Source organism: Stenotrophomonas sp. PS02301 (assembly GCF_029959485.1).
GTDB classification, from domain to species: domain Bacteria; phylum Pseudomonadota; class Gammaproteobacteria; order Xanthomonadales; family Xanthomonadaceae; genus Stenotrophomonas; species Stenotrophomonas maltophilia_Z.
The window spans coordinates 1-56,514 of the sequence record NZ_JASCOO010000009.1; the positions used below are offsets into that span (position 1 = coordinate 1).

Genomic DNA, 56,514 nt, shown 5'->3' on the forward strand with positions numbered 1-56,514 from the left:
GGCCGGCTCCACCTGCACCCAACACGCTCATGAGGAGCCGGCCGGCGGCCGGCACTACCGCAGAGCGCGCGAAATCGATGGAAGCGCCGTAAAATAGCCCCATGAGCACCCCCACCTTCCCGTACGACACCGCGCGCCTGAGCGAACTGGCCCAGCTGCTGATCGACAACGTCCGCGAGCTGGCGCACGCCGGCTGGACCCCGGCCACCAGCAGCAACTTCTCCCACCGCCTGGATGACCGCCACGCGGCGATCACCGTGTCCGGCAAGGACAAGGGCCGGCTGGTGGAGGACGACATCATGGTGGTCGATTTCGACGGCCAGGCCGTCGGCCGCCCGCTGCGCCCGTCCGCCGAGACGCTGCTGCACACCCAGCTGTATCGCCGGTTCCCGGAGATCGGCTGCGTGCTGCACACCCATTCGCCGGTGCAGACCATCGCCTCGCGCCTGTATGCGCCGCAGGGCCATATCCGCCTGGAAGGCTACGAGCTGCTGAAGGCCTTCCACGGCAACAGCACCCACGAGATGGCGATCGATGTGCCAGTGTTCGCCAATACACAGGACATGGACGTGCTCTCGGCCCAGGTCGATGCCCTGCTCGACACCCAGCCGCTGTGGGGCTACCTGATCGACGGCCACGGCCTGTACGCGTGGGGCCGCACCATGGCCGAGGCGCGCCGCCACATGGAAGCCTTCGAATTCCTGCTGCACTGTGAGCTGGAACTGCGCAAGCTGCGTGGCTGATCGCGCTCAGATTCCTGAAGAGAATCTGTATTCCGCGCATCGGCATCAGTACGTCGCCCCCACCCCGGCGCCGCACTGGTACCCTTTCCTTCCCCTCTTCGCCTCGATGCCGCCGCCATGAGCCGACTCCGTATCTTTGATGACACCGCCCCGGATGTCCCGCTGTTCGACAGCCGGGATGGCGAGGCGATCGCTGCCGAACTGAAGAAGATCGGCGTCACGTTCGAGCGCTGGCAGGCGGCCCACGAGGTCGCGCCGGGCGCCAGCCAGGACGAGGTCTTCGCCGCCTACAAGGTCGATATCGACCGTCTCGTCGCCACGCACGGTTTCAAGAGCGTGGACGTCGCCTCGATCGCGCCGGACAACCCGAACCGCGCCGAGCTGCGCAGGAAGTTCCTGGACGAGCACTTCCACAAGGAAGATGAAGTCCGCTTCTTCGTCGCCGGCTCCGGGCTGTTCACCCTGCACGTGGACGGCAAGGTCTACGAGATCGAGTGCGTCAAGAACGACCTGATCGCCGTGCCCGATGGCATCACCCATTGGTTCGATATGGGCGAGGAACCGAGTTTCGTGGCGATCCGCTTCTTCACCGAGCCGGATGGCTGGGTCGGCCATTTCACCGGCAGCGACATCGCCCAGACCTTCCCGCGTTACCACCCCGCACAGCACCAGGCCGACTGATCCATGCCGCAACCGACCGTCATCCTCACCGATATCGAGGGCACCACCAGCAGCATTTCGTTCGTCAAGAACGTGCTGTTCCCGTATGCGCGCAAGGCGCTGCCGGCGTTCGTCGCCGCGCACGGCCAGGAGCCGCAGGTGCGCCGCTGGCTGGACGCGGTGGCGGTGGAGATCGGTGGTGCCTGCCAGGACAGCCTGATCGTGGAGACGCTGCAGGGCTGGATCGACCAGGACCGCAAGCACACCGCGCTCAAGGCGCTGCAGGGCATGATCTGGGAAGCCGGCTACCGCAACGGCGATTACAAGGCGCACTTCTATCCGGAAGTGGCCGCCGTCCTGAAGGGCTGGCATGCGCAGGGCAAGCCGCTGTACGTGTATTCCTCCGGCTCGGTGCCGTCGCAGAAGCTGTTCTTCGGCTTCAGCGAAGCCGGTGACCTGACCGGGCTGGTCTCGGGCTGGTTCGACACCGAAGTGGGCGGCAAGCGTGAGGCCGACAGCTACCGTCACATCGTCGAGGCGATCGACGTACCGGCCGCGCAGATCCTGTTCCTGTCTGACGTGGTGGAAGAGCTGGATGCCGCGCGCGACGCCGGCCTGCAGACGCGCCTGATCGACCGCCTGGACGATTACCCGCTGCCGCGCAGCGGTGAGGCCACCCACGGCCACGACCGCGTCGAGAACTTCCAGCAGATCACGCTGTAACGGGTGGATCCACGCCACGCGTGGATGCCTTTCGCGCGATTCCGGTACCACGCCAGCCACGCATGGCGTGGCCCTACCTCCGGATATCTGCCAAAGAGTGCAGGCGCAACGCGCCGCGCAGCGTGGCCAGATCCGCCTCCGCGCGCAGCCGGATCGTCACCGTTTCACCCGGCAACAGGTCGAGCGCATTGTTCTCCAGCGCGGCATCCAGCCCATCGAAGTCGATCCACAGCGCCCGCACCAGCGTCGGCGAGCGCAGCGTCAGCAGGTAGCCGTCGCCATCGGCGCGCAGCGCGCTGTCGATCTTCGCCGGTGACAGCGCCAACGCTTTGGCCGGGACGAAATACACCACCTGCTGCGACAACAGCGTGGCGCCGTCGAACAGCTCGACCACCGCCACGGTCCGCGCAGGATCAGCGCCCTTCAACAGGTCGGCATCGGCAAATCGTCCTACCTCCAACGCTGACAGCGGCGGCACTGCGACGGTGTGCTGCTGCTCGCTGCGCTGGGTGCCATCGAGGTCCATCACCCGCAGCCGCCACGTCGCCTGCAGGCCCTGCTGACGATCATTGAGCAGGCTCACCCGGGTCACGCCCTCGTCGCGCAACGCCGCCACCGCGTGGTCGGCGAAGAAACGTTTGGCGTGGAAGTGCAGCGCCTTCCAGCGGCCGGCGTAATCGATGCTGGACCACGACGCCCCCGGCCATACATCGTTGAGCTGCCAGTACAGCGAGCCCATCGTGTACGGCCGCGAGGCCCGGTGATGCAGGGCAGCGAGCTGGATGCCATCGGCCTGCATCACCTGGCTCAGGTAGACGAACGTGGGGAAGTCACGCGGCGTGCCGTACTCCTCCTCGATGTACTTGAGCAGGCGCTGGTTGCCCTCGCCCGCCATGAACTTCTGGTGCGCGCGCACCGTCGGGCTGTCCATCTGCTGCTCGGCGGCGGGAATGATGCCGTCCAGCGTGCGCAGCACCGGCCAGGCCTGCAGCCCGTATTCGGACATGAAGCGCGGCGTTTCACGCAGGTAGGCGGTCACCGGCAGCGCCGGGTTGCCCCACACCTGCCAGTAGTGCTTGTCGCCACGGGTGGAATCGTTGGCCTTCTCGTCCAGATCATTGCTCGGCGAGCTGGACCAGTACGGCACGCCCAGCCCTTCCTCGGCCACCACCTGGCGCAGGTCGTTGCCGAACAACTCCACATAGCCCTGCCAGACCTTCGCGGCGAAGGCAGGATCGGCAGCGGTCAGGTCACGGCCGTGGCCCCAGTCCTTCCATGCGGTCTCTTCTTCGTTGTTGCCACACCACAGCACCACGCTGGGGTGATGCCGCAGGCGGCGCACATTGTCGCGCGCCTCGCCGACCACGTTCGCGCGGAACGCCGGATCGTAGCCGGGCTGCATGCCGCCACCGAACATGAAGTCCTGCCAGACCAGCAGCCCCAGCTCGTCGGCGATATCGAAGAACACATCGTCTTCGTAATAGCCACCGCCCCAGTTGCGCAGCATGTTCATGTTGGCATCGCGCGCCGCGGTCAGCTCGCGCCGGATCCGCGCCGCGTCCACACGCGCCGGGAACATGTCGAACGGAATCACGTTGGCGCCCTTGGCGAAGATAGGCACACCGTTGATCACGAACACGAAGCCCTGTCCGCCGTTGCGGTCCACCTCGCGGCGCAGCTCGACGGTACGCAGGCCGGTGCGCTGCTCGATGTGCGTCGCCTCCGCCGTCTCAGGTGCCAGCGTGGCACGCACGGTATAGCGGGCCTGCTCGCCCTGCCCGGCCGGCCACCAGCGCCGCGGCTCCTGCAGCGCCACCGGCACCGCGACGCGGTTGTCACCGGCCTTCAGCATCGTCCTGCGGTCGATGCGCGCCACGCGCGTGCCGTCCGGATCCAGCACCTCGATCTGCACCGACGCGGAACCAACCACTGCGCTTTCCACCTCGACCGCGATCTCAAGCTCAGCCTTGGCCGCGTCCAGGCTGCGGGTCTGCACCACCAGCGCGGTCAGCCGCTGCGCGTCCCAGCTCTCCAGCGTCACCGGCCGCCAGATGCCCGCGGTCACGTAACGCGGGCCCCAGTCCCAACCGAAGTGGTAGCCCGGTTTGCGTACGAAATTGCCGACCATCGCGTCTTTGGGCTCATCGCCATACGGCGAGGGGTAGTTGCCGGCGATCTTGTGCGGCATCGCCTGCACGCCCGGCAGCAGCGTGCGGATCGGCGAGCGCAGCACGACGCGCAGTTCATTGCCGCGAGGCCGCAGCCTGCCCTCCACCCGCGCACGCCAGGTGCGATGGCTGTTGTCGGCCTGCAGCAACGGCTGGCCGTTGAGCGTGACCGTGGCGAACGTATCCAGGCCTTCGAAGGCCAGCTCGGCGTGCGCGCGCGCCAAGGTCGTCGCATCCACATCGAATCGTGCGCGGTACTCCCAGTCGGCCAGGCCGATCCACTGCAGCCCGGCCTCCGGCGCACCCACGTAAGGATCGGGAATCTGCCCCCGCGCCAGCAGGTCGGTATGCACCGCGCCGGGCACCTGTGCGGCACGCCACTCGGCCAGCTGCGGGTGGGCACGAAGCTGCGCGTCACCGGGCAGCAGGCGGAATGACCACTCCGCCGCCAGCGGGGCGGCTGCCACGGGCAGTGCCCATGCTGCCAGCAGGACCAGCATCAGCCAGCTGGCCGGTGCAACGACATGGAGACGGCTGTGCGCGCGCATGGGGACCTGCCTGGCTGCGGGGGCAGCCGACCAACGGTCGGCTCTACCGGGATGTCGGGGAAGCCGACCGACGGTCGGCTACCGGATTCAACGGACCACGTTGAGCACTTCGTAGCACGCGCCCATGGTGTGGTAATCGGTCTTGCCGGCCGGGCTCTTCTCATCGCTGTACTTGCGGTTGTCCGCATCCAGGATGCGATACCAGGCACCGTAGCGATGATCGATCATGTGCTGCCACGCGTAGCCCCACAGGGCGTCGTACCAGTCCCAGTACACGGCATCGCCGGTGCGCTTGGCCAGCAGCGCGGCGGTGGCCAGCGATTCGGCCTGTACCCAGAAATATTTGTCGTCATCGCAGACGCTGCCATCCGGCGCGAAGCCGTAATACAACCCACCACGCTCGGCGTCCCAACTGCGCGCCACCGCCACATCGAACAGATGCCGCGCGGTCGGCACCAGCCAGTCGGCGTGTACGTGGCGATCCAGGATCAGCAGCAGCTTGGCCCACTCGGTCTGATGCCCGGGTTGGAAACCCCACGGACGGAACAGGTGCTTGGGGTTGTCGCGGTTGTAGTCCCAGTCGATCTGCCACTGGGTATCGTAGTGCTCCCACACCAGGCCGTCGCCCTGCGCCGCCTGGCGGCGGGTCATGTGGTCGGCCAGCAGCAGCGCACGATCAAGGTAGCGCTGCTCGCCACTGGCCTCGAACGCGGCCAGCATCGCCTCGCACATGTGCATGTTGGCGTTCTGGCCGCGGTAGTCGGTGAAGTTCCAGTCGGCGTCGGCTTCGTCCTTGTACAGCCCGAACGCCGGTTCCCAGAAGCGCGTTTCCAGCAGCTGCCAGGTCTCGTCCATCCACGAACGCGCCTCGCCAATGCCGGCCTTCAGCGCGCAACTGTAGGCCAGCAGCACGAACGCCACGCCGTAGCAGTGGTTGGTCGCGTCTTCGACCACGCCGTCGCGCAGCGTCCACGCATAACCGCCGGTGGCCGGATTGCGATGCACCTCGCGCAGGTAGCGCACGCCGTGTTCGGCCGCCGCCAGATCCTCGGGCTTGCCGAATTCGCGGTAAGCCATCGCATGGTTGAACACGAACCGGGTGCTGCTGACCAGATGGCGGTGGCTGGCATCGTACACGCTGCCATCGTCACGGTAGTAGTGGAAGAAACCGCCCTTCGGGTCGATTTCATGCGGCTGGTAGAACGCCATCGTCTGCGCGATGTGGGCGCGCAGGAACGCGGGCGAGCGGAAGTCGGGGGTCGGCGGAACCGGCGTGGTCATGCGGCGTCATCCTGTTGTTGCTGCAGCAGTTGCTGGACTTCATGAAGGCTGGGCATCGCGGCGAAGGCGCCCTTGCGGGTCACGGCCAAAGCACCGACGGCCGCGCCGAACCGGATCGCCTCCACCAGCGCGGTGGGGTCCTGGCAGAACGCGGCAAAACCGGTGCCGTCGCCGCCGCGCTCGCCGATCCCGAACAGCAGGCCGCCGACAAAGGCATCGCCCGCCGCGGTGGAATCAACCGTGGTCACGCGGAAACCGGTCAACACGCCGTGGGTGTGGCGGGTATGCCAGCGGATCGGCGCGGCGCCGTCGGTGATCACCACCGCCTGCGCCTGCGCACCCAGCAGGCGCGCGATCACGGCGGCGTCGCCGCCCGGCACTGCGGCCGCCAGGTACTCCAGTTCTTCGCGCGAGAGCTTGACCAGATCGGCCAGCGACAGGGCTTCCCACAACCGCGGCAGCGGGTCGACAGCGGTCGGCCACAGCGCGGGGCGCAGGTTGAGGTCGAGGCTGACCATCGCACCGGCCTGGCGGGCGCGGCGCATGCCCTCCAGCGTGGCCTGCGCGATCTCGGCCTCGGTCAGGCTGTTGGAGCACACGTGGAAGCTGCGCGTGCCTTCAAAGCAGTTCGGGTGGAAGTGCACACTGCGGAACAACAGATCGGCCGCCGGCGGGCGGTAGAAGCTGAAGCTGCGTTCGCCGCCGGCATCCAGGGCGACGAACGCCAGCGCGGTCTTGGCGGCGTCGGTGCGCACGATGCAGTCGGTCGCCACGCCGGCACTGGCCAGGCTCTCGGCGAGGAAGTCGCCGAACATGTCCTGGCCGAGCATGCCGGCAAAATGGGTGTCCGCACCGAGCCGCGCTGCGGCCACGGCCACGTTGGCCGGCGCACCGCCGGCATACTGCAGGAAGGCACGCGGGGTGTCCGGGGTGGCCGGCGGTTGGGCAAGTAGATCGATCAAAATCTCGCCGAAACAAACAATCTTGGACATCGTGGCCTCAAGCTCCCTGACGGAATCCGACGGCCGGGCGCGAACCGGACAGGCCGTAGAAGATGATGTAGCCGTAGCACAGCAGCGGCAGGATGAAGGACTCATGCAGCCCGATCTGGTCGGCCAGCAGGCCCTGCAGGTACGGCACCACCGCGCCGCCGACGATGGCCATGATCAACAGGCTGGAGGCCTTGTTGGTCAGCGTGCCCAGGCGTTCGATGCTCAGCGCGAAGATGGTCGGGAACATGATGGAATTGAACAGGCCCACCGCCACGATCGAATACAGCGCGACCTGCCCCTGGCTGAGCATGGTCAGCGCCAGCAGCGCCACGTTCATGCCCGCGAACAGGGTCAGCAGCACACGCGGCGAGAACCGGGTCATGATCGCCGAGCCGGCGAAACGACCGATCATCGCCAGCGTCCAGTAAGCCGAAACGTAATGGGTGGCTTCCTTCTCGGTGAAGCCGCCGATGTTGGGCAGCGACAGGTAGTTGACCAGGAAGCTGCCGATCGACACTTCCGCCCCAACGTAGAAGAAGATCGCCAGCACGCCGAACAGCACGTGGCGATGGCGCAGCGCATCCAGCAGGGTGTGCTTGCTGGTATCGGCCTGCTCGGTGGTCTCGGTCAGCGCAGGCAGACGGAACAGGTAGACGAACACGGCCAGCAGGAACAGCGCCACGGCCAGGCCGACGTACGGGCCCTGCACCGATTGCGCTTCCTGCACGCGGTAGGCGATCTGCTCGGCAGCCGGCAGCGCGCCGATCTCATCGGCACTCTTGACCGTGTTGCCCAGGATCAGCAGGCCACCGAAGATCGGTGCGATCGCGGTCCCCAGCGAGTTCAGCGCCTGGGCCAGGGTCAGCCGGCTGGAGGCCGTCTGTTCCGGACCGAGCAGCGCCACGTACGGGTTGGCCGCGACCTGCAGCACCGTGATGCCGGTGGCCAGCACGAACAGGGCGCCCAGGAAGGCTTCATACACGCGCAGTTCGGCGGCCGGCCAGAAGCCCAGCGCACCAACCGCGGCGATCGCCAGGCCAGCCACGATGCCCTTCTTGTAGCCCAGATGCGCAACCAGCCGGCCGGCCGGGAGCGACATCAGGAAGTACGCACCGAAGAAGGTGAACTGCACCAGCATCGCGCGGGCATAGTTCAGTTCGAACACCGCCTTCAGATGCGGGATCAGGATGTCGTTGAGGCAGGTGAGGAAGCCCCACATGAAGAAGATGGTGGTCGCCACGGCCAGCGCGACACGCGTGTTCACCACGGGCGCAGCGGAGGATGAGGAGGGGAGGCGGGGCGTAGGAGAGATGGGCATTCAGGTACGCGCCTCAGTGCGCGAGCAGGTGATTGGGGAAACCATCAGACGGTCATCGCGCCACTGCTCTCGCGAACGCGGAGCTGGACCGGTGCAACGGTACGGGCCGGCGCCGCGTCGGGATGATCCAGACGCAGCAACAGCAGTTCGGCCGCCTGTCGCCCGCGCTCGCGCGGGTTGACGGTCAGCGTGGTCAGCGGCGGCGATGCCACCGAGGCCTCGGAAATATCATCGAAACCGGTCACCGCGAAGTCGCGGCCCGGCTGCACGCCGCGCGAGGCCAGGCCCAGCATCAGGCCCAGCGCGACGCTGTCGTTGTAGCAGACCGCTGCGGTCGGCACGGCATCCAGCGCGAACAGCTCGCCGGCGCGCGCAGCCGCATCCAGGCGGCTGGGCGAGGTTTCGATCAGCCACGCCGGCTGCACCGGCATGCCCGCCTCGACCAGCGCCTGCGCATACCCGGTACGACGCTGATGGCACGAACTGGAGACCGCGTGGCCGCCATAGAACGCGATGCGGCGGTGGCCCTGTTCGATCAGATGACGGGTGGCAAGGTAGGCACCCTGCTGGTTGTCCAGGGTCAGGAAGTCCCAGTCGGCCCCCGGCAGTTCGCGGTTGAACAGCAGCACGTTGGCATGGCCGAGCACCTGGCGCAGCTGCCCGGCATCGCTGCCTTCGGCCGGCGACAGGATCAACCCGGCGGGCATGTGCTCCATCAGCGTGGTCAGCACCGCCTGCTGCCGCTCCGGCGATTCGCCGGTGCTGCCAAGCAGGGTCACGAAGCCCTTGCCGCCGAGCGCTTCATCCACCCCGGAGGCGAATTCGGCGAAGAACGGGTTGGACAGGTCGTTGATGACCAGGGCCACGCTTGAGGACGTGCGGCGACGCAGATTGGCCGCGCCGCGGTTGTACACGTAGCGTTGCCGTCGCAGTTCGGCCTCCACCTTGGCACGGGTGTCGACGTTCACCAGCGGGCTGCCACGCAGCACCAGCGAGACGGTCGCGCGCGACACGCCGATCGCTTCGGCGATGTCGGTCACGGTGACCGCGCGCGTGCCTTTGCCGGCGGGGGTGGCCTTGTCTTTCATCGGGTCGTCGGGTTCCTCAAGCAAGGTGCAAGCCTAAACGATCGCATTGACCAGCGGTCCCTGCCCGCGCCGAGGGTCACCCCCGGTGGGCTGGCCACGGCGCGGGCCGGCGCGTGGCTCATTCCAGTACCGCGCCGGGGGTGGCGCAGAAGGACGCCGGCAGCGCCTCGGCCTGGGTACCCCAGCCGTTCTCCTGCGCGGTGCTGCCCAGGGCGAAGGCGATGGTGCCACCGCGCTGCAGCTGCGCCCAGTCCAGCCACACCGGCGCATGCGCGCGGCCATCGACCTGCACGTTCTGGACATACTGCAACTGGCGGCCATCCGCGCCCGGCGCCTTCAGGGTGAGCGTCCTGCCCTGGCCCAGATCGATCTCGGCGCGGGCGAAGCGCGGCGTATGCAACAGGAACTCGCCGCTGCCCGGCACCGCCGGGTACAGGCCCAGCGCACTGAACAGGTACCAGGCCGACATCGTGCCCAGGTCATCGTTGCCGGTGACGCCGTTGGGCGCGTTGGTGAACAACTGCTGCGCGGCGCGCACCACGGTGGCGGTCTTCCACGGCTGCCCGATCAGCGTGTACATCCACGGCGCGTGCAGGTCCGGTTCGTTGTTGGGGTTGTAGCGGTACTGGTTGTAGTAGCTGTAGGGACCGACCACCCATTCCTTGCGGGCGGCGGTCAGCGGCGACTTCACCAGCGCGTCGTAAGCGAAGAAGGTATCCAAGCGCCGCGCGGCCTGCTCGCGGCCGTGCATGGCCTGGACCAGGCCCGGCACGTCCTGCTGCGCCAGCCACTGGTATTGCCACGCGGTGCCTTCATGGAAGCCATGGTGCGAGCGCGGGCTGTACGCGCCATCGGCCGGCAGGTACCACGCGCCATCTTCCATGCGCGGCCGCGGAAAGCCGTTGAAATCGCCCTCTTCATCGCGCACCGACGGGTCCCACACCTTGTGCCAGTTGCGGCCACGATCGCGCAGCACGCCGGCATCGGCGGCATGGCCGAGGCCATCGGCCATCTGCGCCAGGGCGCAGTCGGCCAGCGCGTACTCCAGCGTCGCCGAACCCCCGTGGTGCGGATCCACGTCCATGCCCTTGGAGGGGAAGGCGCGGTCGTACTGCACATAGCCATTGGCCAGGTAGCTCGGGTTGCCCGAACGGCCCGCATGACGCGAGTTCATCGGCGGCACCTCGAACGCATTCTTGCGCAGCGCGGTGTATGCCTCGCTTTCGCGGCCGGCCAGCGCGCCGAAGCGCCACAGGTCCACCAGGAACGGCGTGACCGGGTCACCCGTCATCACGTTGGTTTCGAAGTTGGCGTAGCCCCAACGCGGCAGCCAACCGCCCTGCGCTTCAATCGCCAGCAGGGTGCGGCCGATATCGCGCGCGACCTCCGGCTTGGTCAACGCCAGCCACTGGTTCTGTGCGCGGTAGGTATCCCACAGCGAGAAGTACTCGTAGTAGGTCCAGCCATCGGCGCGATGGATGTTGTCGTCGTAGCCACGGTAACGGCCGTCGGCATCGCTGCCGGTCAGCGGCTGCAGCAACGCGTGGTACAGCGCGGTGTACAGCACGGTGCGGTCGTCGCTGCTGCCGCCCTGGACACGCACGGCCGCCAATTCCTTGCGCCACTGCTGCTGGGCCATCTGGCGCATCTGATCGAAGCCGAGCAGGCGACCGCCCTGCATGCCATCGCTGCGCAGATTGGCGCGCGCCCCTTCGGCATCCACGTGCGAGATCGCGCTGACCGCGGTCACCGCACGGCCCTTGGCCAGATCGAAGCTCAGCCAGGCGCCGCTGGGCTTGAGCTCGCCTTCCATGCCATGGCGTGCGCCCGGCAGGCCGCCGCCCTCGCCCCAGGTACCGAACGCCTTGAACGGGCGGTCGAACTCGATGCGGAACCAGGTGGTGTACTGATGCCCGCCACAGAAGCTCTTGGTGACCAGCTTGCCTTCCACCGCGCGGTCGCCGACAACATCAACCACGCTGCCGATCACCGAATGGCGCTCGTTGGCCTGGCCGAGGTTGACCAGCACGTGGCCGGTGCCCGCATCGGCGGCGAAGGTGTAACGCTCGGCCGCGGCACGCGTGCGTGCGGTAGCCTCCGCGTCGATGCCGCCGTAGTTGGTCAGGCGCACCTTGTAGTAGCCCGCCTGCCCGATTTCACCCTCGTGGGTGTAGCTGGAGGCGTAGCGCTTGTGGTCGAAGCTCTTGGCGTCGTCGGTATTGAAGTCACCGCCCGGGCCGATACTGCCGGTCACCGGCAGGACCGAGACCTGGCCGCCCTGCTCCCAGCAGCCGGCGCCGGACAGGAAGGAATGACCGAAGCCACGGATCTTGGGATCGTCGTAGCGCCAGCCAGCATAGTGCTCACCGATCGGGCTGACCTGGATCAGGCCGAACGGCGCCGAGGCACCCGGGAACGTATTGCCATCGTCCTTGCTGCCGATGAAGGTGTTGACCTCGCGCTCCAGCGCCGCAGGCGCGGCCTGAAGCAACAGCGGCGCGCAGCTCAGGGCCAGCAGGCAGGCCAGACCCGCCAGTGGGCGGCGGCGGGCCGGGACGGCACCGGCGGCGGGAACAACGGAAGGACGGTGAGAAAAACGGGTCACGGACACGGACTCCTTGGCGGACGTGGCGGCAGCGCGAACCAGTGGCGGCGGGCGCCGCTGGTTCCCTGGACTGGGCGACCCAATCCACACCCCGGTGAATTTAGATCGATTTAAGTAAAGCACGGGAATTTCGGGGGATGCATTCTGCGCTGCAACATCGGCGGCACCCTGGGGGCCAGCAGCAGCGTGTCCAGTTGCGCACTCGGCCGCACCGCCCACGCGTGGGCAAGCGGATCGGCACCCGTCGGCCCGCCGACAGGGCTGGGGCGGCCAACCCAGCGCCGCCGCGGCCTCGGCCCGGCACAAGCGAAAGCACCGCCGGGATCCATATTGCGGAGCAGCATGCGTCCCCCGCGCGGTCGTGCTAAAAATCCCCCGCCAATCGTTTAGATCGATCCAACTTAAAACGGTCACGATTGCCGGAAGTGGGGAGCCGGGGGACTGCCCCACGCGATGCATGCGGGACGCGCCAGGCAACTCGACGCTCGAGAAAGTCGGCTTCAAACATTAGATCGATTCAAAGAATTCGTATCGCCACCGTTTCAATCCAGGAGAGGGAGAGAGTGGAATGAAGATGTCACGCATGCACCGCCGCGTTGCGTTGTCCGCGGCCATTGCCAGCGCGTTGGCCACGGCCATCGTGCCGGCCAGCGCCTTCGCGCAACAAGCAACCCCGGCCACCGGCACCCCCGATGCGACCACGCTCGACAGCGTGACCGTCACCGGCTATCGCTACGCCATCGAGAAGAGCCTGCAGCAGAAGCGCGATGCCAACGCCGTGGTCGAAGTGATCACCGCCGAAGACGTGGGCAAGTTCCCCGACAAGAACGTGGCCGACGCGCTGCAGCGCGTGCCCGGCGTGGTGATCACGCGCAGTGGCGGCGAAGGCAAGAGCGTCAGCGTGCGCGGCCTCGCGCCGGACCTGACCCTCACCCAGTTGAACGGCAACTACGTCGCCACCTCGGAAACCAACAACGAGGCGTCGCGTTCGTTCAACTACACGCTGCTGCCGTCGAACATGCTGTCCAGCGCGGAGCTGTTCAAATCCCCGGAAGCGCGCATCGACGAAGGCGGCATCGGTGGCACCGTGATCCTGCATACCCGCCGCCCGCTCGATATGGAAGCCAACTCCGGTTACGTCAACCTGGAAGGCACCTCATCGGACACCAGCCACGACATCGATCCGCAGGCCTCGGCGCTGTATTCCTGGCACAGCAAGGACGAACGCTTCGGCGTGCTGGTGGGCGTGACGCAGCAGAAGCGCACCAGCCGCACCATGGAAGCCAGCACCGAGGACTACCAGTGGTATGGCGCAGGTGACGCGCGTGATGCCAACGGCAATGCGCTGCCGCAGGATGGTATCCACTACTGGTGGGGGCAGTCCGGCTTCAACAACCAGACCGGCGGCAACTACAGCGACTTCTTCATGCCGACCTCGGTCAACTTCGCGGTGAAGGAAGAAAAACGCGAGCGCAAGGGCGGCCAGCTGACCTTCCAGTTCAAGCCGCTCGACAACCTGACCCTGACCGCCAACTACTTCCGCTTCGAGCTGCAGGGCGATTACACCCAGAACATGCTCAAGGTGCCGGAGTGGAGCATGGCCCGCTTCAATGGTGACGGTAACTGGGCCGGCGGCCGGCTGCTCAACGGGCTCGATTTCGATCCCAGCGGCAGCATCGTGACCGGCGCACAGTTCGAGAAGCTGCCAGGCAAGGCCTACATCTGCAGCGAAGAACAGGCCGCGGCGGCCGGCCTTGCGCCGGGCGGCTGGGGGCCGGACGACTGCACCCTGCCCACCCCGCAGCTGACCGGTGGCTACAGCAAGGAAAAGGCGCTTTCGCAGACCGCCGACCTGTCGGTCGAATGGGACATCAGCCCGCTGTGGAAGGCGTCCTTCACCGGTGGCCGTACCTGGTCCGAAGGTGGCCCGTCGATGAACTTCCGGATGTCGGCCAAGCCGCGCCGCAAGGTCGGTCCGGACTATCTGTCGGGTAACCAGTACACCGCATGGGACCTGACCGGCACGCCGTCGGTGCAGTTCTCCCCGGACCTGCAGCAGCAGCTGATGGCCGGCATTGCCGAAGTCGACACCGGCTCGACCGACTCGTCGTGGATGCAGACCGAGGTTGAACAGAACTACTTCCAGGCCGATTTCACCAAACTGTTCGAGACCGGCTGGCTGGATTCCATCCAGTTCGGCACCAAGTACCGTGACGGCAAGGTCCACCGCAACACCGGCAACACCTACTGGGTGTGCCAGGGCCTGGATCCGGCCGACTACGACAACAACCGTTACCAGGCCGGCTGCGATTCCACCGCCGGTGATGCCCAGCCGGGCTTCTTCCTGTCCAACCCGATCAGCAACATCGCCGGCGGCTTCAACGCCAACGTGTTCCCGGGCATCAACTACCCGGCCTACATCAATTACCTCAACCAGACCTACGGCGGCTCGCACAACCGCACCGAAGAAGACTTCGTCTACGACGTCAACGAGAAGATCTACTCCGGGTACTTCCAGGCCAACTTCCGTACCGAGCGCCTGCGCGGCAATGTCGGCGTGCGCGTGGTGCGTACCGAGCAGTTCGCCCAGTCGAGCGATTCGGTCGAGCGCTTCAACGATTACTTCGTCGATAACGCCAACGGGTCGCCGATGAGCTGCGATGACCCGGCCGCGGATCCGACCCTGCGCTGCCAGGGCGGCTTCGTGCGCCTGCCGGACAACCAGGTGCGCGACAAGGTCTACACCCTCAGCTCGCTGGACAAGACCTATACCGACTTCCTGCCGAGCTTCAACATCGCCTGGGACATCAACGACAGCCTGGTGCTGCGCGGCGCAGCCTCGAAGGTCATCGCGCGGCCGGGCTATACCAGCATCGCCTACCCGGGCGGCCTGAACTACATCAGCGAGGAGTACAGCAACGACCGCCGTGTGGCCGGTGGTACTGACACCCCGGGCTGGTACGGCTCGGGCAGCAACAAGAACCTGGAACCGTTCAAGGCCGTCCAGTTCGACCTCGGCCTGGAGTGGTACTTCAAGCCCGGCTCTGCCGCGGGCGTGGCGCTGTTCCGCAAGAACGTGGACAACTTCACCGTGCCGGTGGTGCGCGACCAGCAGATGACGGTCGGCGGGCAGTCGGTCACCGTGCAGAAGTACCGCACCGAAGCCAACGGCCGTGACGGCGTCTCGCAGGGCGTTGAAGTGTACGGCCAGTACACCTTCGACATGGGCTTCGGCGTCCAGGCCAACTACACCTACAACGACACCAACCTCGCCTCGATCGTGCTGGATGGGGAAGAAATCGGTGCCTCGCCGCTGGTGGGCAGCGCCAAGAACCAGGCCAACGTCACGATCTTCTACGAGAACGACACGATCCTGGCCCGCGCCTCGTACAACCGCCGTGGCGAAGTGGTGGGCGGCCTGAACAACGGCATGACCACCTACACCAAGCCGTACGACCAGCTCGACCTCAACGTGGCCTACAACATCACCCCGGACTGGACGGTCACCGCCTCGGTACTGAACGCCACCAAGTCCGAGCTGCAGAGCTACATCGGCGATGACAGCCAGGCCCGCCTGCTGTCCAACATCTATGCCGGCCGCCAGCTGTACTTCGGCGTGAACTGGAAGTTCTAAGCCTCACCCGCCCCCGCCTTCGGGCGGGGCAACGGTCCTCCACGGCAGCTGCGCTTGTACAGGCGGCTGCCGTTTTTTTTACTCCAGCGCCGCGCGCAGTGCTCTGACGTGCGCTGTGTCGGTCACGCTCCAGTCCGGCGACAACCCGGTCAACGCGGGATTGTGGTGACGCATTGCCGACGGCTGCGTCGCCTTCGCCGAGGCGTGCAGTTCAACGCACCCGCTGCGGTCGGCCACCTCCATGACGTTGGCCGCAGTGATTCCCGCACCGGCCATGAGTGAGATGCGGTCGCCGGCCTGCGCCACCAGGGCGGCCAGCACATCGGCACCGGCCAGTGCACTGGCCTGTCCGCCCGAACTCAGGATGCGTTGGCAGCCCAGCGTCACGATCTGCTCCAGCGCCGCCGGCAGATCACGCGCCGCATCGAAGGCGCGGTGGAACGTGATGCCGAGTGGACCTGCCGCGGACACCAGTTCACGGCACAACGCCATGTCGATGCCACCGTCGGCATCCAGCGCGCCGATCACCACGCCCTCGCAGCCGAGTGCACGGCAGTACGCGATATCGCGCAGCATGATCTCGGCCTCCAGCGCGGTGTAGAGGAAATCGCCAGGCCGCGGCCGGATCAGCACGAACAGCGGAATCTGCAGGCGATCACGGGCGACCGCGATGCTACCCTGCGACGGGGTGGTGCCGCCCTCGGCGAGGTTGTCGAACAGTTCGATCCGATCCGCGCCACCCTGCTGGGCGGCCAACGCAGAGGCCACCGAATTGGACGCGATCTCCAGCACCCGGCACGGCGCGCTCACGTCTGCTCGCTCGTGTACACCGAGGCGGAATCACGCAGATCGTCCTGCCGGTCCTTGTCGCAGACCGCGTAGACAAAGCCGCGGTGCAGCGCATAGGCGCCGACCTCACCGTGCTTGTTCAACGCGAGGAAGCACACCTGCAGGGTCTTGCTTGCCTCAGGGCGCTTGCGCACTACCCGGGCGATCGCCTCGCGGCAGGCCTCGGCCGGCGAGCGGCCCTGGCGCATCAGCTCGACCACCAGGAATGAGGCGGCATTGCGGATCATTTCCTCACCGACACCCGAGGCGGTGGCGGCGCCGACCTCGTTGTCGACGTACAGGCCGGCCCCGATGATCGGGCTGTCGCCAACGCGGCCGTGCATCTTCCAGGCCATGCCACTGGTCGTGCAGGCACCGGCCAGGCGCCCCTGCGCATCGATCGCGAGCATGCCCAGCGTGTCGTGGTTGCTGCTGTCGCCGGGGCGGCTGCGGCGCTCGGCATTGATCTCGGGCGTGTACTGCGCAGTCTTGAGCCACTCGCGCCAGGCCTTCTCGGCTTCCGGGGTAAGCAGCTTCCTGCGTTCAAAGCCCTGCTGCACCGCGAACTGCTGCGCGCCCTCGCCCACCAGCATCACGTGCGGCGTCTGTTCCATCACCCGCCGTGCCACCGAGACGGGGTGCGCGATATCACTCAGCGCCGCCACCGAACCACAGCGGCCATCGCCGTCCATGATGCTGGCATCCAGGCTCAGCACGCCGTCACGGTCCGGATTGCCGCAGCGCCCGACCGTGGGATTACACAGATCGCTCTCGGCCCAGCGCGCGCCGGCCTCGACCGCATCGAGCGCGGAGCCGCCGCTCGCCAGCGTTTTCCAGGCCACCTGGTTGGCTCCCACACCGAAATCCCAGGTGGACACGACGCGCGCGCCGGAGGCAGTACGTGCCTGCAACGTCGGCAGCGCGAGGGCGCCAGCGGCCAAGGCACTGGCCTGGAGAAATCGCCTGCGGTCAGTCATGGGTAGGTCTCCAGCGAACGGAAAATGAGGGAATTACACGACGATACAGCGATGCTCCGCATGCCAGACCGCCGCGCCAAGCACGCCGAGCTCGCCGTGGTCCACCCGCCAGATCGGCACCTGGCGCAGCACATCGTGCATCACGCCCTTGGCCAGGAAGCGCGCGCGGAAACCGCCATCGCGCAGGAAGCGGTCCACCCGGGTGGAGATGCCACCGGCCAGGTAGACCGAGCGCGCACCGAAGGTCGTGGCCAGGTCGCCGGCCAGACTGCCGAGCCAGGCGCAGAACACCTCCAGCGTCTCGACCGCCACCGCATCCACGCCCTCATGGGCGGCCGCGATCAGGGCTTCGGTGCTCGTCCAGTGCGGCGTGACGCCACGGATATCGCACAGGCAGGGATACAGGTTCATCAAGCCGCCACCTGACAGGACGCGCTCGTTGTCCACGTGCTCCCAGCGCTGCAGCAGGCGCGAGAGCACCTCCAGTTCCAGCGGATTGCAGGCGTTCAACGCGGCGTGGCCGGCTTCGCTGGCCAGCACCGGACGCTCGCCGCCCTCGAAGCGCAGCGCTGCGCCCAGGCCGGTGCCCGGGCCCAGCACCAGCGCCGGCCAGCGCGGTCCCGGCTCGGGATCGCCATTGAGGGCCACCATCGTCTCCGGCGCCACGTGCGGAATCGCATAGGCCACCGCTTCGAAATCGTTGATCAGCGCCAGCGACGCCAGCCCGGAATCGTGACGGGTCCGGGCGACCGAGACCGGCCACGGCAGATTGGTGTTGACCAGGTGATCACCGTCCAGCAAGCCAGCGATCGCGACCACGGCACTGTCCGGCGCTGCCGGCAGCGTGGCGATGAAAGCGGCCAGGATCGCGGCCAGACTGGGGTGCTCGGCGCAGGCATAACGCTGCAGGCCGCTCAGCTGTGGCGCAGCACCCGCCCGCACAGTGGCCAGCGCGACGCGGGCGAACGTGCCGCCCACATCGGCCACGATCAGCGTGTCAGGGGGGGAATCCCGGTGGGCCGCGGTCCGCGCCACATCAGGTTGAGCCGGAACCGGTACCGCTGCGCTCACTCGCTTGCCTTGGTTGAATCGATTGAATCCCGGCGATTCTCAGGCATCGCCGGGGGAATGCAAAGCCGCCTGCGCCATACAGCGCCGTACTGAACCCACGGCGCCGTGATCAGGGCTTGGCGGTCTGCAGGCGGTAGCTGGTGCTGGCCGTGGCCGTCGGGCCATCGCCCTGCACGGCACGCACTTCCACCTTGTGCTCGCCCACGGCCAGGTGGGTCGGCAGCGCGCCGCGCCACAGGTGCGGTGACGGCGTGGCTTCCGGCGAGCGGTCGAAGCCACGCAGGCGCTCGGCGGTGTCATCGGCGACGTTCTCCTGCAGCAGGCGCGGATCGGGCTGCTCGACGCGCTTCATTGGCTGCCAGGCGCCATCGTCCACGCGGTACTCCACCAACGAATCGGCCTGGCCCATGAACACGTTGGCGTATACGCCCCAGGCCGGATACGCGCCCTGGCGAAGCACCTTCGGCGCATGCAGGGCGATCTGGTAATCATCCGGCGCACGCGCCACGTAATAGCGCAGGCCGTAGTCGCCACCGGGCTTGACCGACAGCACCGCATAGCCGTTCGGGGTGCCATCGCTCATGGTCGCATCGGGGATGCCGTTGCTGTCCTTCACGCCCGACCAGAATGCCCCGCAGGCCGCGCCCACGTTGTACTCGTGCAGCGGCTTGCTGCCCTGCCAGCCTTCGGCCGCACCGTGGTAGTAGTGCTGCTGGGTGTGACTGTGGCCGCTGAGCACCAGTACGTTCGGGAAGTCCTTGAGCAGCGCGAACAGACGCGTGCGGTCGGCATGGCGGAACGTCTCCCGGCCGGGCGCGGCATCGAACAGCGGGATGTGCATGCCGAGCACGATCAGCCGATCACGCGGCAGCCCCTTGAGATAATTGCCGAGGAAGGTGAACTGGTCCGCGCGCAGGCCACCCACGTAGCTCGGTTTGGCCTTGGGGTCGTAGACCACGTCATCGAGGAACACGAAACTCGCGCCGCCCTCTTCCACCGCATAGGTATCCGGGCCGTACACGGCGCGCCAGCTGTCCAGCGAGTGCGCATCGTTGCCGGCGTCCATGTCCAGGTCGTGGTTGCCCGGCACGTGGAACCACGGCACCTGCAGCTGCGCGGTGACCTTGTTGATGTCCGGGTACAGGCTCAGGTCGTCGTTGACGATGTCGCCCAGGGTGGTGCCCAGCCGCGCCGGGTGCTTGCCGATGATCGGCTCGACGATGGCGCGCTGGTAGTAGCCGATGTCCTGGCGACTGGCGGTCTGCGAATCGGTGAACACCAGCATTTCGAAACCGTTGCGTGCCGCATCGGTGCCCTTGGCCGGTTCCAGCGCGAAATCCCAGTTGCGGGTGGCGCCGCCGGTGGCGCGGATGCCGTCGTACTTCAGCTTTGGCGAGCCCTGGGGCGCGTAGTGGCGCCAGTAGGAAGGCAGCCCATTGGCCGCCGCCGGGAAGCGGTACTCGTCCGGCTTGATCACGAAGATGGTCTGGCCCTCGCGCACCGGCAGGCTGTAGCTGCCATCGGCGGCGGTGCGCACGATCGTTTCGCCGTTGGAGACCTGTACCCCGGCCAGGCCGGGATCGGTCGGGCCGCGCCCGGGCTTGCCGTCGCGCTCCTGATACACCTTGCCGGTGACGGTCGTTTCAGCAGCCCAGGCAGGCGAAGTCATCAACAGCAGGCAAGCCAGCCAGGCGGCAGTACGGGTCATCGGGGGCGGTCCGGTCGGGGGTGGAGAATTGTAGAGCGGCACATCATCGCCTGCACCGCGTTTCACCGACGTTAAACGATGTGCAGCCCTGCCCTACCCGGCGTGGCGCGCCGCCAGCACCGCGACCGCATCATCCAGCGAGAGCCCACGCGCACGCAGCAGCACGGTCAGATGGAACAGCAGATCGGCCGACTCGCCCAGCAGCGCGTCATCGTCCTGCACCACCCCTGCCAGCGCGGTCTCCACGCCCTCCTCGCCCACTTTCTGCGCGATGCGGCGGATGTCGCCTTCGAACAGCGACGTGGTGTAGCTGCCGGCCGGGCGCTGCTGCTCGCGTTCGCGCACCACGGTATCCAGCCGGCCCAGGAAGTTGCCGGGTGCCTGCGGGAAGCAGCTCTCGCTGCCGGTATGGCAGGTCGGCCCGGCCGGGCGCGCACTGACCAGCAGGGTGTCGTTGTCGCAGTCGATCCGCACGGCGGTCACCGCCAGCACGTTGCCGGAGGACTCGCCCTTGGTCCACAACCGCTGCTTGCTGCGGCTGAAGAAGGTCATGTGGCCTGTGGCCAGGGTCTGCGCCAGCGAGGCCGCGTTGGCATAGCCGAGCATCAGCACGCGCAACGTATCCGTGTCCTGCACCACCACCGGCAACAGGCCATCGCCCTTGCCCCAATCCAGCTGCGCCAGCGCCTCGCGCGACGGCTGCACGTCAATGGAATTCACGTCAATAGACATCTCGAACCTCGATCTGCTGCTCGCGCAGGAACTGCTTGAGCGCGGGAATGGCAATGGCGCCACTGTGGAACACGCTGGCGGCCAGCGCACCGTCGACATCGGCCTGGTCGAACACATCGGCGAAGTGCTGCATCTCGCCAGCGCCGCCGGAGGCGATCAGTGGCACCTGGCACAGCGCACGCGCCTGGCGCAGCTGCGCCACATCGTAGCCGCGGCGCACGCCATCGCTGTCCATGCAGTTGAGCACGATCTCCCCGGCACCCCGGCGCTGTGCCTCCACCACCCAGTCCAAGGTACGGACCGCCACCGCCTGGGTCTTGTCCGGATCGCCGCTGAAGCGGCGCACCCGCCATTGTCCGTCCGCCTCGCGCACCGAATCGATACCGACCACCACGCACTGGACGCCGAAGGCATCGGCCAGCTCCTCGATCAGTTCGGGCCGTCCGAGAGCCGGCGAGTTGATCGAGACTTTATCGGCACCGGCGTGCAGCACGCGCCGTGCGGTCTCCACATCGCTGATCCCGCCGGCGACGCAGAACGGAATGTCGATCAGGCGCGCGATGCGCTCGATCCAGGCCACGTCCACCGCGCGCCCTTCCGGGCTGGCGCCGATGTCATAGAACACGAGTTCATCCGCGCCCTGGTCGCGGTAGCGCATCGCCAGTTCGGCGATATCGCCCATGTCCACGTGATCGCGGAAGCGCACGCCCTTGACCACGCGACCATCGCGCACATCCAGGCAGGGAATCAGGCGGCGGCTCAACATGCCAGCGCTCCTTCCAGGGTCATGCGCCCTTCCAGCAATGCCTTGCCGAGGATCGCCCCGCCGCAGCCGACCGCCTTGGCCTGGGCGACATCATCGGCATCGCGCACGCCACCGGAGGCCTGCACCGCCACGCCGGGAAGCCGTGCGGCCAGATGCCGGTAGAGATCGATGTTCGGCCCGGACAGCATGCCGTCGCGCGCGATATCCGTGCACAGCAGGTGCTGCATGCCCGCCTCTGCGTAGCGCTGGGCCAACACGTCCAGCGTGTCCTCGGCGGTCTCGGTCCAGCCATGCACAGGAAGCAGCCAGCGACCATCCTTGGCCTGGCGCGCGTCGAGCGCGATGGTGAGCCGTTCAGGGCCAAATTCGCGCAGCCAGCCAATCACCGTGTCCGGCTCGCGGACCGATACCGAGCCGACCACCACGCGGGTGGCACCGGCGTCGAGAATCCGGGCGACGTCATCGCGCGAGCGCACACCGCCGCCGGTCTGCACCTTCAGGCCGGCCTGCGACGCGATCGAGGACAGCAGCGGTGCCAACGTGTAACCACCGCCGCGGGCCGCATCCAGATCCACCAGATGCATCCAGCTTGCGCCCGCCGCGGCAAACGCCTGCGCGCGCGGCAGCGGGTCATCGCCGTAGGTGGTCTGCTGCGCGTAGTCACCCTGCAGCAGCCGCACCACGCGGCCTTCGCGGATATCCAGGGCGGGATAGACGATGAAACTCATGTCGGTTCGTTCTCGATGAAATTGCGCAGGATGCGCGCGCCGGTATCGGCCGAGCGCTCCGGGTGGAACTGGGCACCACTGTGCCGGCCGCGCTGCACGACGGCCGCGAACAGCCCGCCGTGATCGCAGGCCGCGACCGTGTCTTCGCCCAGGGGCGCGGCGTAGCTGTGGACGAAGTAGGCGCTGGCCCGCGCCTGCACGCCGGCCAGCAGCGCTGACTCGCGCAGGGGCAACAGCCGGTTCCAGCCCATGTGCGGCACACGGATGCCGGTGGCAGGACGCAGGTGGCGCACGACCCCGGGCAACAGGCCCAGGCATTCGACGTGGCCTTCTTCAGAGCCGTCGAACAGCAGCTGCATGCCCAGGCAGATCCCGAGCAGCGGCACCTGCAGCTCGCGCAGCGGCTGCACCAGGCCCTGTGCATGCAGCCGCGCCATGCCGTGCGGGGCCGCACCAACGCCGGGCAGGATCACCCGCGAGACACCTTCCAGGCCCTGCGCATCGCGCACCAGCCGCACCTGCACGCCCAGCCGTTCCAGCGCATAGCGGACCGAGCCGAGGTTGGCCCCACCCGCATCGATCAGCGCAACCTCGGTCACAGCGCCCCCTTGGTGCTCGGCAACGCCGTGCCTTGGCGCGGCAAGGCCTGGCGCAGCGCGCGCGCCAGCGCCTTGAAGCAGGCCTCGACCTTGTGGTGGTCGTTGTCACCGCGCACGCTCAGGTGCAGGTTCAACCCGGCCGCATCGCACAGCGAGCGGAAGAAGTGCGGCACCAGCTCGGTCGGCATGTCGCCCACGCGCTCGCGCTTGAACTCGCCTTCGAAGACGAAGTACGGGCGGCCGCTGAAATCCAGCGCGGCACTGGCCAGCGTCTCATCCATCGGCAGGGTGAAGCCGTAGCGGCCGATACCACGCTTGTCGCCAAGTGCCTCGCGCAGGGCCTGGCCGAGCGCCAGGCCGGTGTCTTCAATGGTGTGGTGCTCGTCGATGTGCAGGTCGCCCTCGGCCTGCACGCTCAGCGCGAAGCCGCCGTGCTTGCCGATCTGCTCCAGCATGTGATCGAAGAACGGCAGCCCGGTGTGGGTCTGCGGCTCGGCGGTGCGATCCAGATCGACCTCGACCCGGATCTTCGTCTCCTTGGTATTGCGCTGCACAGTGGCGCGGCGCGGTGCATCGGCCAGCTCATGCGCGATCGAGGTCCAGTCCCAGTCGCCGCCGAACTGCTCGGTGCGCAGCTGGAAACCTCGGATCTTCATGTTCTCCGCGAACTGGATATCGGTCAGGCGGTCACCCACCATCGCCGAGCGCGACCAGTCGATGCTGCGGTCCTGCAGGTACGGCAGCATCAGGCCGATACCCGGCTTGCGGGTCGGCGCGTTGTCCTGCGGCCAGGTGCCGTCGATCAGCACGTCACGGAAGGTGATGCCCTGGCTGGCGAAGATCTGCACCATCAGATCGTTGGGGCCATCGAAGCTGGCCTGAGGATAGCCTTCGGTGCCCAGGCCATCCTGGTTGCTGACGATCACGAACTGATAGCCCGCATCGCGCAGCTTGAGCATCGCCGGGATCACATCGCGCACGAAGCGCAGCTTCTCGTAGGCGTCGATCTGGAAATCGGCGGGTTCTTCGATCAGGGTGCCGTCGCGGTCGACGAACAGAATCGGGGTCATGCGGCGGCCCTCCGGGCCATCAGGGCGGCGAGTACACGGTCGTTCTGTTCCGGGCTGCCGAGGGTGATGCGCAGTGCATCCCCCAGTTGCGGCGCGGCACGCTGGTCACGCACCACCACACCGGCGGCGAGCAGCGCATCGAACGCGCCTTGTGGGTCGGCAAAGCGGGCCAGCAGGTAGTTGCCCTGCGAGGGATAGACACGCACCACACCGGGCAGCGCGGCCAGGCCGGACTGCAGGCGAGTACGTTCGGCCTTGATCTTCGCGATGCGCTGGGTGGTGATGGCCAGGCTCTCGGCGCCGAGACCGGCCAACGCCAACTCGGCACAGGGCGCGGGTACCGGGTATGGCGCCTGGCAGCGGCGCAGCACCTGGATCAGGGCAGCATCGGCGATCAGGCTGCCAATGCGGGCGGCCGCCAGTGCATGCGCCTTGGACAACGTGCGCAGCACAGCGATGTTCTCGTAACGGCTCAACAGTGTGGTCGCGGACGGCTGCTCGGCATATTCACCGTAGGCCTCATCCACCACCACCATCGCCCTGCCCTGCAACGCGATGGCCACCCGCTCGATCTCGGCCAACGGGATCACGCTGCCGGCGGGATTGGACGGCGAGCACAGGAACACCAGCTTGGCGTTACCACCCAGCGCCGCGGCGATCACCGCATCGATATCGGCGACCAACGCATCGCCCTGATCGACCAAGGGCACTTCGACCAACGGCGCGTTCTGCAGCCGCGCGCAGACGGCATACATGCCAAACACCGGCGGTGTGGTCAGCACCGCATCGCGGCCCGGCTCGCACAGCGCGCGCACCAGCAGATCGATGGCCTCGTCACTCCCACGGCCGATCAGCAGTTGTTCGGCGGAGCAGCCGTACAGCTCGGCCAGCCGATCTCGCAACGCCGCCGGCTGTGGGTCGGGATAGCGGCGCGCGCCACCGGCGGCGTCGGCCGGGTTGGCCCACGCCGACTCATTCGCGTTGAGCCAGACATCCCCGACCAGTGCACTGCTGCGCGCCGAGGAATACCCGGCAAACGCCTGCAGGTCGGCACGCACCAGGGCCAGGAGGGAGCCAGTGCTCATGCGGCCGCCTCCATGCGCAGGGTCACCGCGTTCTCGTGGGCATCCAGGCCTTCGGCGCGTGCCAGCACACGGGCACACTCGCCGATCGCCGCGATGCCAGCGGGCGTGGCCGACTGCACGCTGATCAGGTTCTGGAAGCTGGCCACGCTGACGCCACTGTAGGCACGTGCGGCACCGGCGGTCGGCAGCACGTGGTTGGTGCCACTGCAGTAATCGCCCAGCGCTTCGGGGGTGTAATCGCCAAGGAACACCGAACCGGCGGCCTCCACCTTGTCCAACCAGGCGCGCGGCTCGCGCAGCGCCAGGATCAAGTGCTCCGGGGCATACCGGTTGCTGATCGCGAAGGCGTCGTCCAGCGACTCGACCAGGATCAAACGCGAGGACGCCAGCGCCTGCGCCGCGATTTCCGCACGCGACAACTGCGCCAGCTGCGCCTCCACCGCCGCTTCAACCTGATCCACCATCCGCGCATCGTCGGTCAGCAGCAGCACCTGCGAGTCCGGACCGTGCTCGGCCTGCGAGAGCAGATCGGCGGCAACGAATGCCGGAGTGGCACCGGCATCGGCAATCACCAGTACTTCGGACGGCCCGGCCGGCATGTCGATCGCCGCGGCACCGTCCTGGGCAACCTGTTGCTTGGCTTCGGTCACGTAACTGTTGCCCGGGCCATACAGCTTGTCGCAGGCCGGCACGCTGTCAGTGCCATAGGCCATCGCCGCGATCGCCTGCGCGCCGCCCAGCTTGAACACGCGGTGCACGCCGGTCAGGCGCGCGGCCACCAGCACCGCAGGATCGGCACTGCCGTCCTTGCGCGGCGGCGTGCACAACACGACTTCACGACAGCCGGCCAGCTGTGCGGGCACGCCCAGCATCAACGCGGTGGACGGCAACGGCGCGCTGCCAGCCGGCACATACAGACCCACCCGACCGATCGGGCGCACCACGCGCTCGCAACGCACGCCGGGCGCGGTCTCGACCGAATAGCCCTGGCTCATGCCGGCCTGGTGGAAGGTACGGATGCGCGCGGCGGCATCGATCATCGCCTGACGCAGTTCGGCCGAGACGGCCTGTTCGGCCGCAGCGAATTCACCTTCGCTCACCTCGAACGTCTCCGGCGCCACCCCGTCGAAGCGCAGGGTGATCTCGCGCAGTGCGGCATCGCCGCCTTCGCGCACCGCTGCGATCAAGGCCGCGACAGACGCACGGGTACGCGCCGCCACGGCCTGGACCGGGCGTTGCAGCGCCTGCGCCTGGGCGCCGGCATCCAATTGGGACCACGTCAAACGATTCATGCCAGCGACCGCTCCACACTCAGCACCATCAATCCCTGCGCGCCCGCGCGCTCCAGGTCCTCCAACCGCTGCCAGGTCAACGCACCGTGGCACATGGTCTGCAAACGCAGGTGGCCGCCATCATCGGGCAGCTGCACCAGCGGATCGGCATCGGGCAGCAGGCGGGTCAACTCGGAGACCCGGTCCAGCGCGGCGCGGAACATCAGCAGCTTGCTGTCCTGCACCTTCACCACGCCATCAAGACGACGCAGCAGCATGGCCATCAGACCGGCGCGGGCGTCATCGGGTGTACGGACCGGGCCAGCCAGCACCGCTTCGCTTTCCAGCAGGGTTTCGACCGGCTTGAGCTGGTTGGCGGCCAGGGTGGCGCCGCTGGACACCAGATCGCAGATCAGATCAGCCGTGCCCAGGCGCGGGGCGATTTCGACCGAGCCAGACAGTTCGACCACTTGGGCATCCACGCCGCGTTCGGCCAGCCAATCAGCCAGGATCGCGGGGTAGCTGGTGGCGATGCGCTTGCCGGCCAGCTGCTCCACGCCCGTCCATTCCCACTCCTCCGGCACCGCCAGCATCAAGCGGCACTGGCCGAAGTTGAGCCCGCGCAGCGCCTGGTACGCATCCGGCAGGCCGATCCGGCGGCGGGCGGCGCCCTGCTCGTCCAGCTCGTTGCGCCCGACGATGCCGAAGTCGCACACGCCATCGGCGATCAGGCCGGGGATATCGTCGTCGCGGACCAGCAGCAGATCCACCGGCAGCGATTCGCCGTAGCAGAACAGCTTGTCGCGGCTCTGTCGCCAGCTCAGCCCGCAGGCGGTCAGCAGGCTGCGGGCGGGCTCGGCCAGCCGCCCGTTCTTCTGGATGGCGATACGCAGCCGGTCACGTGCCGGGGCGGTCTGGGTTGCACTCATGGGGGAGGTCTCTACTCGGATTCGGGGGAGGGCGGCGTGGCGGCGATGGCGGCGGCGTAACCGCCGTGGCCGTGGTCCAGCGAGCGCGCCACGCGTCCGGTGGTGGTCACGCTGACCCCGGTCAACTCATGGATCTCGCGATACGGCACGCTCTGCTGCAGCAGCGGCACGACCTTCCAGCGGTCGGACAGCGCTTCCAGCTCGGCGGGGGTGCACAGATCGCGCAGGAACGCGGTCACCGCGTCCGGATCGGACAGGGCAGCAAAGGCACGCGCCAGCGAGGCCAGATCGGCCTGGGCGTCTTTTTCGCGGGGGACGGGACGTAGTTTCATCGTATCAATGTAATAGCGTGCTATTACATTAGCGCAAACGAAACCGCGCAGTCAAACCGCCGCCGCAGGCGAAATGGACCGGTTCAGGGTCTGGAAACGCACAACGCCCGCGTTAGCGGGCGTTGTGATGGGTATCCAAGGAAGCACGCCGACCAGCAGTCGGCCCCTACCGGCAGCGGACCTCGGCACGCAGGCCGCCGCTGCGCAGGCATTCGCCGAGCAGGCTGCCCTGGCGGCTGGGGAACGACTCCACGGCCTGCAGGGGGCCGGCGCCGCCGGGACAGCGGTTGCCGGCCAGCGCGCGCAGGTCGTGCTCAAGCTGTTCCCGATCGATCACATGGCAGCGATCGACCGAGAGCTGGTAGTGCCCCGGGCCGATCCGCTGGCTGCGCAGCGCCGGATCACTCTGGCAGGCCGCGAGCAGGAGCACCATCAGCGCCCCTGCCCCAAGCCGCTTCATGCCATGGCCTTGGCCTGCTCCAGCTCGACCTGCAGCGCGCTGGCCAGCTCGTCGCGGGCGACCTCGAACTGCTGCTCGCGCAGCAGATCCTTGACCGCCACCACGCCACGGGCCAGCTCATCTTCACCGGCCAGCACGACGAAACGGATGCCGGCCTTGGCCGCGTACTGGAACTGCTTGCCGATCTTCTTCGGCTCCATCTGCACTTCGGCGTTGATGCCGCCCACGCGCAGGCGACGGGCGATATCCAGCGACTCGGGCAGGCCGTTGTCATCCATCAGGGCCACCAGCGCATGCACGCTGCTGTCCTCGATACCGGCGATCAGGCCGGCTTCGCGCAGCTGCCAGAACAGGCGGGTCAGGCCGATGGAGATGCCCACGCCCGGCAGCTTGGACTTGCTGTAGTGGCTGGCCAGGTCTTCGTAACGGCCACCAGAGCAGATCGAGCCGATCTGCGGGTGGTCGGTCAGCGTGGTCTCGTAGACGGTGCCGGTGTAGTAATCCAGGCCGCGCGCGATCGAGAAGTTCAGGCAGTACGCGGTTTCGGGCACGCCCAGCGCCTTGACCAGCTGCAGCACTTCGCGCAGCTCGGCCACGCCCAGCTTCAGCGTCTCGCTGGCGGCGCCGTCGGCCAGCAGCGCATCCAGCTGCGCCAGCGCATCGGCATGGCTGCTCGACCGCACCGCCACGAAGGCCAGGATGCGCTCGACCTGCTCGGCCGGAATCGCAAAGCCCTCGCCCCCCAGCGTCTCGCGCACGTAATCGGCGCCGCGCTTGTCCAGCTTGTCCACTTCGCGCAGCACGGCCAGCTGGCGTTCGCCATCGGCCACGCCCAGGCTTTCGAAGAACCCGCGCATCAGCTTGCGGTTGTTGAGCTGCACCGAGAAATCACCGATGCGCAGCTCGGCGAACACCGCGTGGATGACCGCCAGCACTTCGGCGTCATAGCGGGTGCTCAGCGCGTCCTTGCCGATCACATCGATGTCGCACTGGTAGAACTCGCGGAAACGGCCCCGCTGGGCACGCTCACCGCGGTACACGCGCTGCATCTGGTAACGGCGGAACGGGAAGGTCAGGTCGTGTTCGTGCTCAGCGACGTAGCGCGCCAGCGGCACGGTCAGATCGAAGCGCAGGGCCAGCTCGGGCAGCGCTTTCTCTTCGGCTTCGGCGGCATTGGCCAGCGCGCCGGTCGACTGCACGAAATACACCTGGCGCTCGGTCTCGCCACCGGATTTGGTCAGCAGCACATCGGACAGCTCGAACACCGGGGTTTCCACCGGCAGGAACCCGAACCGCTCGTAGTTGCGGCGGATGACGTCCAGCATGCGCTGGAACGCGATCTGCTCACGCGGCAGCAATTCCATGATGCCGGGCGGCGTACGGGGCTTGATCACTTGCGGGACTCCTGCGGAAACGGGGGGATGAGCGAGCGGCATATTCTAGCCGCAGCCGGCGCAACGAGCCGCATCCGGGCGTCGGGGCCGGGCCAATGACGGCATGACGTATCATAGGCAGGTCCCGCTTGCTGACCTGACATGACCCGGCCCCACTCCGGTACCGCGCTTTCCGCTGTTGAAGACCCCGCCGCCCCCGGTTGTTCGCCGCTGCGCGACTGTCTGCATTGCTCGGTACGGCACCTGGCGGTCTGCTCGGCGCTGTCGCCGGATGAAGTGCAGGCGCTGGAGCGGGTCACCGTGTCCCAGGCACTGCCGCTGGGCTCCACCCTGGCCCGTGCCGGTGAGCCGCGCCAACATGTCTATACGATTACCGCCGGTGCGCTGCGCCTGGTCCGCACGCTGGCCGATGGCCGCCGCCAGATCAGCGGCTTCGTGCTGCCCGGCGATTTTCTCGGGTTGAGCGGCAGCGATCACCACCGTTATGACATCGAGGCCATCGCCGACAGCCGGGTCTGCCGCGTGGCCCTGCCGCAGATGAAGGACCTGCGCTCGCGCTTCCCGCATCTGGAGCGCAAGCTGCTGCAGCGCGCCTGCCAGGAGCTGGATGCCGCGCAGGATGCCGCGATGGCGCTGGGCCGGCTGCAGCCGGCCGAGAAGGTCGCCGATTTCCTGCTGCGCCTGGCCGCGCGCGAAGCGCTGCTCGGTGAGCCGGGGCTGCGCGTGACCCTGCCGATGGGCCGTGGCGACATCGCCGACCATCTCGGCCTGACCATGGAAACCGTCAGCCGCACCTTCACCAAGCTGCGCCAGCAGGGCCTGATCGCCCTGCCCCATCTGAACACCGTCGAGATCCTGGACGAAGCCGGCCTGCAGAAGCTCTCGGCCGACGAGTCGTACTGACCCCGCCTCACCCGCGCAACAGCACCTCACGCAGCGCCCCATACGCCGGTGCGCAGGCTTCGGCCTGCGCGGGCCGCTCCAGCAGCGCGGCCAGGGCCGGCGGCACGTCCAGCGCCCGCCCGATCAATGGCTCCACCACCGATTCGAACTTGGCCGGGTGTGCGGTCGCCGCCACCGCCCAGTGGCCCTGTGCGCCCGCGGCCCGCAGATGCTCCAGGCGCGCCACCGCCGTCGCCGTATGCGGGCAGAACACCTCGCCATACAGGTCATGTCGCCGACGGATCAGCTCGCGGATCGCCGCATCGTCGATCGCTTCCGCGCTGAACGCAGCGCGCAGTGCTGCATCGTCGTCGTTGTACAGCCACCGCAGCCGCTCGAAATTGCTCGGGGCCCCCACGTCCATGGCATTGGCGATCGTCGCCACGCTGGTCTGTGCCTGGTAGGCCTCGCCGTGGAAGTAGCGCGGCAACACATCATTGGCATTGGTCGCCAGCGCGATCTGCCCCAGCGGCAGGCCCATCGCCCGCGCCAGGATCGCTGCCATCGCATTGCCCAGGTTGCCGGTCGGAATCACCAGGTTGAGCACGTGGCCGGTCTGCGCCTGATGGACCAGGGCAGCGTGGGCGTAATAGCTCATCTGCGGGAGCCAGCGGCCCAGGCTGATGCTGTTGGCCGAGCTCAACGGCACCGCGTCCTGCAGCTCGCGATCGCCCAGCGCCTGTTTCACCATCGCCTGGCAATCGTCGAACGATCCGGCGACGCGCAGCGTGTGGATGTTGTCGCCGAAGCACCCCAGCTGATGCGCCTGGCGCGGCGAGACACGGCCATCCGGGTACAGCACCACCACCCGGATTCCCGGCTGCCGATGGAAGGCCGCGGCGACGGCGGCGCCGGTGTCGCCGGAGGTCGCGACCACGATCGTCAGCGGACGCTCGCGCCCCTGCTGCAGGCGCGCAAGACACGCCGCGAGAAAGCGCGCACCGAAATCCTTGAAGGCGGCCGTGGGGCCATGGAACAACTCCAGCACATGGTCATCGGCGGTCGCCAGGGGGCGCAGTGGCGCATCGAAATCGAAGGCCTGCTCGCACAGTTCGGGCAGCGCTTTCTCCAGGGCATCGTCATGGAAATACGGCGCCAGCAGCGCCGCAGCGGTCTGTGCGAAGGACCCCTGCGCTGACCAGTGCTGCAGGCGCGGGCGGTGTTCGGGGACATACAGGCCACCGTCCGGGGCGAGGCCAGCGGCGAGCGCGTGGCTGAGTGAAGCGGCGGGTGCAGCGTGACGCGTGGAAACGAACTTCATCGGACATCCCAGAGTAGAAAGAGTGGACGCGTCACAGCAGGCGCGCGGCGGGCGCATTCAAGGGCGACACCCAGGCCTGGCTGTCGAAGCCGGACTCGGCAAATGCCTGTTGCACGGCCGCCTGCGCAGCAAGGGCAGCGTTACGCTGCTCGAACCAGGCAAACACGCTCGGCCCTGCGCCGGAAATACTGGCGCCCATCGCTCCGGCCGCCAGCGCCGCGTCGCGCGCGGCGGCAAACCCGGTGATCAGACCGGCACGGCGTGGCTCGACCAGCACATCACGCAGCCCGGCACGGACCAGCGAGGCATCGCCGGTGAAGCAGCCACTGAGCACCAGCGCCAGATTCGCGCTCTGCGCGACGAACTCGCCCAACGCGTAATGCCCCTGCAGCGCGGCGCGCGCACGGCGCGTCTCCAGCACGGCATCCGGGTGCACCAGCAGGCTGTGCCACGCCGCCGGGACCGGCACCGGCACCAGCCGGTCCGCCGTGCTCAGTACCAGCCCGCCCAGCAGCATCGGCCCGAGGTTGTCGCCATGCCGGCCCCCGCTGGCCACGGCCTCACCGGTCAACGCGAACGGATACAGCGCCTCGCGCGACAAGGGCTGCGGCAACAGCGCATTGGCCGCGACCAGCGCCGCCACGCACGACGCGGCCGAACCGCCCATGCCCGAGCCCAGCGCGATGCCCTTGTCGATCTCCACCTCGAAGCCGAACGGCAGATCCAGCGCGGCACGCAGCGCGATCAACGCGGCGCCGGCGGTGTTGTCCTCGGCCACCCGTGGCAGATCCACCGTGGTACCGCGGATCGCGTGGATGCGGACCACCGGTTCCCCGATTCGCCGCACCGTCACGGTATCGCCAACGCCCTCAATGGCGTGGCCAAGGATGTCGAACCCGACCCCCACGTTGCCGACCGAGGCCGGCGCAAACGCACGTGCTTCCGTCATGCTGCCCTCAGTCACAGACGTGCTCCTTCACCCACCGCCACGCGCAGCACATCGGCGAACACGCCGGCGGCGGTCACCTCCGGCCCGGCGCCCGGGCCCTGCACCACCAGCGGATTGTCGCAGTAGCGGCGCGTGGTGAACTGCACGACGTTGTCGGTCAGGCGCAGGTTGGCGAAGGCATGGCCGGCCGGCAGCGCGACCAGGCCCACTTCGGCACCGTCCGGCGTCAGGCGCGCCACATAGCGCAGCACGGCACCGTCCGCGCGGGCGGCCGCCAGGCGCTCGGCGAACACCGCATCGATCTGCGGCAGGCCGGCGATGAAGTCGTCCACGCTGGCCTGGCGCAATGCTTCGGGTACCAGGCTTTCCACGCGCACCTGCGCCAGGCTGAGCTCACGGCCTGCCTCACGCGCCAGGATCACCAGCTTGCGCGCGACATCCACGCCGGAGAGATCATCGCGCGGGTCCGGCTCGGTATAGCCCATGCCACGCGCCTGGCTGACCAGTTCGGAGAACGGCACCTGGCCGTCGTACTTGTTGAACAGCCACGCCAGCGTGCCGGAGAAGATGCCGTCGATCGCCAGCACCTCATCGCCGGTATCGACCAGGTCGCGCAGCGTGGTGATCACCGGCAGGCCCGCGCCGACCGTGGCTTCGTAGCGGAAGCGCGCGCCACTGCCAGCCGCTGCCTCGCGGATCGCGTGATAGCGCTCCAGCGGGCCGGCACCGGCCTGTTTGTTCGGGGTGACCACATGGATGCCCGCGGCCAGCCAGCCGGCATAGCGGTCGGCCACGTCGGCGCTGCCACTGCAATCGATGATCAGCGCATGCGGCAGATGCGCGGAGAGCAGATGCTCCGTGAACGCCTCCAGATCACTCGGTTGCGCCGGGCCGGACAGCGCCGCGCGCCAGTCACCTTTCAGGCCGCGCTCGTCCAGGACCATGCGGCTGCGCGAGGCGACCGCGCGCAGGCGCAGATCCACATTGGCGCGGCCGAGCAGCTGCACCTGGGCGGCCTGCAGCTGATCCAGCAGCGCCGCGCCCACATTGCCCGGGCCGATCACACCGACCGAGAACGTCTGCGGCGACAGCCAGAATCCGGCATGTGCCGCGCGCAGCGCCTTGGTCGCATGGCGGCTGTCCACCGCCACCGAGATGTTGCGCTCCGAGGAACCCTGCGCGATCGCCAGAATGTTCACCTGTGCGCGGCCCAGCGACTCGAACAGGCGCGCGGCCACGCCGGGCTGCCCGGCCATGCCATCGCCCACGGCGGCCAGCACGCTCACGTTGTCGGTCAGCTGCACGCGCTGCACCTGGCCCAGGCTCAATTCGTGCGCGAAGGCCTGCAGCAGCGATTCGCGTGCGCGCACCGCCTCGGCCTGCCTCACCACGCAGCAGATCGAGTGCTCGGAGGAGCCCTGGGAGATCATCACCACCGACACATGCGCATTGCGCAGCGCGGCGAACACCCGCTCGGCCGTGCCGGGCACGCCGATCAGGCCGGTGCCTTCCAGGTTGATCACGGCCAGGTCCGGGCTCAGGGTCAGGCCCTTGATCGGACCGGAGACGGTGCGCTCGGCGGTGATGCGCGTGCCCGGATGGTCCGGGTGGAAGGTGTTGCGGATGATGATCGGCAGGCCGCGCTCGATCGCTGGCGACATCGTCTGCGGGTGCACCACCTTGGCGCCGAAATAGGCCAACTCGCAGGCTTCGTCGTAACTCAGCGCTTCCAGCTGGACCGCCTCGGGCACCACCCGCGGGTCGGCCGAGAGTACACCGTCCACGTCGGTCCAGATGTGCAGCTCGTCGGCATTGAACAAGGCGGCGAAGATCGCGCCGGAGTAGTCGCTGCCGTTGCGGCCCAGCGTGGTGATGCGGTCCTGGCGATCACGGGCGACAAAGCCGGTGGCCACGATGCGCGATTGCGGATGCTGCAGCCGCCACTGGGCCAGGCGCTCGGCGCTGCCCACCCAGTCCACGTCCACGCCCAGTTCACCGCGCTCGATCACCAGCACATCGCGCGCGTCCAGCACCGCGCAGTCTTCGCCCAGCGTCTGCAGGTACTTCCCGAGCAGCTGGGCCGAATACACCTCGCCCATGCCCTGCACGCGATCCAGCACTTCGGTGGGCAGGCCGCCGATCACCGCCAGCGCACCCAGCACCTCGGCCAACTGATCGAAGCGCTGGTCCAGCCATTCCACCGTCGCCCCGGCGTGCTCGCCGAGCAAGGCAACGGCGGCACCGCGGTGGCGTGCCCGCAAGGCGTGCCACTGTTCGCGCCAGGCCGAGGCGTCTTCTGCGGCCAACGTGGCCACCCCGATCAGCGCATCGGTCACGCCCTTCATCGCCGAGACCACGGTGACCTGCATCGTCTCCTCACGCGCCAGCAGCAGCTGCGCCACATGGCGATAGCGCTCGGCATCGGCCACCGAGGTGCCGCCGAACTTGTGGACCACGGTGGTCACGCCGGCCCGCGCGGCGACGGAAGCGGCGGGCTGGGCGGAAGGTGGAGCGGAAGCGGCGACAGAAGACATGCTGACCTCGATGGGAGGCCCCGCGTCACATCAGGTTTGAGAGTTTCCCCCGCCACCTGATCTGGGTGCGGGGCCGTGGTTTTCGGAAATTACGCGAAGACGACGGGCCGCACCGGGCGAGTGGTGGCGGTGGTAATGATGGTGGTACCGGTCGACACGGCCAGGGCGCCCGCGGAGGCGGGAACGAGCAGGTAGGCGTGGGCGGCGGTGATGACCATGGATCAAGAAAACTACGCCGCCGCCCTGCTTGTCAAGTGCTGCGCTGCAAAAGATGGTGGCACGTAAACCGCTGCCATCGTCGGCCAACAAGTTGCGATTGTGACCATCCAGCCGCGGCAAGGCCTTCCCTATCCCACATGCTCCGCCACCGCCGCCGGTGGGCGATGCGCGTGCGCGCACATCAGCACGCCCGAGACCAGGCAGACGATGGCGACCGTTTCCATCGGCGTCGGCCAGCGCTGCTGCCAGGCAAAGCCGTACAGCAGGGCGAACAGGGTCTCGAAGACGATCATCTGCCCGGTGAGGGTCAGTGGCAGGTGGCGGCTGGCGCGGTTCCAGCAGGCATTGCCGAGCACCGAGGCGACCACCGCCACGCCCGCGCTGATCAGCCAGAAGTTCAGCCACTCGCCCGGCGGATGCACCGTCGCGCTGGTCAGGAACGCACTGGGCACCAGTACCAGGGCAAGCCCGCCGGTGGTGATGCCGGTCAGCAGCGACCAGTCATGCCCGGACAGATCCGGCCGGCGCGCCAGCCAGCGGCTGTTGCCGATCGAATACACCGCCCAGGACAACAACGCCCCGACCGCGCACAGCAGCCCCAGCAACCGGCGCCCGGCCGAGCCCTGCGCATGTTCGGCCATCAAAGCTTCATAGCCCACCAGCGCCACGCCGAGCAGGCACAACAGCAGCGCCGGAGCCAGGCGTCGCAGCGGGACGGCGCCTTCCTCGCGCACGCCAGCCAGGGTCACCACCACCGGCATCAATCCCACGATCAGCGAGGCGGCCGCACCACCGGCCCACTGCACGGCATTGGCCAGCAGCAGGAAGTAGACCAGGTTGCCGGCCAAGCTCAGCCACAGCAGACCACGCCACTCGGGCCAGGCCAGCCGGTCCTTGAGCTGCCGCCAGCGCGGCGCGAGCAGAACGACGGCAATCAGGCCGTAGACCAGATAACGGCCGGCCGAGAGCTGTACCGCGTTGAAGCTGTGCAGCACCGCCGGGGCCAGGAACACCACGCCCCACAGCGCGCCGGCGGCAATGCCGTTGGCGATGCCCACTCCCATCGATCGTTTCATTGCAGCTCACGCGGTATGCATTGGCCGCGCAGTGTAGAAGCCGCGCACCGCGACGTCTTGACCGAGGCTACTGCCGCCGGAAGGCCTGCGGGGTCAGCCCGGTTTCCCGGCGCAGGGCACGGGTCAGCGCACTGTGCTCGGAATAGCCGGCATCCAGCGCGATCGTGGCGATGCTGTCGCTGCTGGTGAGCAGCCGGTGCTTGGCCCAGCGTAACCGGCAGGCACTCAGCCACGCCTGGGGAGGCACCCCGAATTCCTGTACGAAGGCCGCGTGCAGGCGGCTGCCGCTGATGCCCACCAGCGCGGCCATGCGGGCTACGTTCCAGTCCGCGCCGGGGTTGGCCGAGAGCCGGGTGCACAGAGCATGCAGGCGTGCCGCGCTGCCAGCGGGCGCGTACTGCTGCAGCAGGGTCGCGAGCAGACCCTCACTGCCGTGTGCGGGCGCACCGGCCAGGCGCTGGCGCACTCCCTTCGGCAGTGCCAGCCAACGCTGGCGGCGCAGGTGCTCCAGGGTGTGGTCATCGATCACCCCTGCCGGGCAATCGACGATCAACATCAGATGATCGCCATCGCCGGTCTGCGCATGTCCCTCGCCGGGCGCCACGAAGGCTCCCTGCAGCACATCCAGGCGGCCGCCAAACGCATCGACCTCGACATCCAGATCGCCGCGCAGCGGCAGCACCCATTGCGCAAAGTCATGCCGGTCCACATCGCTGGACGTTCCGTAACACCGCAGATGGCAGGCGCTGGCGTGCATGGCGATAGTCTGCGCGCAGGGTGAAGGCCGCTGCAAGCGGCGGCGAAATGCCCGCGCATCCGCGTACCATGGCAGCCGACCCGTCCAACATGGAGCGTTCACCGTGGCCTGCACCATCGTTCCCCTCAGTGACCGCCCCGACCTGCTGCCCATCCTGGCCGAGTGGTACTTCCAGCAATGGGGACGCCACGTGCCGGACCTGACCCTGCTCGATCAGCAGCAGCGGCTGGAAGTGTTCCTGCAGGACGACGAGTTGCCCCTGCTGCTGATCGCGCTGGATGACGCGGTGCCGGTCGCCGCAGCGCAGCTCAAGTTCCATGAGCGGACCGAACGGCCCGAACGATTGCACTGGCTGGGCGGCGTCTATGTCCATCCGGCGCACCGCGGGCGCGGCCTGGCCGAGAAAGTCATCGAAGAATTGCTGGTGCGCGGTCGCGCGCTTGGCGTACGCGATCTCTACCTGCAGACCGAAGCCGATGATGGCGGCCTGTATCGTCGGCTGGGCTGGGCACCGCTGGAATCACTGCAGCATGCGGCCGGCATGCCGGTCCGGATCATGGTCCGCAGCGTGGCCGCCGACCGCGTCGACTGAACGCGCGGTTGCGGCGCCCTGGTTCAAGAATGAATGAATGCGCCGCCGGTGAACGGCGTCAGCGGAAGCGCACCGGCTGCGGTGCCGGGCGGTCGGCCAGCGAGCCGAGCGTGAACGTGTATCCAGCCTCTTCCAGCAGCTTGCGCATGCGCAGCTCCGCGCGCTTGGGGTAGGCCAGCGAGGTCGGCGCGTGCAGGGCGTAGGAGGTCGATTTCCCGGGCAGCGTTTCGCGGGTCACCGAGGACTGATTGGTCTCGCACGCGTTGGCCCACAGGTCCATCAGCACCTTCGGGCCGATGGATTGATTGTTGCTGAGACGAAGCGTCAGCCAACGCATGTGTTCCATGACAAATCCAAGCGGCTCTTTGTCCCGAGTATGCACCAATTCCCCCACTACCGTTCGGCGCCGTCTGGACCTTGGCCGCCACCGCGCCTGCCGGACACAAACAGACAGCCCCGGCAGTGCCGGGGCTGTCTGGATACCGCTTCAGGAAGCGACTGGAACTCAGTGCTTCATGGCGTGCTTGCGGTCGCGCATGACGGCATGGCACTCCTGCACCTGCGGCAGCAGACGCTGGACTTCCTGGCGCGCGGCCGGCGAGGTGTCGGCGTCGGTCAGGGTGTCCTTGAACGCCTTCAGCAGGCGATCCTCGGATTCTTCCAGCTCGGCCACGTAGCCGTACTGCTTGTCGCCCAGGGTGGCGCGCACCTTGCCGTAGAACTGCTGCATGGAACCGACGAAGGTGCCATGGTCGGCCGGCTTGCCGCCAGCGGCGACAACGGTGGCGCTCAGCGAGCGGACGATCTCATTCTTGACACCGGCGATACGGGTGAAGAGCGCCGCCAACTCGGCATCTTCGACCTTGCCTGCGGCCTCGGTGTAGAACTCCTGGCCATCGCGGGCGATTTCGATCAGGTCGTTCAAGTTATGCGCGGTCTTCGATTCGGTATTCACTGCGATGTACTCCTGTTGGTCCGGTTTGGCCCGTGTGTTGTTGTCGGGGTGAGTCGACTTTTCCGCATTGGCCATGAAGTCGGCGTGACACTGAAATGCGAGTGTTCAGAGAGCTCAACGCACTGCGCGGCAGATGTGCACGGCGCGTCGTCGAGGCGCGAAATACGTGTTACTTCCCCGCCCGTCTGCGCTTGACCCAGGACAGCCATTGCCCGGTGACCGCCGTGAGCAGAATCAGCGAATTGGTCACCACGAAAACGATCGATCCGGTCGCCGCGCTGTACGCAATGAACAATACCGAGGCAGTGATCTGGCCAACGAACAACCACGTCGATACCGCCTGCGCATCCTCGGCCGTCCACTGCTTCCAGATCTGCCGCCACAGCGTGGCGATCAGCACGGCGGTCGCCGCCCAGCCGAGCAGATCGATGGGGGCCATCAGCGCGCCAGCAGTGACAGCGGCGGCACGTCGCTCACCACCTCATCTGCCGCCAAGCCAACGCGCTGTTCCAGGCGGCGCAGGAAGTCACTGAACCCGTGCGGTGCACGCGCGTGCCGGCGTGCGCTGGTGATCACCCGGGGGCTGGCCAGCCGCGCCACCTGCATGCCAGCGCCGTACATGGCCTGGATCAGCGCAACGTCCTCACCGGTTGCCAGCGGCGCGAAGCCGCCGGCTTGCCGGTAGGCCAACGCGCTGAAGCCCATGTTCGCGCCGTGTACGTGCGGGTGCCCATCCACCGCATGCTCGCGCTGCAGGAACTGCTCGCGCACGGCCTGCGGGTAGTCCAGCCAATCGCCCACCGCCACCACGCCACAGAAGGCATTCGCACCGCATTGCAGCTGGCGCGCCAGCCAGTCCGGCGGCACCGCGCTGTCCGCGTCGGTGCAGCCGATCCAGCGAGCCCCCAGTGCCAACGCGCGCTCACTCGCCGCCGCGCGCGCGACGCCGACACAGCCCGCCTCCACAGTCACCACCTCCACCCCCATGCGCTGGCAGATCCACTCGGTCGCGTCACTGCAGCGATCAAGGGCGACCACGATCACCACCGGCTCGCCACGCAGCGCGGGATGCAACGCGGCCACCTGCAGCGACTGCAGGCAGGCCGCGATCAATTGTTCCTCGTTGTGCGCGGGAACGGTCACGGCAATCATCGCAGGCCCTCGTGTTCGGCCACCGAGGTGGTCTCGGCCGACCAGCCTTCCAGCAGCATGTCCTCGTCACGATACGAGAACAGGCGGGGCAGGCTGTCATCAAACTGCGCGTGCACGAACGCGGCGCTGCAACGCGCCTGCTCGAACGGCACGCGCCAATGGCAGGCGATCACCACGCCCTGCGGCGTGAGCGATTGAACCACCTGCGCCGCCACCTGACGCATGTCGTCTTGTGAGAGGTAGTAGCCCATTTCACCGAGCACGATCAGATCGAACGTGCCTGCTGGCCAGTCCTGAGGATGGCGCGCCTGCTCGATGGAAACGTGCGCGTGGCGCCGGGTCATCGCCTGCGCCGCGACGACAGCGCCTTCGCTCAGATCGGTGGCGAGCAGGTGATCGCAGCGCTCGGCCAAGGCCGCGGTCAGCACCCCGTTGGAGCAGCCCAGCTCCCAGCCACGGCCAAAGCGCTCGCGCGGCAGGCTTGCAAGGGTGAGCGCGCGCTTGCGCTGTTCGTACCAGCGGGTGCGGTACTGGAAGGGATCCTCGTTCTCGTACAGCGCGTTGAAGTAGGCGACATCGCTCATCCAATCAATACCTCGTAGTTCCGTTCAAACCGCTGCAGCACAGCGGCAGGCAGGATGGGCTCGCACTCGAGCCCCGGCACCGCGCCGGTCTGGGTCACGAATTGCTGGATGGCATCGCGCTTGCAGCCCAGCAGGTCGTCCTCCAGCGCATAGCGCGTGGCGGGCGCCCAGGCCGTCGGTGCCGCCTGCGGGTCCAGCCAATGCCAGCCCCACACCGGGTATTCCTTCAACGCGGCGCCGCGCGCGGTGCAGGCCTGCACGCAGGCACGCGCGACCGCTTCATGGTCCGGATGCCCATCCAAGCGCCACGGTGCCAACACCAGATCATCCGGCTGCAGCAGGGCCGCCAGCTGCTCGCCGATCCATGCCTCGTTGGCCGTCACCGCGCCATCGCCGATGTGCCAGGCGATCCGCGCTGCACTCGCCAAGCCCAGGCAGTGCAGCGCGTCGTCCAGCTCAGCGGCACGGGCCACGCGCAGCCGCTCGGGCGACCACGCAGGTTGATCGGGATAGCAGGCTTCGCCGTCCGTCACCGAGATCACCGTGATGGCCAAGCCGGCGTGGTGCGCAAGCGCCATCAGGCCGCCGCATGCCAACACTTCATCGTCCGGATGCGGCGACACCACCACCAGCCGCCGCGCATCGCCGAACAGCGCCGCAAGGGACGCCAGCGGCAGCGCCTGCAACCACGGCGATGCCGCCCACTGCGCTTCGGTCACGCCGCCGCCTTCGATCTGACGATTCACAGCGTCCACGTGCGGCCCTCGCGGTGCATCAGGTTGCCAAGATGCTGCCAGTCGCGGTCGGCATGACTCTGCCGGATGAACACCGTCAGGTCGGCCCAGCGCCGGGCGTGCGCCGGGTCCATGCACATCGGACCAGGCCCCAGCGCCCTGCCCACCCGATCCAGCGTGAGGGAGGCGGCGCGCTCCACCGCGCTGCGCGCCCGCACGATCTCCCGCTGATGCGGCAGCTCGGGCTGCGCATCGATCAACGCGGCCAGCTCACGCAACAGCGAGGCGCACGGCGACAACGCCAGGTCGATCTCACCGAGCAGGCCGGCCGTCGTGCCCGGTTCATCGGCCCGCACGCTATGCAGCAAGGGCTCAGCCAACGCGCTCGCGCCGCCGAACCAGCACGCCGCGATGCCTGCACCGCCATGCCAGAACCCCGGACGCTGCAGATAGGCGTCCGCCGCGCCAACCTCGACGGCCGGCACCTGGTCGAAACGGGCGGTCCCGCTCGGCACCCGCCCCATGCCCGTGGCCTGCCACGTCTGTGGCAGGAAACTCACGCTGGCGCGGCGCACCGGCACCAGGAACAGCCGCGAGCGCCCGTCATCGCGCACCGTCACCAGGGCATGGTCCACCCAGCCGGCACCAGAGCACCATGGCTTGTTACCGGACAGCGTGCCGCTGGCCCGATCAAAGCGCAGGGTCGCCGCCGGCCCTTCGGCCGCCCATACGGCGCCCAACCGATCGCGGTCCGGCACCGAGGCGCCCAGTTCCTCCAGGATCGCCTGCGCGTCGTAATGCGCTTCCAGCACCTTGGCCAGGCAGAGATCGCGCGCGGCGATATGCGCCAACGCCTGCCAGCGCAGCAACGTGTCCCCACTGCCGGGGCGCGACAACGAGGGTTGATGTTCGATCCACGCACGCGCCTGCGCCTGCAGGTCATCGCCATCGGTCACCGGCTGCGGTGCCGCCGGCGGTACAAGAGAAGCCACGGCATTCATGTCAGGGCGTCAGGATCACCTTGCGGCAATCCTCCTCTTTGCGGTCGAAGATCTCGTAGCCACGCACCGCGTCTTCCAGCGACAGCCGGTGCGTCACGATCACGCCCGGATCCAGCCGGCCTTCGCCGATATGGTCGAGCAGTTCGGGCATCAGCTTCTGCACGTGGGTCTGGCCCATCTTGAAGGTCAGGCCCTTGTCGAACGCATCGCCGAGCAGGAAGCCGTGGATGAAACCGGCATACACCCCCGGGATGCTCACCGTGCCGCCGCGACGGGTCGCGGCGATGCACTGGCGGATCGCCACGCCGCTGCTGCCTTCCACTTTGAGCGTGGTCAGCGCCGATTCCAGCGCACTGCCCTCCGCCTCGAAGCCGACCGCTTCGATCGTGGCATCCACGCCGCGGCCGTTGGTCTGGGTGATGATGTATTCCGCCGGATCCTCCACCTGGGTGAAATCGATCGGGGTCACGCCGTAGGTCTGCTGCGCGAAGGCCAGGCGATACGGCAGATGGTCGACCATGAAGATGGTCTCCGCGCCCAGCAGGCGGCAACATGCCGCACTCATCAGCCCGACCGGGCCGGCACCGAAGATCGCCACCGTGGAGCCCGGCTTCACCCCTGCGTTGATCGCCGCCTGGTAGCCGGTCGGCAGGATGTCGGAGAGGAACAGCACCTGCTCATCGGCGAGCGCATCGGGAATGCGCAACGGCCCGACATTGGCCTTCGGCACACGCACGAACTCCGCTTGCCCACCCGATACACCGCCATAGAGATGGCTGTACCCGAACAGCGCCGCCGGCGGGCGGATGCCCTTCTGGTTCACGGCGGCGCCCTTGCCGGTATTGGTGGTCTCGCAGGCAGCAAACTCGGCCAGGCGACAGTGGAAGCATTCGCCGCACGCGATCACGAACGGGATCACCACGCGGTCGCCCGGGCGCAGATCCATCACGCCAGCGCCCACCTCCTCCACCACGCCCATGAACTCATGGCCGAGCACGTCACCGGTGTGCAGATCCGGGATCTTGCCGCGGTACAGATGCAGGTCCGAGCCGCAGATCGCGGTGGCGGTGACGCGCAGGATGATGTCGTCCGGGGCAGCGAGTGCGGGATCGGGCACGGTATCGACCCGTACATCCTTGCTGCCGTGGTAAGTCAGTGCGCGCATAGCAAACTCCGTGTCCAAGTACCTCTGTGGTACGTGGTACGGCGTGGCAGCGTCGTGACCGCAACGTGTGCGGCGTGTCTATCCGGGTGAACGCGTCGCACTGCAGAGGCTGGAGCGCATGCGCTTCGCAGGGCATGTGGACTGAATCATTCATTCTGCGGGCGCGGCCAGCGCCTCATGCGTGGTTCGCCTACTCCACCGAGGGCGCCGAAGGCGCCTCCGGATCCGGCGGCAGTTCCTGCGGCGGCGATGCAGGTGCCGGGTCGCCCTCCGGTGGGATCTCCTGCGGCGGCTCCTGCGCAGGCGGATCACCACGGCCCGGTTCTTCCACTGGCGGCGCGGGCGGCACGGGTTCCGGGGTCGGGTCCGGCACCTGGGCGATCACCTCATCGCATCGGGCCGTCGTTTCACTGTCCAGTGGCATGTGCATCGCGCGTGTTCCTGTTGTGGGACTGCGCACGACGCTACGCGGTACACCGTCAACATCCAGCGAGGGCGAGAGTGACCGGCGAACGCTCCCGCTCAGTCATCGCCTTCGGCGCGGCGCTTGTGCACCGTGATCTCGCCGGAGGTTTCCAGCACCGCCAGCTCCACCTGCCCGAAGCCCTCGCAGCCGTTGGCGCGCATCGCCACTTCCAGATCCGCCGGGCTGACATTGCAGCGCTTCACCTGCTCCCAGTAGATCGTACCGTGCCGCGCCAGCACCACCGGCACGCCCTCCACGATCTCGTTGAGGCGCTTGCTGCGCGCACCCAGAAAGCCGACGAACCAGTTCAGACCGATCAGCGTCGCGGCCAGGATGAGCCCGCCGGGCAGCGAAGTGTCCTCACCGATCAGCGAGTTCTGCACCGCCGTGCCCAGCAGCACGATCACCAGGATGTCGAACGGCGTGGACTGCCCCATCGAGCGCTTGCCGCTCATACGGGTCAGCAGCAGGACCACCACATATACCGCAACCGCGCGGACCACGAACTCCCACCATTCCATTCCCAGCTCGAACATCTCATGCATCGCGGCAGCCTCTGTGTGGCGAGGTCTGGACGATAGGAAGTCCGAAGTGAAGCCGGTGGGAGCACCCGCCCTTCACGGGATCCCTGCCGCTTCGTAACAGCGCCAGGGCTAGCGTCGAGGCATCACCGCCCTACCCGTTCGCGCAGGAGACACGCCATGCAGCACGACAAGACCCCGCCCGCCTCCACCGAAGACGCCCACGCCACGCACACCTGCCCACCGGCCGAAGGCACGGTCGACAAGCAGCGCACCTCGGAGAACCACGACGAAGCGCTGGAAGAGACCTTCCCGGCCAGTGACCCGATCTCTCCGTTCGTGGCGGCCAAGCCGCCTAAGGACGACAAGGACGCGAAAGATCCGGATGCGGAGCACCTGAAGACCGAGAACGAGGGCTACAACCAGCACGGCCACGGCAAGGGAGGCAAAGCCGGTGAAGGTGAGCCGGACGGCGTGCGCGAGGACGACGGCATTACCCAGCCAGACTTCGGCCAGCACGGTACGGCCGGCAAACAGACGCTGGATCGCTGATCAACGAGGAGATGTCATGACCACTGCACCGCGAGCACCGGCTACCAAAGAAGATGACCAGCAGAAAAGCCACACGCCGGACACGCTGAGGAACGATGACGCCCGCTGGAAGGACAAGGACATGCCGGAGGCGGAACACACTGCCAGACCCCAGGATTACGAGCGCCCAAAAGCACCGTAGCCGGCGTACCCTCCGCTGCCGCAGAACGCTGCGGCCACCGGAGGATGAGAACCCCCAACGCCCGCCTCGTCTGAGCGGGCAACACGCGTGTGGATGCACGCCCGGCTGCAGGGGGGCCTGTTTGCCTGTATCCTTGCAGGCCGTTTTGGCCCCGTAGCTCAGCTGGATAGAGCGTCCCCCTCCTAAGGGGAAGGTCGCCCGTTCGAATCGGGCCGGGGTCACCAGCATCGAATGCTTTGGCGCCATCGCCGGCCGCGCGGGTTCCTGCCGCCATGGGCGTCTGCCGATCCTTGCGCTGCACCGCCAGATAAGGCATTGCCCCCCTCTGTTACCATTCGGGGTTCAGCTTGCCGCCCCCCACCCTGCCAGCGGCCAGCGCCTTACAAACGCAACGCAACAGGAGTTTGCATGTCCTCTGACCTGCTCAAGGCCCTCGGCCTCGACGCGACCAACGCTGGCACCTACCTTGGCAACGGCGAATGGTCCTCGGCCACCGATGCCGGTGTGATCACCCCGGTGAACCCGACCACCGGCGAAGCCATCGCCGAGGTCTACGCGACCACCGACGCCGACTACGAAACCATCGTGGCCCGCGCCCAGGAAGCCTTCAAGGTCTGGCGCACCACCCCGGCCCCGCGCCGTGGCGAAGCCGTGCGCCTGTGTGGCGAAGCCCTGCGCGCCAACAAGGATGCCTTGGGCTCGCTGGTCGCGCTGGAGATGGGCAAGAGCAAGCCCGAGGGCGATGGCGAAGTGCAGGAGATGATCGACATCGCCGATTTCGCCGTGGGCCAGAGTCGCATGCTCTATGGCTACACGATGCATTCCGAGCGCCCGGGCCACCGCATGTACGAGCAGTACCAGCCGCTCGGCCTGGTCGGCATCATCAGTGCGTTCAACTTCCCGGTCGCGGTGTGGGCCTGGAACTCGTTCCTGGCCACGATCTGCGGCGACATCTGCCTGTGGAAGCCGTCCAACAAGACGCCGCTGACCGCGATCGCCTCCATGCGCATCTGCAATGAAGCGCTGCGTGACGGTGGGTTCCCGGACTTGTTCTTCCTGATCAACGATGCCGGCACCGAACTGTCGCAGAAGATGGTGGCCGACAAGCGCGTGCCGCTGATCAGCTTCACCGGCTCGACCCAGGTCGGCCGTCAGGTCGCCGAGAAGGTCGCGCATCGCCTCGGCCGCTGCCTGCTGGAGTTGGGTGGCAACAACGCGATCATCCTGGATGAAACCGCCGACCTGAAGCTGGCGGTCCCGGGCATCGTCTTCGGCGCGGTCGGTACCGCCGGCCAGCGCTGCACCACCACGCGCCGCCTGATCGTGCACGAATCCATCCATGACGACGTGCTGGCCACGCTGATCAAGGCGTACAAGCAGGTGGAAGGCAAGATCGGCGATCCGACCGACCCGGCCAACCTGATGGGCCCGCTCAACAGCGACGGCGCCGTGCAGCAGTTCCTGGCCTCGATCGAGAAGGCCAAGGCCAGCGGCGGCACCGTGCAGACCGGTGGCACCCGCCTCGACCGCGCCGGCAACTTCGTGCTGCCGGCCATCGTGACCGGCCTGAAGAACAGCGATGAGGTCGTCCAGCACGAGACCTTCGCCCCGATCCTGTACGTGATGAAGTACAGCACGCTGGACGAAGCGATCGACATGCAGAACGGCGTGCCGCAGGGCCTGTCGTCCTCGATCTTCACCACCAACCTGAAGACCGCCGAGCGCTTCCTCTCGGCAGCCGGTTCGGACTGTGGCATCGCCAACGTCAACATCGGCACCTCCGGTGCGGAGATCGGCGGTGCGTTCGGTGGCGAGAAGGACACCGGCGGTGGCCGTGAGTCCGGCTCGGATGCCTGGAAGGTCTATATGCGCCGCCAGACCAACACCATCAACTACTCCGATTCGCTGCCGCTGGCCCAAGGCATCAAGTTCGACCTGTGATGGACCCCGCGCCCCACCTGCCCGCCGGCCCACGCCTGGAGTTCACCGGGCGCCGGGTGCTGATTGCCGGTGGCAGCAAGGGCATCGGGCGCGCGATGGCGCTGGCGTTTGCATCGGCAGGCGCCCGCGTTTCGGTCTGCGCACGCGGTGAGGCCGGTCTGGCCGCGCTGCGTGCGGATGCCGGCGCGCTCGGCCTGGCCGTGCATACGGCCACGGCCGACCTCTCCCAGCTGGGCGACATCGGCCGCTGGCTGGCCGATGCTGCTCAGGCCTTGGGCGGCGTCGACGTGCTGGTCAACAACGCGACCGGCTACGGCATGACCGACGATGAGGCGGGCTGGGAAGCCAGCTTGAACGTCGACCTGATGGCGGCCGTGCGTGCCTCGCGGCTGGCGCTGCCTTGGCTGCAGCAGTCCAGTGATGCCTGCATTCTCAACCTGGCCTCGATCGCTGCCCAGCAGCCGCGCCCGGGTGGCGCGCCGTATGCGGCGGCCAAGGCCGCGCTGATGCACTACACCACTTCGCAGGCCCTGGCCCTGGCGCCACAGCGGATCCGCGTGAACGCCATCGCCCCCGGCTCGATCGAGTTCGAGGATGGGCTGTGGGCGCGTCGGCGCGAGCAGGACCCGGAGCTGTATCGAAACACCCTGGCGAAGATCCCGTTTGGCCGCTTCGGCGAGCCGGCGGCCATCGCCAACGCCGCGCTGTTCCTGTGCTCGCCGCTGGCGGGCTGGATCACCGGGCATACCTTGAATGTGGATGGTGGCCAGGTCCTGATGGGATAAACCCGCCGCTGGCCCTATCATCGAACCACCCCACCGCGACCAGGACCTGCATGAGCCTTCCGCCCCGACAAACCAGTGCCATGGCCGTGGTCAGCCTGATCATGGGCATCCTCGGCTGGACCGCCCTGCCCTTCATCGGCAGCATCGCAGCGATCATCACCGGGCACCTGGCCCGCGCGGAGATCCGGCGCCGCCCGCTGGAGCTGGAAGGCGACGGCATGGCCTTGGCCGGCCTGATCCTGGGCTGGATCATCGTGATCGGCAGCCTGCTTGCCCTGGTGGTGGTGCTGTTGTTCTTCGGCGGACTGGCCTGGTTTGCCGCTACCCAATCGTGAGGTGCACATGAGCCGCTCGGATTCGACCGAACGCTTCAGCAGTCGGGTTGTCGACTACGTCCGCTACCGTCCCGACTATCCCCCGGCGTTGCTGGACTGGCTGCACCAGGACATCGGTGTTCCCACCGAGACCCTGGTCGCCGATATCGGCGCCGGCACCGGCATTTCCACCCGACTGTTCCTGGCCGCCGGCCACCCGGTCATCGCAGTGGAGCCGAATGCGGCGATGCGCGAGGCGGCCGAGCATCTGCTGGCGCCGGATTATCTGCGCCTGAAGGTGGCCGACGGCACCGCCGAAGCGACCGGCCTGGCCGACAACAGCGTGGGTCTGGTCGCCGCAGCGCAGGCCTTCCACTGGTTCGATACCACTGCAGTGCGCCGCGAATGGGCGCGCATCCTGCAGCCCGAAGGCATGGCGCTGGTGTTCTGGAATTCGCGCCTGCTCGATGCCTCCCCGTTCCTGATCGGCTATGAGCAACTGCTGCTCGAGTTCGGCACCGACTACACCGAGGTGGCCGAGCGCTACCAGGACGATGACACCATGCGTGCGTGGTTCGGCGAGGGCCTGCGCGGCATGGCCCGGCTGCCGAACGTGCAGCGCATGGACCTGGATGGCCTGCGTGGCCGCCTGCTCTCCTCTTCGTATGCACCGCAGGCCGGTCACCCGCGCCACGCGCCGATGCTGGCCGCGCTGCAACAGCTGTTCGACGCCCATGCGGTGGACGGCCAGATCGCTTTTGAATACCAAACCCGTGCCTTTGTCGGCACGCTGGACTGATTGAACGCCATGTACTCGTTTGCCCGCCCCTTCCTGTTCGCCCTTGATGCAGAACGCGCCCACGGCCTTGGTCTGAGCGCGCTGGACCTGGCCTATCGCACCGGCACCACGCCGCTGATGGGCCGCCGCATCGACCCGCTGCCGACCAACGCGTTCGGAGTGAGTTTCCCGAATCCGGTGGGCCTGGCTGCCGGCCTGGACAAGAACGGCGAGCACATCGATGCGCTGCTGGCCCTGGGCTTCGGCTTCGTGGAGATCGGCACGATCACCCCGCGCCCGCAGGCCGGCAACCCGAAACCGCGCCTGTTCCGGCTGCCGGAGCACCAGGCCATCATCAACCGCATGGGCTTCAACAACCTGGGCGTGGATGCGCTGGTGCGCAATGTCGAGCGCGCCAAGCGCCGCACCGGCCTGCTCGGCATCAACATCGGCAAGAACAAGGACACCCCGAACGAACAGGCGTTCGACGATTACCAGCACTGCCTGCAAAAGGTGTATCCGCTGGCTGACTACATCACCGTCAACATCTCCTCGCCGAACACGGCCGGCCTGCGCGAGCTGCAGGAAGAGACCGCCCTGCGCCAGCTGATTTCGCAGCTGCGCGAGAGCCAGGAAAGCCTGGCCGCCAAGCACGGCAAGCGCGTGCCGATGCTGGTCAAGGTGGCCCCGGACCTGAGCGACCGCGATATTGACGCCGCAGCGCGCGTGCTCGGTGAGCTCAAGGTGGACGGCGTGATCGCCACCAACACCACCATCGACCGCAGTGCGGTGGCCGGTGACCCGCGTGCTAATGAAGCCGGCGGCTTGTCCGGCGCGCCGTTGCTGGGCCAGTCCACCCTGGTGCTGCGCCGCCTGCGTGCGCGCCTGCCCGAGTCGATGCCGCTCATTGGCGTCGGCGGTATTCAATCCGGCGCGGATGCGGTCGCCAAAATGGCGGCCGGCGCCGCGCTGGTGCAATGCTACAGCGGCCTGATCTTCCGTGGTCCGGAACTGGTGCACGAGTGCGTGGAAGCGATCCGCCGCCGCAGAGAGGCGCCCAGCCGCGGCGCGGTGGCACCGCTGTGAACGACGCCATGACTGCCTGGGCCATCACTGAAAACGCCTCGCTGAAGGCGCTCAACACGTTCCACGTCGACGCCACCGCTGCGCAGCTGCTGGAGGTGTTCGATCCTTCCGTGCTGCCGGAGGTACTTGCCCTCCCGCGCGTCGCCGAACAACCGCTGCTGGTGCTGGGCAGCGGCAGCAATGTATTGATCGCCGACAACGTGGAAGGCACCGTACTGGTGTTCGCCAACCGCGGCATCGAGATTCTGGAGCACCGCGCCGACCACACCATCGTGCGCGCCGGTGCCGGCGTGAACTGGCATGGGCTGGTCATGTGGTCGTTGCAGAACGGGCTGTCCGGGCTGGAGAACCTGGCCTTGATCCCGGGCACCGCCGGCGCCTCGCCGATCCAGAACATCGGCGCCTATGGCGCGCAGGTCGGCGAGTTCATCCAGGCCGTGGATGCCTGGGACCGACACGAAAACGACTGGGTGCGCCTTGATGCGGAAGGCTGCCAGTTCGCTTACCGCGACAGCATCTTCAAGCACGACCCGGACCGTTACCTGATCACCGCGATCGAACTGCGTCTGCCGCTGCTGCATGGCCTGCGCCTGGGCTATGCCGGGATCGCCGAGGAAATGGAGGCGATGGGCGTGGAACTGCCGGTGGCCGCCGATGTGGCCAACGCGGTGATCAACATCCGCCGCCGCAAGCTGCCCGATCCGGACGTGCTCGGCAATGCGGGCAGCTTCTTCAAGAACCCGATCCTGCCGCTGGAACAGGTGGAGGTGCTGCTGCAGCACTTCCCCGAGCTGCCGGTGTTCCCGGCCGACGACGACAGCCGCCGCAAGATTTCCGCAGCCTGGATGATCGAGAGCTGCGGCTGGAAGGGCTACCGCGATGGCGATGCCGGCGTGGCGCCGAGCCATGCACTGGTGCTGGTCAACCATGGCCAGGCCACCGGTGAAGAACTGCTCGCACTGGCGCGGCGGATCTCCGCCTCGGTCGTGGAGAAGTTCGGCGTGCCGATCGAACCGGAGCCCAGGCTGATCGGCGCACAGTGGTGAACCCCGCCCCCGCGTTACCGGTGGCCACGCCGCTGCGGGCCGCCCTGCTGATGCTCGGCAGTACCTTGGCCTTTGGCCTGATGGCGATCGCGATCCGCTACGCCACCCGCTACGTGCCGACCCAGGAAGTGGCGTTCTTCCGCAACGCCTTCGGCCTGCTGGCGCTGCTGCCGATGCTGATCCGCCCGGGCAGCGCACCGCTGAAGACCCAGCAGCTGCCGCGCTACTTCCTGCGCAGTGCGATCGGGCTGGCCTCGATGCTGTGCGCGTTCTGGGCGATCGGGCACCTGCCGATCTCCCAGGCGATCTCGCTCTCCTACTCCACGCCGCTGTTCGTCACCATCGCCGCGGTGCTGTGGCTGGGGGAGACCGTGCGCATGCGCCGCTGGGCGGCGGTGATCATCGGCTTCATCGGCGTGCTGATCATCGTGCGCCCGGGCTCGACCACCTTCACCCCCGGCACCCTGGTGGCCGTGGGCGCCGCGGTACTGAGCTCGCTGGTGGCGATCCAGATCAAGCAGCTCACCCGCGTGGACAGCGCCGATACGGTGGTGTTCTACACCTATGTCTTCTGGGTGCCGCTGTCACTGGTGCCCGCGCTGTTCGTGTGGGTCTGGCCGACCGGCCTGGCGTGGGTCTGGCTGGTCGCGACCGGCGTACTCGGTACGCTGGGCCAGCTGCTGTGGACCCGTGCGCTGCGTCTGGGCGAGGTCTCCGCGCTGACCCCGATCAGCTTCATGCAGCTGCCGCTGGTGAGCCTGCTGGGCTGGCTGCTGTTCAACGAAACGCTGGACCGCTGGACCGTGATCGGCGCCGGCATCATCCTCGGCGCGAATGCCTACATCGCCCACCGCGAAGCGGTACTGGCACGCCGGGCGAAGTCGCAGGCAGTCACGGCGGCCGCCAAGCCGGGGGAATAGACCCGCGCATGGGGTGATGCGCGGGAGCGATAGGAGGTCGGCTCGGTCAGCACGCGACGGGTGCGGTCAGATCCGCGGCAGCCCGCGTACGAACATTCACTGGGCTGCAGCCTCAGCCCTGCGCGGCCTGCCACGCACGGGTCGCACAATCGGCCACGTTGCCGGGCGCGAACTGCTCGGCCATGTAGCGCAGCGCCTGGCGTCGCTGTGCAGGTGGGCGCGCGGTGGCGCCGGGTTCGAGCAGCAGATCATGGAACTCCTGCAGGTCCTGCAGGATCCGCCAGTGGCGGTGGTAGGCAACCCGCAGCGGATCCACCGTGACCGGCCCGTAGCCTTCCGCGAATCCCGGCGGCTGCTCGCGCCCCCAACGACCACCGATGCCGGCGCCGACGAACATCAGATCGCGTTCGCGCGGCGCCAGCACCATCTCGTCCCAGTCGATCAGATAGACACCGTCCTCCGGCCCGACCAGCACATTGCCCGCGTGCAGATCAGCGTGGCACAGCACGCGGGAAGTGCGTCCCTCACCGATACGCGCACGCAGCTCGCGGCAGCGCTGCCAGATCGCCTCGATACGCTGGCGGTGGCGGCACCACAGCGCCAGGTACTCCTCACCCAGTGCATCGCGCACCGGTATCCGTGCGTCGGCCCGCTGCAGCCACGCGCCCACCCGCTCCACGGCGGTGTCGTCGTCGAAGCCAGGGCAACGCAGGCGATCGGACAGCTCGGCCGGCAGCGGCACGTCGTGAACCTGGCGCAGGACGCGCCCGAGCCGCTGCCAATGCGCACGCGAGAGCGCCTCCTCGAAACCGGAGAACGCGTCGACATACGGGAACAGGGTCCACTGCAAACCCGCCCAGCTCGCTGCCGCCGCCCCATCGCGCGTGGGCAGCGGTGCGATCACTTCGCGCAGGCCGACGCGGTCGCGCAGGTGGTGCAGCACCTCCCACACGACCGGGTCCACGGCATAGCGGCGGCACTTGAGCCACCAGCGCGCGCCGTCCGGGCCCGCCACCTGGTACACCGTCGCGCCTGCATCGGCCCCACCTGCGCGCTGCAGCACCGTGCTGGCACGCACACCGAACACCTCGGCCAGCACCTCGCTGATCTGCGCCGCGGACAACTCTTGTGGATGGAGCATCAATCCAACGCGCGTAATAGATATATCTCGACTATCGCAGACCGGTCCCGTACCGCCCAGCGCAGTGCATCACGAAAGCGACAACGCGTGACAGGGCGTTGTCGCCTCCTCCGACCGATGCTGGCTGCGCGAATAGTTCGCGGCGGCGGTGGCATGACGATCTGCTGTCAGGGGGATGCTGCGGTGCCCGCAGCGCGTTCGAACAACGCGGCCAGCCATTGCGCGAACACCCGCACGCGGGCGGACAGTTGCCGGTTCTGCGGATACAGCACGGACACCGGCATCGGCGGTGGCGGGTGATCCGCGAGCACGATGCGCAGCTGATCCTCGGCAAGCGCCTGCGCAATGCGATAGCGCGGCACCTGGATCAAGCCCAGCCCCGAGAGCGCCGCGCCGGTGTACAGGTCAGCGCCCGTCACCGAGATGCGCGACTGCAGCTGCCGCTCCACCACGTCGCCATCAAGCAGGAAATCTAAGCCGGCCGAGTGCGCGCCGCCGGGGCCGTAATCAACCGCGTAGTGCTGCGCGAGATCGTCCAGGCGGGTCGGCACACCCTCGCGCGCCAGATACGCGGGGCTGGCCACGGTGACCTGCTCCAGCAGCGCGACCTGCCGGCCGATCAACGACGAATCCTGCAGAACGCCCGCGCGCAGCACGCAGTCCACGCCCTCGCGGACCAAGTCCACCAAGCGGTCGTCCTCGCCCACGTGCAGGGTGATGCCGGGATAGCGTGCAAGGAATTCGCCCATGGCCGGCATCACCACGTACCGGGCCAGCGTGCCCTGCAGATTGACCCGCAGCAGCCCCTTGGGCGGGGCATCGCGGAAGGCGCTTTCGGTTTCTTCCAGATCGGTCAGCAACCGCACGCAGCGATGGTAGTAAGCCTCGCCGTCATGGGTCATGCGCACCTGACGAGTGGTCCGTTCCAGCAGGCGCACGCCGATGCGCTGCTCCAGCCGCTTGATCAGGTTGGTCACCGTGGCGCGCGGAATCTGCAGATCCTCGGCCGCCAGGGTGAAGCTCTGGCGTTCGGCGATCCGGACGAACACCTGCATCTCCTGGAAGCGGTCCATGACCCACCCATTATTAAAGCAATTGGAATTGTGATCGCAACTTTAGCAGGATTATCCCTGCCGCCGAATGATCCATCCTTCCTTCCGTGCCCACCACTGAAGGAAGCCCCACCATGTCCACCTCCTCCCGCGTCGCCCTGATCACCGGCGCCTCCCGCGGCATAGGCGCCGCCATCGCCCGGCGCCTGGCTGCCGATGGCTTCGCCGTCGCCCTCAACTACGCCTCCAACACCGCCGAGGCCGATGCGCTCGTCGCCGAGTTGACCCGCGGCGGTGCGTCCGCCATCGCGATCCAGGCCGATGTCTCCCAGGCCGATCAGGTCGGCGCGATGTTCACCACGGTTGAACAGCAGCTGGGCCGCATCGATGTGCTGGTCAACAACGCCGGCATCCTCAAGACCGCCCCGCTGGCGCAGACCAGCGACGCGCTGTATCTGCAGAACTTCGCGATCAACACCCAGGGCGTGTTCAACACCCTGCGCGAAGCGGCAACGCGCCTCAACGACGGCGGCCGCATCATCAATCTGTCCAGCACCACGCTGGCCCTGAATCTGCCGGGCTATGCGATCTACAACGGCACCAAGGCCGCGGTGGAAGCGTTCACCCACGTGTTCGCCAAGGAGCTGCGCGGCCGCGCGATCACCGTCAACGCGGTGGCCCCGGGCCCGGTCGCGACCGCACTGTTCCTCGACGGCAAGACCGAAGAGCAGATCAACACCTTCGCGCGGATGCCGCCGTTGGAACGCCTCGGCCAGCCGGACGATATCGCCGGCGTGGTTGCCTTCCTCGCCGGGCCGGACGGCGGCTGGGTCAATGGCCAGATCCTGCGCGCCAACGGCGGCGTGGCCTGAGGTCGCCCGGATGTCGCCCCGCCACCTGGCCGTGCTGCTGCCCCTGCTCTGCGCGACCGTCATGACGGCGTCGTGCGAAGCGCGCACGCCCTCGCCACACCCCGCCATGAAGCCGTCCATCACCTATCTGCACCTGCTTCGCAACACCCCGTTCTTCACCGCGTTGACCACCGCGCAGCTGCGCCACGTGATCGACCATTCGCGGGAATGGGAGGTGAGCGCCGGCGCCCCCATCCTCGGCAACGTTACCGCCGAGGGCCGCGATGACGTCTGGGTATTGCTGGATGGCGGCTGGGAACTGCATTACCGCGGCCAGGTACTGCGCAGCGGACATGCCGATGCCGGCAAATGGTTCAGCGCTGCGTCGCTCGGCCCGGAGGCGTTCGAACTGGTCGCCAACGACCACAGCTACGTCATGCAGATTCCCGCGCAGGACATGGACGCGATGCTGGCCCAGGGCTTCGATTTCACCCCCCACCTGGATGCCGGTCGCGTGCTCTACCGCCGCCTGCGCGACAGCACGCGCCCTCTCACCCCCTAGTTGTCCTTCTCCCTCGCCGCCCCCTTTTCAACCTGGAGATTCCCATGCCGCACACCATCCTTGTCACCGGCGCGTCCTCCGGCTTCGGCCTGATGAGCGCCAAAGCCCTGGCCCAGGCCGGTCACACCGTCTACGCCTCGATGCGCGACATCGGCGGACGCAATGCCGCACGCGTTGCCGAGATCGCCGCGTGGGCCGCCCAGCAGCGCGCCGACCTGCGCACCGTTGAACTGGACGTGCAGTCCGAGGCTTCCAGCAACGCTGCCATTGCACAGGTACTCGCCGAGGCGGGCACGCTCGATGTGATCATCCACAACGCCGGGCACATGGTGTTTGGACCGGCCGAGGCGTTCACGCCTGAGCAACTGATGCAACAGTACGACGTCAACGTGCTGGGTACGCAGCGGGTCAACCGTGCTGCGCTGCCCTTCATGCGCGGGCGCGGCAGGGGTCTGCTGCTGTGGGTCGGATCGTCCTCCACCCGCGGGGGCACACCGCCATTTCTCGCGCCCTACTTCGCTGCGAAGGCCGCGATGGATGCGTTGGCGGTGGCCTACTCAACCGAACTGGCGCGCTGGGGCATCGAGACCACGATCATGGTGCCGGGCGCGTTCACCCAGGGCACCAATCATTTCGCGCATTCGGGCACGCCGGAGGATGCCGACATCGCCGCCGAATACGAGAACG

Annotated in this window: 57 protein-coding genes and 1 tRNA gene (1 of these 58 only partly in view); 19 read left to right on the forward strand and 39 right to left on the reverse strand. The window is 67.7% G+C overall.

Features of this window, described 5'->3' with window-relative positions; translation table 11 throughout:
* Positions 1-101 precede the first annotated feature (101 nt).
* The 3 genes from QMX81_RS03875 (at position 102) to mtnC (ending at position 2,126) form a co-directional block, all read left to right on the forward strand.
* Positions 102-743 carry a methylthioribulose 1-phosphate dehydratase gene (locus tag QMX81_RS03875; protein ID WP_121036664.1) on the forward strand — a complete coding sequence of 214 codons (642 nt, stop codon included), beginning with the start codon at positions 102-104 and terminating at the stop codon, positions 741-743.
* A gap of 117 nt (positions 744-860) precedes the next feature.
* Complete coding sequence (locus QMX81_RS03880) at positions 861-1,424, forward strand: acireductone dioxygenase (protein WP_121036663.1); 564 nt, start codon at positions 861-863, stop codon at positions 1,422-1,424.
* A gap of 3 nt (positions 1,425-1,427) precedes the next feature.
* A complete protein-coding gene (gene mtnC, locus QMX81_RS03885) occupies positions 1,428-2,126 on the forward strand; it encodes an acireductone synthase (protein WP_282258856.1) in 699 nt (232 codons plus the stop codon).
* Positions 2,127-2,199: 73 nt separating this feature from the next.
* Here mtnC and QMX81_RS03890 read toward each other — a convergent pair whose 3' ends face one another.
* The 6 genes from QMX81_RS03890 to QMX81_RS03915 form a co-directional block, all read right to left on the reverse strand.
* On the reverse strand, positions 2,200-4,842 hold the full coding sequence (locus QMX81_RS03890; protein WP_282258858.1) for a glycoside hydrolase family 2 protein: 2,643 nt from the start codon (positions 4,840-4,842) through the stop codon (positions 2,200-2,202).
* An 87-nt stretch (positions 4,843-4,929) separates the two neighbouring features.
* The gene (locus tag QMX81_RS03895) at positions 4,930-6,123 is read right to left on the reverse strand and encodes an AGE family epimerase/isomerase (protein WP_282258860.1); all 1,194 of its coding nucleotides are present in this window, start codon (positions 6,121-6,123) and stop codon (positions 4,930-4,932) included.
* Positions 6,120-7,115, reverse strand: a complete 996-nt coding sequence (locus QMX81_RS03900; RefSeq protein WP_282258862.1) for a carbohydrate kinase — start codon at positions 7,113-7,115, stop codon at positions 6,120-6,122. The genes QMX81_RS03895 and QMX81_RS03900 overlap by 4 nt, the downstream gene beginning before the upstream one ends.
* A gap of 7 nt (positions 7,116-7,122) precedes the next feature.
* A complete protein-coding gene (gene fucP, locus QMX81_RS03905) occupies positions 7,123-8,433 on the reverse strand; it encodes an L-fucose:H+ symporter permease (protein WP_282258864.1) in 1,311 nt (436 codons plus the stop codon).
* A 44-nt stretch (positions 8,434-8,477) separates the two neighbouring features.
* Positions 8,478-9,521, reverse strand: a complete 1,044-nt coding sequence (locus QMX81_RS03910) for a LacI family DNA-binding transcriptional regulator (RefSeq protein ID WP_121036657.1) — start codon at positions 9,519-9,521, stop codon at positions 8,478-8,480.
* A 118-nt stretch (positions 9,522-9,639) separates the two neighbouring features.
* Positions 9,640-12,039: a GH92 family glycosyl hydrolase gene (locus tag QMX81_RS03915; RefSeq protein ID WP_282258968.1), complete on the reverse strand. Its 2,400-nt coding sequence runs from the start codon at positions 12,037-12,039 to the stop codon at positions 9,640-9,642.
* Positions 12,040-12,694: 655 nt separating this feature from the next.
* On the opposite strand from QMX81_RS03915, the gene QMX81_RS03920 reads away from it, so the two are divergent.
* Positions 12,695-15,760 carry a TonB-dependent receptor gene (locus QMX81_RS03920; RefSeq protein WP_152150683.1) on the forward strand — a complete coding sequence of 1,022 codons (3,066 nt, stop codon included), beginning with the start codon at positions 12,695-12,697 and terminating at the stop codon, positions 15,758-15,760.
* 78 nt (positions 15,761-15,838) lie between these two features.
* Here the strand turns inward: QMX81_RS03920 and QMX81_RS03925 are convergent, their stop codons facing one another.
* The 15 genes from QMX81_RS03925 to hisS all read right to left on the reverse strand — a co-directional run bounded on the left by QMX81_RS03925 (position 15,839) and on the right by hisS (position 29,710).
* Positions 15,839-16,570: a copper homeostasis protein CutC gene (locus QMX81_RS03925; protein WP_282258870.1), complete on the reverse strand. Its 732-nt coding sequence runs from the start codon at positions 16,568-16,570 to the stop codon at positions 15,839-15,841.
* The gene (locus QMX81_RS03930) at positions 16,567-17,565 is read right to left on the reverse strand and encodes a N(4)-(beta-N-acetylglucosaminyl)-L-asparaginase (RefSeq protein WP_282258872.1); all 999 of its coding nucleotides are present in this window, start codon (positions 17,563-17,565) and stop codon (positions 16,567-16,569) included. Before QMX81_RS03930 ends, QMX81_RS03925 begins: the two co-directional genes overlap by 4 nt.
* Before the next feature lie 33 nt (positions 17,566-17,598).
* A complete protein-coding gene (locus QMX81_RS03935) occupies positions 17,599-18,600 on the reverse strand; it encodes a glucokinase (RefSeq protein WP_336619079.1) in 1,002 nt (333 codons plus the stop codon).
* Between the two features lie 145 nt (positions 18,601-18,745).
* Positions 18,746-20,344 (reverse strand): calcineurin-like phosphoesterase family protein, encoded by a 1,599-nt coding sequence (locus tag QMX81_RS03940; protein WP_121036651.1) that lies wholly within the window; start codon positions 20,342-20,344, stop codon positions 18,746-18,748.
* A 93-nt stretch (positions 20,345-20,437) separates the two neighbouring features.
* Entirely contained in the window at positions 20,438-21,064 is a 627-nt protein-coding gene (gene hisIE / locus QMX81_RS03945) for a bifunctional phosphoribosyl-AMP cyclohydrolase/phosphoribosyl-ATP diphosphatase HisIE (protein ID WP_183073733.1), read from the reverse strand.
* A gap of 1 nt (position 21,065) precedes the next feature.
* Positions 21,066-21,842 (reverse strand): imidazole glycerol phosphate synthase subunit HisF, encoded by a 777-nt coding sequence (hisF, locus tag QMX81_RS03950; protein WP_282258877.1) that lies wholly within the window; start codon positions 21,840-21,842, stop codon positions 21,066-21,068.
* Entirely contained in the window at positions 21,836-22,570 is a 735-nt protein-coding gene (gene hisA / locus QMX81_RS03955; protein WP_282258878.1) for a 1-(5-phosphoribosyl)-5-[(5-phosphoribosylamino)methylideneamino]imidazole-4-carboxamide isomerase, read from the reverse strand. Before hisA ends, hisF begins: the two co-directional genes overlap by 7 nt.
* Positions 22,567-23,169, reverse strand: coding sequence for an imidazole glycerol phosphate synthase subunit HisH (gene hisH, locus QMX81_RS03960; protein WP_282258879.1), 603 nt, complete (start codon positions 23,167-23,169; stop codon positions 22,567-22,569). The genes hisA and hisH overlap by 4 nt, the downstream gene beginning before the upstream one ends.
* On the reverse strand, positions 23,166-24,239 hold the full coding sequence (gene hisB, locus QMX81_RS03965) for a bifunctional histidinol-phosphatase/imidazoleglycerol-phosphate dehydratase HisB (protein WP_282258881.1): 1,074 nt from the start codon (positions 24,237-24,239) through the stop codon (positions 23,166-23,168). Before hisB ends, hisH begins: the two co-directional genes overlap by 4 nt.
* Entirely contained in the window at positions 24,236-25,324 is a 1,089-nt protein-coding gene (gene hisC, locus QMX81_RS03970) for a histidinol-phosphate transaminase (protein WP_282258883.1), read from the reverse strand. The genes hisB and hisC overlap by 4 nt, the downstream gene beginning before the upstream one ends.
* Complete coding sequence (hisD, locus tag QMX81_RS03975) at positions 25,321-26,616, reverse strand: histidinol dehydrogenase (protein ID WP_282258885.1); 1,296 nt, start codon at positions 26,614-26,616, stop codon at positions 25,321-25,323. Before hisD ends, hisC begins: the two co-directional genes overlap by 4 nt.
* Positions 26,613-27,524: an ATP phosphoribosyltransferase gene (hisG, locus tag QMX81_RS03980; protein ID WP_121036643.1), complete on the reverse strand. Its 912-nt coding sequence runs from the start codon at positions 27,522-27,524 to the stop codon at positions 26,613-26,615. Before hisG ends, hisD begins: the two co-directional genes overlap by 4 nt.
* 11 nt (positions 27,525-27,535) lie before the next feature.
* A complete protein-coding gene (locus QMX81_RS03985; RefSeq protein ID WP_282258886.1) occupies positions 27,536-27,856 on the reverse strand; it encodes a YerC/YecD family TrpR-related protein in 321 nt (106 codons plus the stop codon).
* A 166-nt stretch (positions 27,857-28,022) separates the two neighbouring features.
* Complete coding sequence (locus QMX81_RS03990; protein WP_282258887.1) at positions 28,023-28,289, reverse strand: hypothetical protein; 267 nt, start codon at positions 28,287-28,289, stop codon at positions 28,023-28,025.
* A gap of 23 nt (positions 28,290-28,312) precedes the next feature.
* Positions 28,313-29,710 (reverse strand): histidine--tRNA ligase, encoded by a 1,398-nt coding sequence (hisS, locus tag QMX81_RS03995; RefSeq protein ID WP_121036640.1) that lies wholly within the window; start codon positions 29,708-29,710, stop codon positions 28,313-28,315.
* A gap of 141 nt (positions 29,711-29,851) precedes the next feature.
* Between hisS and QMX81_RS04000 the strand changes: the two genes are divergently transcribed.
* A complete protein-coding gene (locus QMX81_RS04000) occupies positions 29,852-30,613 on the forward strand; it encodes a helix-turn-helix domain-containing protein (protein ID WP_019183011.1) in 762 nt (253 codons plus the stop codon).
* 7 nt (positions 30,614-30,620) lie between these two features.
* Here the strand turns inward: QMX81_RS04000 and thrC are convergent, their stop codons facing one another.
* The 6 genes from thrC to QMX81_RS04030 all read right to left on the reverse strand — a co-directional run bounded on the left by thrC (position 30,621) and on the right by QMX81_RS04030 (position 37,448).
* The gene (gene thrC, locus QMX81_RS04005; RefSeq protein WP_121036639.1) at positions 30,621-31,913 is read right to left on the reverse strand and encodes a threonine synthase; all 1,293 of its coding nucleotides are present in this window, start codon (positions 31,911-31,913) and stop codon (positions 30,621-30,623) included.
* 31 nt (positions 31,914-31,944) lie between these two features.
* Positions 31,945-32,862, reverse strand: a complete 918-nt coding sequence (locus QMX81_RS04010) for a homoserine kinase (RefSeq protein WP_152150649.1) — start codon at positions 32,860-32,862, stop codon at positions 31,945-31,947.
* An 11-nt stretch (positions 32,863-32,873) separates the two neighbouring features.
* The gene (thrA, locus tag QMX81_RS04015; RefSeq protein ID WP_282258888.1) at positions 32,874-35,396 is read right to left on the reverse strand and encodes a bifunctional aspartate kinase/homoserine dehydrogenase I; all 2,523 of its coding nucleotides are present in this window, start codon (positions 35,394-35,396) and stop codon (positions 32,874-32,876) included.
* Positions 35,397-35,485: 89 nt separating this feature from the next.
* The gene (locus tag QMX81_RS04020) at positions 35,486-35,614 is read right to left on the reverse strand and encodes a hypothetical protein (RefSeq protein WP_264298032.1); all 129 of its coding nucleotides are present in this window, start codon (positions 35,612-35,614) and stop codon (positions 35,486-35,488) included.
* 129 nt (positions 35,615-35,743) lie between these two features.
* Positions 35,744-36,691, reverse strand: coding sequence for a DMT family transporter (locus QMX81_RS04025; protein WP_121036637.1), 948 nt, complete (start codon positions 36,689-36,691; stop codon positions 35,744-35,746).
* 67 nt (positions 36,692-36,758) lie between these two features.
* Positions 36,759-37,448, reverse strand: coding sequence for an AraC family transcriptional regulator (locus tag QMX81_RS04030; protein ID WP_152150647.1), 690 nt, complete (start codon positions 37,446-37,448; stop codon positions 36,759-36,761).
* Positions 37,449-37,551: 103 nt separating this feature from the next.
* Here QMX81_RS04030 and QMX81_RS04035 point away from each other — a divergent pair, with 103 nt between their 5' ends.
* Complete coding sequence (locus QMX81_RS04035) at positions 37,552-38,040, forward strand: GNAT family N-acetyltransferase (RefSeq protein ID WP_152150645.1); 489 nt, start codon at positions 37,552-37,554, stop codon at positions 38,038-38,040.
* 58 nt (positions 38,041-38,098) lie between these two features.
* Here QMX81_RS04035 and QMX81_RS04040 read toward each other — a convergent pair whose 3' ends face one another.
* From QMX81_RS04040 to QMX81_RS04085, 10 genes are all read right to left on the reverse strand, one after another.
* A complete protein-coding gene (locus QMX81_RS04040; RefSeq protein WP_046272599.1) occupies positions 38,099-38,386 on the reverse strand; it encodes a hypothetical protein in 288 nt (95 codons plus the stop codon).
* Between the two features lie 159 nt (positions 38,387-38,545).
* On the reverse strand, positions 38,546-38,995 hold the full coding sequence (locus tag QMX81_RS04045) for a PA2169 family four-helix-bundle protein (protein ID WP_019183020.1): 450 nt from the start codon (positions 38,993-38,995) through the stop codon (positions 38,546-38,548).
* A gap of 169 nt (positions 38,996-39,164) precedes the next feature.
* The gene (locus tag QMX81_RS04050; protein ID WP_282258900.1) at positions 39,165-39,434 is read right to left on the reverse strand and encodes a PQ-loop domain-containing transporter; all 270 of its coding nucleotides are present in this window, start codon (positions 39,432-39,434) and stop codon (positions 39,165-39,167) included.
* Entirely contained in the window at positions 39,434-40,147 is a 714-nt protein-coding gene (locus QMX81_RS04055) for a glycosyltransferase (RefSeq protein WP_152150638.1), read from the reverse strand. The genes QMX81_RS04050 and QMX81_RS04055 overlap by 1 nt, the downstream gene beginning before the upstream one ends.
* Positions 40,144-40,740: a class I SAM-dependent methyltransferase gene (locus QMX81_RS04060; RefSeq protein WP_193222725.1), complete on the reverse strand. Its 597-nt coding sequence runs from the start codon at positions 40,738-40,740 to the stop codon at positions 40,144-40,146. Before QMX81_RS04060 ends, QMX81_RS04055 begins: the two co-directional genes overlap by 4 nt.
* A complete protein-coding gene (locus tag QMX81_RS04065) occupies positions 40,728-41,477 on the reverse strand; it encodes a PIG-L family deacetylase (protein WP_282258905.1) in 750 nt (249 codons plus the stop codon). Before QMX81_RS04065 ends, QMX81_RS04060 begins: the two co-directional genes overlap by 13 nt.
* Positions 41,474-42,466, reverse strand: a complete 993-nt coding sequence (locus tag QMX81_RS04070) for an acyl-CoA dehydrogenase (RefSeq protein ID WP_282258907.1) — start codon at positions 42,464-42,466, stop codon at positions 41,474-41,476. The genes QMX81_RS04065 and QMX81_RS04070 overlap by 4 nt, the downstream gene beginning before the upstream one ends.
* Position 42,467: 1 nt before the next feature.
* Positions 42,468-43,631: a zinc-dependent alcohol dehydrogenase gene (locus QMX81_RS04075; protein ID WP_019183026.1), complete on the reverse strand. Its 1,164-nt coding sequence runs from the start codon at positions 43,629-43,631 to the stop codon at positions 42,468-42,470.
* Between the two features lie 190 nt (positions 43,632-43,821).
* Positions 43,822-44,061 (reverse strand): hypothetical protein, encoded by a 240-nt coding sequence (locus QMX81_RS04080; protein WP_121036629.1) that lies wholly within the window; start codon positions 44,059-44,061, stop codon positions 43,822-43,824.
* 92 nt (positions 44,062-44,153) lie between these two features.
* Entirely contained in the window at positions 44,154-44,642 is a 489-nt protein-coding gene (locus QMX81_RS04085) for a YetF domain-containing protein (protein ID WP_121036628.1), read from the reverse strand.
* 156 nt (positions 44,643-44,798) lie between these two features.
* On the opposite strand from QMX81_RS04085, the gene QMX81_RS04090 reads away from it, so the two are divergent.
* The 10 genes from QMX81_RS04090 (at position 44,799) to QMX81_RS04135 (ending at position 52,221) form a co-directional block, all read left to right on the forward strand.
* Positions 44,799-45,170: a hypothetical protein gene (locus QMX81_RS04090; protein ID WP_282258974.1), complete on the forward strand. Its 372-nt coding sequence runs from the start codon at positions 44,799-44,801 to the stop codon at positions 45,168-45,170.
* A gap of 16 nt (positions 45,171-45,186) precedes the next feature.
* Positions 45,187-45,351, forward strand: coding sequence for a hypothetical protein (locus tag QMX81_RS04095; protein WP_183073613.1), 165 nt, complete (start codon positions 45,187-45,189; stop codon positions 45,349-45,351).
* A gap of 147 nt (positions 45,352-45,498) precedes the next feature.
* Positions 45,499-45,575, forward strand: a tRNA-Arg gene (locus QMX81_RS04100).
* A gap of 184 nt (positions 45,576-45,759) precedes the next feature.
* On the forward strand, positions 45,760-47,292 hold the full coding sequence (locus QMX81_RS04105) for an aldehyde dehydrogenase family protein (protein ID WP_282258914.1): 1,533 nt from the start codon (positions 45,760-45,762) through the stop codon (positions 47,290-47,292).
* The gene (locus QMX81_RS04110; protein WP_282258916.1) at positions 47,292-48,077 is read left to right on the forward strand and encodes an SDR family oxidoreductase; all 786 of its coding nucleotides are present in this window, start codon (positions 47,292-47,294) and stop codon (positions 48,075-48,077) included. The genes QMX81_RS04105 and QMX81_RS04110 overlap by 1 nt, the downstream gene beginning before the upstream one ends.
* Before the next feature lie 50 nt (positions 48,078-48,127).
* Complete coding sequence (locus tag QMX81_RS04115) at positions 48,128-48,412, forward strand: DUF4190 domain-containing protein (RefSeq protein ID WP_121036624.1); 285 nt, start codon at positions 48,128-48,130, stop codon at positions 48,410-48,412.
* 7 nt (positions 48,413-48,419) lie between these two features.
* Positions 48,420-49,190: a class I SAM-dependent methyltransferase gene (locus QMX81_RS04120; RefSeq protein ID WP_282258925.1), complete on the forward strand. Its 771-nt coding sequence runs from the start codon at positions 48,420-48,422 to the stop codon at positions 49,188-49,190.
* Positions 49,191-49,199: 9 nt separating this feature from the next.
* Entirely contained in the window at positions 49,200-50,255 is a 1,056-nt protein-coding gene (locus QMX81_RS04125; protein ID WP_121036622.1) for a quinone-dependent dihydroorotate dehydrogenase, read from the forward strand.
* Between the two features lie 8 nt (positions 50,256-50,263).
* A complete protein-coding gene (gene murB, locus QMX81_RS04130) occupies positions 50,264-51,301 on the forward strand; it encodes a UDP-N-acetylmuramate dehydrogenase (RefSeq protein WP_282258929.1) in 1,038 nt (345 codons plus the stop codon).
* A gap of 32 nt (positions 51,302-51,333) precedes the next feature.
* Positions 51,334-52,221 (forward strand): DMT family transporter, encoded by an 888-nt coding sequence (locus QMX81_RS04135; protein ID WP_282258972.1) that lies wholly within the window; start codon positions 51,334-51,336, stop codon positions 52,219-52,221.
* A 112-nt stretch (positions 52,222-52,333) separates the two neighbouring features.
* Here the strand turns inward: QMX81_RS04135 and QMX81_RS04140 are convergent, their stop codons facing one another.
* Together QMX81_RS04140 and QMX81_RS04145 are read right to left on the reverse strand one after the other, a co-directional pair.
* Complete coding sequence (locus tag QMX81_RS04140) at positions 52,334-53,362, reverse strand: aminoglycoside phosphotransferase family protein (RefSeq protein WP_282258931.1); 1,029 nt, start codon at positions 53,360-53,362, stop codon at positions 52,334-52,336.
* 167 nt (positions 53,363-53,529) lie between these two features.
* Entirely contained in the window at positions 53,530-54,435 is a 906-nt protein-coding gene (locus tag QMX81_RS04145) for a LysR family transcriptional regulator (protein ID WP_121036620.1), read from the reverse strand.
* A gap of 113 nt (positions 54,436-54,548) precedes the next feature.
* Here QMX81_RS04145 and QMX81_RS04150 point away from each other — a divergent pair, with 113 nt between their 5' ends.
* The 3 genes in view from QMX81_RS04150 to QMX81_RS04160 are tightly spaced (at most 44 nt apart) and all read left to right on the forward strand, a layout consistent with a single transcriptional unit that may run on beyond the window.
* The gene (locus tag QMX81_RS04150; RefSeq protein WP_121036619.1) at positions 54,549-55,286 is read left to right on the forward strand and encodes an SDR family oxidoreductase; all 738 of its coding nucleotides are present in this window, start codon (positions 54,549-54,551) and stop codon (positions 55,284-55,286) included.
* A gap of 10 nt (positions 55,287-55,296) precedes the next feature.
* On the forward strand, positions 55,297-55,827 hold the full coding sequence (locus tag QMX81_RS04155) for a hypothetical protein (RefSeq protein WP_220668885.1): 531 nt from the start codon (positions 55,297-55,299) through the stop codon (positions 55,825-55,827).
* 44 nt (positions 55,828-55,871) lie between these two features.
* Positions 55,872-56,514, forward strand: partial view of an SDR family oxidoreductase gene (locus tag QMX81_RS04160; RefSeq protein ID WP_121036618.1) — the 5' portion only. 251 nt of this gene lie beyond the right edge of the window; the window shows 643 of its 894 coding nt (coding positions 1-643); it begins with the start codon at positions 55,872-55,874; its stop codon lies off the right edge, out of view.

Bases quoted from the DNA above. Each gene is read 5' to 3' on its own strand.
- QMX81_RS03875 (WP_121036664.1), top strand. From the start codon at position 102: ATGAGCACCCCCACCTTCCCGTACGACACCGCGCGCCTGAGCGAACTG.
- QMX81_RS03880 (WP_121036663.1), top strand. From the start codon at position 861: ATGAGCCGACTCCGTATCTTTGATGACACCGCCCCGGATGTCCCGCTG.
- mtnC (WP_282258856.1), top strand. From the start codon at position 1,428: ATGCCGCAACCGACCGTCATCCTCACCGATATCGAGGGCACCACCAGC.
- QMX81_RS03890 (WP_282258858.1), bottom strand. From the start codon at position 4,842: ATGCGCGCGCACAGCCGTCTCCATGTCGTTGCACCGGCCAGCTGGCTG.
- QMX81_RS03895 (WP_282258860.1), bottom strand. From the start codon at position 6,123: ATGACCACGCCGGTTCCGCCGACCCCCGACTTCCGCTCGCCCGCGTTC.
- QMX81_RS03900 (WP_282258862.1), bottom strand. From the start codon at position 7,115: ATGTCCAAGATTGTTTGTTTCGGCGAGATTTTGATCGATCTACTTGCC.
- fucP (WP_282258864.1), bottom strand. From the start codon at position 8,433: ATGCCCATCTCTCCTACGCCCCGCCTCCCCTCCTCATCCTCCGCTGCG.
- QMX81_RS03910 (WP_121036657.1), bottom strand. From the start codon at position 9,521: ATGAAAGACAAGGCCACCCCCGCCGGCAAAGGCACGCGCGCGGTCACC.
- QMX81_RS03920 (WP_152150683.1), top strand. From the start codon at position 12,695: ATGAAGATGTCACGCATGCACCGCCGCGTTGCGTTGTCCGCGGCCATT.
- QMX81_RS03930 (WP_282258872.1), bottom strand. From the start codon at position 17,565: ATGACTGACCGCAGGCGATTTCTCCAGGCCAGTGCCTTGGCCGCTGGC.
- QMX81_RS03940 (WP_121036651.1), bottom strand. From the start codon at position 20,344: ATGACCCGTACTGCCGCCTGGCTGGCTTGCCTGCTGTTGATGACTTCG.
- hisF (WP_282258877.1), bottom strand. From the start codon at position 21,842: ATGTTGAGCCGCCGCCTGATTCCCTGCCTGGATGTGCGCGATGGTCGC.
- hisA (WP_282258878.1), bottom strand. From the start codon at position 22,570: ATGAGTTTCATCGTCTATCCCGCCCTGGATATCCGCGAAGGCCGCGTG.
- hisB (WP_282258881.1), bottom strand. From the start codon at position 24,239: ATGACCCCGATTCTGTTCGTCGACCGCGACGGCACCCTGATCGAAGAA.
- hisC (WP_282258883.1), bottom strand. From the start codon at position 25,324: ATGAGCACTGGCTCCCTCCTGGCCCTGGTGCGTGCCGACCTGCAGGCG.
- hisD (WP_282258885.1), bottom strand. From the start codon at position 26,616: ATGAATCGTTTGACGTGGTCCCAATTGGATGCCGGCGCCCAGGCGCAG.
- hisG (WP_121036643.1), bottom strand. From the start codon at position 27,524: ATGAGTGCAACCCAGACCGCCCCGGCACGTGACCGGCTGCGTATCGCC.
- QMX81_RS03985 (WP_282258886.1), bottom strand. From the start codon at position 27,856: ATGAAACTACGTCCCGTCCCCCGCGAAAAAGACGCCCAGGCCGATCTG.
- QMX81_RS03990 (WP_282258887.1), bottom strand. From the start codon at position 28,289: ATGGTGCTCCTGCTCGCGGCCTGCCAGAGTGATCCGGCGCTGCGCAGC.
- QMX81_RS04000 (WP_019183011.1), top strand. From the start codon at position 29,852: ATGACCCGGCCCCACTCCGGTACCGCGCTTTCCGCTGTTGAAGACCCC.
- thrC (WP_121036639.1), bottom strand. From the start codon at position 31,913: ATGAAGTTCGTTTCCACGCGTCACGCTGCACCCGCCGCTTCACTCAGC.
- QMX81_RS04010 (WP_152150649.1), bottom strand. From the start codon at position 32,862: ATGACGGAAGCACGTGCGTTTGCGCCGGCCTCGGTCGGCAACGTGGGG.
- thrA (WP_282258888.1), bottom strand. From the start codon at position 35,396: ATGTCTTCTGTCGCCGCTTCCGCTCCACCTTCCGCCCAGCCCGCCGCT.
- QMX81_RS04020 (WP_264298032.1), bottom strand. From the start codon at position 35,614: ATGGTCATCACCGCCGCCCACGCCTACCTGCTCGTTCCCGCCTCCGCG.
- QMX81_RS04025 (WP_121036637.1), bottom strand. From the start codon at position 36,691: ATGAAACGATCGATGGGAGTGGGCATCGCCAACGGCATTGCCGCCGGC.
- QMX81_RS04030 (WP_152150647.1), bottom strand. From the start codon at position 37,448: ATGCACGCCAGCGCCTGCCATCTGCGGTGTTACGGAACGTCCAGCGAT.
- QMX81_RS04040 (WP_046272599.1), bottom strand. From the start codon at position 38,386: ATGGAACACATGCGTTGGCTGACGCTTCGTCTCAGCAACAATCAATCC.
- QMX81_RS04050 (WP_282258900.1), bottom strand. From the start codon at position 39,434: ATGGCCCCCATCGATCTGCTCGGCTGGGCGGCGACCGCCGTGCTGATC.
- QMX81_RS04055 (WP_152150638.1), bottom strand. From the start codon at position 40,147: ATGATTGCCGTGACCGTTCCCGCGCACAACGAGGAACAATTGATCGCG.
- QMX81_RS04070 (WP_282258907.1), bottom strand. From the start codon at position 42,466: ATGAATGCCGTGGCTTCTCTTGTACCGCCGGCGGCACCGCAGCCGGTG.
- QMX81_RS04075 (WP_019183026.1), bottom strand. From the start codon at position 43,631: ATGCGCGCACTGACTTACCACGGCAGCAAGGATGTACGGGTCGATACC.
- QMX81_RS04080 (WP_121036629.1), bottom strand. From the start codon at position 44,061: ATGCACATGCCACTGGACAGTGAAACGACGGCCCGATGCGATGAGGTG.
- QMX81_RS04085 (WP_121036628.1), bottom strand. From the start codon at position 44,642: ATGCATGAGATGTTCGAGCTGGGAATGGAATGGTGGGAGTTCGTGGTC.
- QMX81_RS04090 (WP_282258974.1), top strand. From the start codon at position 44,799: ATGCAGCACGACAAGACCCCGCCCGCCTCCACCGAAGACGCCCACGCC.
- QMX81_RS04095 (WP_183073613.1), top strand. From the start codon at position 45,187: ATGACCACTGCACCGCGAGCACCGGCTACCAAAGAAGATGACCAGCAG.
- QMX81_RS04105 (WP_282258914.1), top strand. From the start codon at position 45,760: ATGTCCTCTGACCTGCTCAAGGCCCTCGGCCTCGACGCGACCAACGCT.
- QMX81_RS04110 (WP_282258916.1), top strand. From the start codon at position 47,292: ATGGACCCCGCGCCCCACCTGCCCGCCGGCCCACGCCTGGAGTTCACC.
- QMX81_RS04115 (WP_121036624.1), top strand. From the start codon at position 48,128: ATGAGCCTTCCGCCCCGACAAACCAGTGCCATGGCCGTGGTCAGCCTG.
- QMX81_RS04120 (WP_282258925.1), top strand. From the start codon at position 48,420: ATGAGCCGCTCGGATTCGACCGAACGCTTCAGCAGTCGGGTTGTCGAC.
- QMX81_RS04125 (WP_121036622.1), top strand. From the start codon at position 49,200: ATGTACTCGTTTGCCCGCCCCTTCCTGTTCGCCCTTGATGCAGAACGC.
- murB (WP_282258929.1), top strand. From the start codon at position 50,264: ATGACTGCCTGGGCCATCACTGAAAACGCCTCGCTGAAGGCGCTCAAC.
- QMX81_RS04140 (WP_282258931.1), bottom strand. From the start codon at position 53,362: ATGCTCCATCCACAAGAGTTGTCCGCGGCGCAGATCAGCGAGGTGCTG.
- QMX81_RS04145 (WP_121036620.1), bottom strand. From the start codon at position 54,435: ATGGACCGCTTCCAGGAGATGCAGGTGTTCGTCCGGATCGCCGAACGC.
- QMX81_RS04150 (WP_121036619.1), top strand. From the start codon at position 54,549: ATGTCCACCTCCTCCCGCGTCGCCCTGATCACCGGCGCCTCCCGCGGC.
- QMX81_RS04155 (WP_220668885.1), top strand. From the start codon at position 55,297: ATGTCGCCCCGCCACCTGGCCGTGCTGCTGCCCCTGCTCTGCGCGACC.